Below are 57,671 nucleotides of genomic sequence, written 5' to 3'. Positions count from 1 at the left end.
CATCCAGAACACGGTCCGCGAGGCGGTGTTCCTGTCGGACGAGCCCGAGCTGGTGACCCTCTTCCAGCACTACGGCTGCGTGACCTGGCGGGTCGGCGGGGAGCGGCGCGCGGGGCCGATGGGCGAGCACGTGTGGGGGTACGCCCGCCGCCGGCTCGTCCCGGCGACCGAGCGGCCCGGCGCGCTGGCCAAGCGGGCGCTGGACATCGCGCTGGCCGGTCCGGCGCTGGCGCTGGCGCTGCCGGTGCTGGCGGTGTGCGCGCTGGCGGTGCGGCTGTCGGACGGGCCCGGGGTGCTGTTCCGGCAGGAGCGGGTGGGCCAGCACGGGCGGCACTTCACGCTGCTGAAGTTCCGTACGCTCCGGCCGTCCGACGAGACGGAGTCCGCGACCCGGTGGAACGTGGCCGGGGACCGGCGGATGAGCGCGGCGGGCGGCTTCCTGCGGAAGTCCTCGCTGGACGAGCTGCCGCAGCTGTGGAACGTGCTCCGCGGCGACATGAGCCTGGTCGGACCGCGTCCCGAACGCCCTTACTTCGTGGCCCAGTTCAGCAAGATCCACGCGGGGTACGCGGCCCGTCACCGGATGCCGGTCGGGCTGACCGGTCTGGCGCAGGTGAACGGGCTGCGCGGGGACACCTCGATCGAGGACCGCTGCCGCTTCGACAACCACTACATCGACCACTGGTCGCTCTGGCAGGACGTCTGCATCCTGGTCCGCACCGCGGCCGGGCTGGTCCGACCGACGGGGAGCTGAGGATGGCCACGGCCGTGACGACGGTGCCGGTCCTCGCGGGGACGCCGGACGCCCGGGCCTGGGCGCGGCGGGCCGGGGCGCTGTCCCCGGTCCTCGCGGTGATCGCGCTGCTCCTGGTGCCGGGCGGCGGCGGGGCGCAGGGCGGGACGGGCGGCACCGGCACGGTCGCCGACGCGGCCTCGGGGCTGCTGGTGCTGGTCTGTCTCGTCCGGGTCCTGCGCGGCGGCGCCCGGCCGCTGACCCGGACCGCGGCGGTGGTGCTGGGGATGCCGGTGTTCGGGGTCTGCCTGGCGGCGATCACCTCGAACGACCCGGCGTCGAGCCTGCCGGGCGTCGCCCGGTACGTGCAGGTCTTCGTGCTGGTCCCGGCGGCGGTGCTGCTGATGGTCCGGGACCGGCGGGACTTCGCGGTGGTGGCGTGGGGCCTGGTGGCGCTGGCGCTGCTCCAGGGAGCGGTGGGCGTCACGCAGTACCTGACGGGGACGGGCGCCTCGTACCAGGGCGAGGACATCCGGGCGGTGGGCACCTTCGGGGCGACCGACGTGATGGGCATGGCGACGGTGGTGGCGTACGGGCTCGTGATCGTCACCGGGATCGCGCTCGGCGCTCCGGCGGGACGGACGCGGACGGCGGCGCTTGTCTGCGCGGTGCTGCTCGTGGTGCCGCTGGTGCTGTCGTTCAGCCGGGGCGCGTGGATCGCGACCGTGCTGGCCTGCGGGATCCAGCTGCTGCTCGGCGGGGTCCGCCGGGCGGCGCGGGTGACGCTGGTGGTGGGCGCGCTCGCGGTGGTGCTGGTCGGCGGGCTGGGGATCGGTTCGTCGATGGTGAAGGAGCGGGTCACCAGCATCACGCAGGTGACGGCGGCGCCGGACCAGTCGGTGACGGACCGGTACACGATGTGGGCGGCGGCCGGGCGGATGTGGGCCTCGGAGCCGCTGACCGGGGTCGGGCTGAAGGGCTTCCCGCAGTACCGGGACTCGAACGCCTCGGTGGCGCTCTCCTCCGGCAGCGACACGGCCGGCGCGGGCGCGGGCTTCCGGAAGCAGCCGCTGCTCTCGCCGCACAACATGTACCTGCTGATCCTCAGCGAGCAGGGGCTGATCGGGCTGATCGCGCTGGCGGGGAGCTGGCTGGCGCTGCTGGTGGGCGCGCTGCGGCGGCGCCGGTCGGGCGCGGACTGCGCGCTGGTGGCGAGCGGGCTGCTCGCCTGGCAGCTGATCGACTTCTTCTACGCGGACATCGGCGGCCCGTCGACGGTGCTGATGTCGGTGGTGTTCGGCCTCGCGGCCTGGTGGGCGCTGACGCCCGGTCCCGAGGGACCGGTGGAGGTGCGCGGTGCGTGACCCGTGGGCCGGTCCGCCGGATCCCACGGACGCGTACGCCGCGCCGCCGGGGCCCGGTGGTCCCGGCGCCGTCCCGCCGTGTCCTCCGTGCCCGCCGCGCGGCGAGCCCCTGACCGACCCCTGGTCCCCCCTGCCCCCGGGCGCCACGGACTCCCCGTGCGCCCCGGGGGCCGCCGTGCTGCCGGGGGCCGGTGCGGGAGCGGGCGCGGGCTCCGGGGCGGGGGCGGGCTCCGGGGCGGGGGCGGGCTCCGGGGCCGGCTCCGTACCCCCGAGGCCCGCGTCCGGTCCTGCGTCCGGTCCCGGTGGTCTCGCGGGAGCCCGGCGGGTCTCCGTCCGCCGTGGCGCGACGGCCGCCGCCGACGTGTGGGCGCCCGCGCCCGGTCCGACGGACGCCGGGGTGCCGCGGCGCTCCCCGGGCGGCTCCGGGCCGGCCGGGCACCGGGCCGGGGCGGCGACCGCCACCCTGGCGGCCCCGCCCGCGGTCCCGCGGACCGGGCGGCGGGCGCACGCCCGGGTGAAGGCGCCGGCGGCGGGCGGGGCGGGGCGCGGGTTCCTGGCCAAGGCGGCGGCGGTGACGGCGGGGCTGACCGCCGTCGGGGCGGTGCTCGGGCTCGTCCGGGACCAGATCCTCGCCGGGTACTTCGGCGCGGGTGCGGAGACGGACGCGTTCCTGGTGGCGTGGACGGTGCCGGAGTTCGCGTCCACGCTGCTCATCGAGGACGCGATGGCGCTGATCCTGGTGCCGGCCTTCTCACGGGCGCTGGCCCGCCGTTCGGGAACGCTGTTCGGGGATCCGGTGCGGGACCTGGTGCGGGGGACGCTGCCGCGGCTCACCCTGTCGGTGGGGCTCGCCGCCGCCGTCCTGGTCGTGGCGGCCCCGTCGGTCGTCCGGCTCCTCGCTCCGGGGCTCTCCGACCCGGGTCTGGCGGTGGACTGCACCCGGCTGACGGCGACCTGTGTGCTCACCTTCGCGCTCGTCGGCTACTGCTCGGCGGCGCTGCGGGCGCACCACGTCTTCCTGCCGCCGGCCGCGATCTACGTGGCGTACAACGTCGGCATCATCGGCACGATGGTGCTCCTGCGCGAGCCGTGGGGGGTGCGGTCGGCCGCCGCCGGGGTCGCGGTCGGCGGGGTGCTGATGGTGCTGGTGCAGGCGCCGGCGCTGCTGCGCGAGCTGCGGGCGCGACCGGTGCCGTCGCGGGAGCCGGAGACGCTCGCGCCGGAGCTCGGCGGGGACGGGCGGCTGATCGTGTTCGGGCTGATCGCGCCGGTCGTCGCCTTCTCCCTGACCCGGCAGTCGCAGACGCTGATCGAGCGCTTCCTCGCCGCGCCGCTGCCGTCGGGGGCGATCTCGCACCTGAACTACGCGCAGAAGATCGCCCAGTTGCCGATGATCCTGTCGCTGATGCTGTGCACGGTCAGCTTCCCGGTGGTCGCGCGGGCGCTGGCCGCGGGCGATCCGGAGGGGGCGCGGCGGCGGGTCGAGCGGGATCTGCTGCTGGCGGCGGTGGTGGTCCTGGTGGGGGCCTCCGTGGTGATCGCCGCCGCCCCCCGCATTGTCGAGCTTCTGTTCCAGCGAGGTGAGTTCGACCGCACGGACACGGTCGCCACCGCCGCCGTCATGCGGGTCTACGCGCTCGGGCTGCTCGGCCAGACCATGGTCGGCGCCCTCGTCCGCTGCTACTTCTCCGCCGCCCGCCCCCTCTGGTACCCGGCCGCCGCGATGGCCGCCGGGCTCGCCGCCACCGCCGCCGCCGGGGTGCCCGGCGCGCACGCCTGGGGCGCCGTCGGCATCGCCGCCGCCAACGCGCTCGGCATCACGCTGACCGCCGTGCTGCTGCTGCGCGGGGCCCACCGGCAGACCGTCCCGGTGCGCGCGGACCGGCTCGGCGAGGGCCTGCTGCGGCTCGCCACCGCGGCCGCCTGGGCGACCGGCGCGGGCTGGCTCTGCTCGACGGCGATCGGGCCGCCCCTGCTCTCCCTCGCCGTCGCGGGCCTGGTGGTCGCCGGCGTGTTCCTGCTCTTCATCGCCTGCGCCGCCAAGGCGCCGGAGATCCCTCCCCTCCCGCACCGCTCACTCCGACGCCGAAGGACCGCCCATGCCCGCCCCCACCGCGCTGCGCCGTCTGCTGCCGAAGCCGCCCCTGTGGGTGAAGCCGCCCCTGTGGGTGGCGATGTACCACTCGATCACGGACACCACTGACGATCCGTACCGGGTGACCGTCTCCCCCGTGCGCTTCGCCCGGCAGCTCCACTGGCTGGGCGACCGGGGGCTGCGCGGGGTGTCGGTGCGGGAGCTGCTCGCCGCGACCGCCGAGGGGCGGGAGAAGGGGCTCGTCGGCCTCACCTTCGACGACGGCTACGCCGACTTCCTCGACTCGGCGCTGCCACTGCTCCGCCGGCACGGCTTCACCGCCACCGTGTACGTCCTGCCGGGCCGGCTCGGCGGCGTCAACGACTGGGACGCCGAGGGCCCGCGCAAGCGGCTGCTCACCGAGGAGGGCATCGAACGGATCGCCGCCGCCGGCATGGAGATCGGCTCGCACGGCCTGACCCACCGGCGGCTGACGGAGGCCGACGACGCCACCCTCGCGGACGAGACCCGGCACTCCCGGACCCTCCTGGAGGAGATCACCGGCGGCCCGGTGGACGGCTTCTGCTACCCGTACGGTGCGGTCGACCCGCGGGTGGTCCGCGCGGTGCGCAAGGCCGGGTACGGCTACGCCTGCGGCATCGATCCCGGCCCGCTGACCAGCGCGCACGCCCTGCCGCGGGTCCACATCGGCGAGGACGACACCTCGTGGCGGCTCACCGCCAAGCGGGCCCTGCACCCGCTGCGCCGCCGCCATCCCGCCGAGCTGATCCCCGTCCAGGCGGGCCCGGCCGCGGCGGTGCTGGGATGAAGGTGCTGCACGTCATCACGGGGCTCGGCATCGGCGGGGCCGAGCAGCAGCTGCGGCTGCTGCTGCGTCACCTGCCCGTCCAGGGGCGGGTGGTGACACTCACCAACCCGGGGCCGGTGGCGGTCGGCATCGAGGCCGACGGCACCCCGGTCACCCACCTGGGCATGACCGGCAACCGGGACGTCGGCGCGCTGCCCCGGCTCGCCCGGCTCGTCCGCGAGGGCGGCTACGACCTCGTCCACACCCATCTCTACCGGGCCTGCGTCTACGGCCGGCTCGCCGCCCGGCTCGGCGGGGTCCGCCGGGTCATCGCCACCGAGCACTCGCTCGGCACCTCGCAGATCGAGGGCCGCCCGCTGTCGGCGGGCACCCGCGCCCTCTACCTGGCCTCGGAGCGGCTCGGCACCTCGACGGTCGCCGTCTCGGCGAGCGTGGCCCGCCGGCTCGCCGACTGGGGCGTGGCACCGGACCGGATCGAGGTCGTGCCGAACGGCATCGAGACCGGCCGCTTCGCCTTCGTCCCGCGCGCCCGCCGCCTCACCCGGGGCGTGCTCGGGATCCCCGAGGACGCGTTCGTGGTCGGCGGGGTGGGGCGGCTCGCGCCGGGCAAGCGGTTCGACCGGCTGATCCGGGCCGTGGCGTCGGTGCCGGAGGCGCGGCTGCTGCTGGTCGGCGACGGCGAGCGGCGCGAGGAGCTGCGCGCGGTGGCCCGCGAGTGCGGCGCCGCCGGCCGGGTCCTCTTCTTCGGCGCCTGCGAGGACCCGCCGGCGGAGGGACCCGCCGGGCCGATGCTCCCCGAACTCCTGGCCGCCATGGACGTCTTCGTCTCCACCTCGCCCGACGAGACCTTCGGCCTCGCCGTCGTCGAGGCGCTCGCCGCCGGACTGCCGGTGCTGTACGTGGCGTGTCCGGCGATCGAGGACCTGCCGGCGGACGCGGCGCCGGGCGCCCGCCGGATCGGCGAGTCGGTACCCGAGCTGATCGGCGCCCTGCGGGACCTGCGGGCCGCGCGCGGCCCCGGGCCCGTACGGCTGCCCGCGCCCGCCGCCGCCCGCCGCTACGACATCGCGCGGAGCGCCGACCGGCTGATGACCCTCTACGACCGGGCCGTCCACGGCCGCCCCGCCTCCGTGCAGTCCCCCTGAAGCCCCTGCCCCCGTCCCTCCGGCGCCCGCCCGGCGCCCCGTGAAGCGAGAGAGCCCGTCATGACCACCACCCCACCCCGCGCCGTCCGCCTGCCCGCCCGACTGCGCTCCCCCGGCCGCTGGGCGGTGCTGCCCGCCGCCGTGGTCGCCGGGGCCGCGCTCGGCGGCGGCTACGGGGTCCTGAAGACCCCCGAGTACGCGGCGACCAGTTACGTCATCGTCGTCCCCGGCGAGAAGTCCGACCCGGCGGCGGCGCTCGGCTTCGCCCAGGCGTACGGGCGGGTCGCCACCGACATCGCGGTGACCGGCGACGCCCAGGTGTGGGCGGGCGTCACCACCGCCACCCTGCGCGAGAGCGTGCGGGCCGAGACCTCCCCGGACGCGCCGATGATCTCGATCACCGCCCGGGCGGCGAAGCCCGCGCAGGCGGTGTCGATCGCCGACGGGGTGGCCCGCTCCCTGGTCCTCAACTCCTCGCACGTCGCGGGCAGCACGGGCGTGAAGGTCGTGCAGTTCTCCCGCGCGACCCGGCCGGCCGACCCGGTGTCGCCGTCCGCGCCGCTCTCCGCGCTGGTCGGCGCCTGCGCCGGCGGACTGCTCGGCGGCCTCGCGCTGCTGGTCCGCCCGAAGCGGGCCGCCGGGCGCGGCGAGGGCCGCCACTCCCGTCCGGCCGCCCCGCCCCACGCCGGGACCGGGGCCGCCGTGCCCGCGCCCGCCGCCCACCAGCCGGAACCGGAGGCGGTGTGACCTTGGGAAGAACCCTGCGGACCGAGCTCTGCCGTACCTCGGAGGACTTCGGACGGCTCGCGGCGGAGTGGACCGACCTGTACGGGCGCTGCTCCTCGGCCACCCCGTTCCAGTCCCACTCCTGGCTGCACTCCTGGTGGGTCTCGTACGGGCGCCCCGGCGCCCTGCGGGTGGTGCTCGTCCGGGACGGGGACGGCGCGCTCGTGGCGGCGGCGCCCCTGATGCGGGCGCGCGGGCCGCTGCCCGTGCTGACCCAGCTCGGCGGCGCGATCACCGACTTCACCGACGTCCTCCTCGACGACGAGCGCCCGGAGGCGGCGGACGCGCTGGCCGGCGCGATCGCCCGTACGGCCCGGGGCGCGGTCGTCGACCTGCGGGAGGTGCGGCCCGGCGCCGCCGCCGAACGGGTCTTCGCCCGGTGGCGGGGCCCGCGCCGCAGGCTCCCGGACTCGCTCTGCCTGGAGCTGCCCGCCGTCCCCATGGAGGGGCTGCTCGAACGGATCCCGTCCGGGAAGGCCCAGCGGGTCCGGGCCAAGCTGCGCAAGCTCGACGCCCTCGGCATCGACGCGCACGTGGTGACCGGCCCCGACGTGCCGGCCGCCCTCGACCGGCTCCTGACCCTCCACCAGCTCCAGTGGCGGGGCCGCGGGGTCACCGCCGAGCACACCAGCGAGCGGTTCGCCCAGCACCTGGCCCGGGCGGTCCGGCCGATGGTGGAGCGCGGCGACGCGATGGTCACCGAGTTCCGGCTCGGCGGGGACGTGGTCGCCGCCGACCTCACCCTGATGTCGCCGCGCCTCGCCGGCGGCTACCTGTACGGCGCCGACCCGGTGCTGCGGGAGCGCAAGGTCGACGTCGCCGCGATGCTGCTGCGGCACGGGGCCCGCGAGACCAGCGCGGGCGGCCGGGCGACGCTGAGCATGCTGCGGGGCAGCGAACCGTACAAGCACCACTGGCGGCCGGAGCCGGTCCGCAACCGGCGCCTGCTGCTCACCGGTCGCGGTACGGCCCCGCTCCTCTGGCTCCACGCGGGCGCCGCCGACGCGCGGCGCTGGGCGGCCCGGCAGGCGCGGGAGCGGGCCTGGGCCGGCCGGCTCCTCGCCCGCCTGCCCGGCCGCGCCCCCGCGTCGGGCGGCTGACCGTCAGAAGGGCCAGACGCCGTTCAGCGCCCCCTTCCAGTCGAGGTCGACTCCCAGGCCGTCCTTCCAGCCGGTGTCCTTCGGCACGCACACCGGCCCGCCGATCCAGCTCTCCACCCAGCCCCCGAGCTCGACCTTCCAGCACTCGGGCGGAGTCTCGGGCCTCGGCTCCGGCTGAGGTTCCGGCCTCGGCTCGGGCTCGGGTTCGGGTTCCGGCTTGGGCTCGGGCTTGGGCTCGGGCTTGGGTTCGGGCTTGGGTTCGGGCTTCGGTTCCGGCTTCGGTTCCGGCTTCGGCTCGGGCTTCGGCTCAGGCTTCGGTTCCGGCTTCGGCTCGGGCTTCGGCTCAGGCTTCGGTTCCGGCTTCGGCTCAGGCTTGGGCTCAGGCTTCGGCTCAGGCTTCGGCTCAGGCTTCGGCTCAGGCTTCGGCTCGGGCTTCGGTTCCGGCTTCGGCTCGGGCTTCGGCTCGGGCTGAGTCGGATCCACGGGATCGACCGGATCCACGGGGTCCACGGGATCGACCGGATCCACCGGGTCCACGGGGTCCACCGGGTCCACGGGGTCCACCGGGTCCACCGGGTCCACCGGGTCCACGGGGTCCACGGGGTCCACGGGGTCCACGGGGTCGACCGGATCCACCGGGTCGACCGGGTCAACCGGATCGACCGGATCCACCGGATCCACCGGATCCACCGGATCCACCGGATCCACCGGATCCACCGGATCCACCGGCACCGACGGCTCCGCCCCGTACAGCATTTCCCGGAACACCCGTGACGACTGCGGATTGTTGTCGCACTGCCAGACGCCGTGCGGGCAGTAGTCGGTGATCGTGTGGTACAGCGGCTTGTGGTCGCGGATCCATTCCAGCATGCGCCGCATGTACGTCGGATTGTCGCCGTTCCGGAAGAGCCCCCATTCCGGATAGGAGATCTGCTTTCCGTGCTCGGCGGCGAAGTCGACCTGTTTCTGGAGCCCGTAGGGCTCGTTCACGTGGCGGTCGAAATCGGCGCCGGGCGGCTGGTCGTACGAGTCCATGCCGATGATGTCGACGACGTCGTCGCCCGGATAGCACTCGGTCCAGGGCACGGCGTCCCGGCCCCGGCTCGGGTTAAAGTCGAAGCGGAACTTCTGGCCGGGTACGGACCGCATGGTCGTGGCGATCCGGTTCCAGTACTTCTTCCACGCGGTCGGGTCGGGACCGCAGCGGTGGGTGTAGGTGGTGCCGTTCATCTCCCAGCCGAGGACGAGGACCGTGTCCAGGGCCCCGGCCTCGACGAGGCGGCGGGCGAGCGTGCGGAAGTGGTGGTCGTAGTAGCCGGCGGCGCCGAGCTGGAGCCGGTGGCGGACCTCGGGGTCGGAGACGCCGGCCTCGTTCCGTTCCAGCATGGGGACGTTGAGGACGAAGAGCCGGTCCCGCTTCGCGTTGCGCCAGTCGGCCCAGGCGTCGAGGAAGCCGGGCGGGCCCTCGATGTTGGACCAGAGGTCGCCGGGCAGGTACGTGTGGCCGACGCGGAGCTCCCGGCCGCCGAGCCAGCGCTCCAGCTGCCCGATCCGGGCGACCCCGAGCGAGCCCGAGTCGAGGAAGGCGCCCATCGCCGTGGTGGCGGGGAGAGTCGGACCGGGGTCCTCCGTCGTTAGAGATGCGGCGGCATGGGCGGGTGCCGACAGCACGACCGAACCCGAGACGAGGAGGCCGGCGGTGATCACCCCCAGCCATCTTCTTGTTCTTCTCGGTGTTCCTCCGACAGGTTCCACGGCCGCTCCTTCACACGCTTACCACTTGACGATCAGTCATTCCGATGTTCCGAAAGTATTCCTAATGAGCCGACCGTGAACTCCGCTTCCCTCCGCTCCGTAGTCCATTAGAGGATTTCATCGCCCAATTGGGGCACCCGAGATGAAGGTGCAATGCCCGTGCCGCCTTTCGACACCCGCGTACCCGCCGTTCTCGTGCGGCTCGACCGGAACCCGTTCCATCACGGGACCCTGGGCGCCGCACGCTCCCTCGGCCGGGCCGGAATCCCGGTCCACGCGGTCGTCGAGGCGGCCGACAGCCCGGTCGCCCGGTCGCGGTACGTGCGCTCGGCCCGCCCCCGGCCCTGCCCGGCGGCCTCCACCGAACTGGCCGCGCTGCTGCTCCGCGTCGCCGCGGAGATCACCGACACCCCGTCAGATCACGTGCTCGCCGTGCCCCTGGACGACATCAGCGCCCTCGCGCTGGCCCGCCGCCGCGCCGACCTCGACGGCAGGATCCTGCTGCCCGAACAGACCGAGGAGCAGCTCCTGAGGGTCGCGGACAAGGCCGCGCTCGCCGCGACCTGCGCCCGACTGGGCCTGCCCCACCCCCGTACCGGACTCCCCGCCGGCGCCGACGAGGCCGCCGCCATGGCCTGGGCGCTCGGGCTGCCGGTGGTCGCCAAGTGGAGCCGCCCCTGGCTGCTCCCGGCCGGGGCCGGACTGCGCAGTACGACGATCCTCCGCTCGCTCGCCGAGGTGCGGGAGCTGTACGGACGCACCTCGCAGGCCGGCAGCCGGCTGCTGCTCCAGGAGCTGCTGCCGCCGGGCCGGGGCCTCGACTGGTTCTTCCACGGGTACGCGGACTCCGCCGGAGGCTGCGCCGCCGGGGCCACCGGCCGCAAGGAGCGCTCCTGGCCGGACGGGGCCGGGCTCACCGCCGTCGGACGCTGGGCGCCCAACCCGGAGGTGGACCGGATCGCCCGCGAACTGCTCGACGCGCTGGACTACCGGGGCGTGTGCGACCTCGACTTCCGGCTCGACCGGACCACCGGCGCGTACCACCTGCTCGACTTCAACCCGCGCCCCGGCGCCCAGTTCCGGCTCTTCGCCGACGCCGCCGGGCTGGACGTGGTGCGGGCCCTGCACCTGGATCTCACCGGCCGGCCGGTACCGCCGCACTCCCCCGCGTACGGACGCCGGTTCGTCGTCGAGAACTACGCGGCGCTCTCCCTGCTCGCCTCCCCCGGCCGCCGGTACGCCCCCGAGCCGGGCGCCGCCCGGCGGCCCGCCGAACGCGCCTGGTTCGCCGCCGACGACCCGGCGCCCGCGCTCGCCATGGGCCGCGCCTGGCTCGTCCACCTGCTGCGCAAGGCCCTGACGGCGGCGCGGCGGAGACTCTCGGCCGGCCGGCCCCGGCACCCGGCCACCCTGCCGGGCCCGTCGGCCCGCGGCTCCTCCACCCAGCTCACCCAGCGATGAAGACGGAAGGCACGATGGCGAACGCGATGGCGAAGGCGAATCCGGTGCATGACCTGGTGGTCGTCGGGGCCGGCCCGTACGGCCTGTCGGTGGCCGCGCACGCGGCGGCCCACGGGCTCGACCCGGTCACCTTCGGCCGCCCCATGGAGTCCTGGCACGCCATGCCCTCCGGGATGTTCCTCAAGTCCGAGCCATGGGCCTCGCACCTCTCCGACCCGGCGGGCGCGTACGGCCTGGACGCCTACGCCGCCGTCCAGGGCGTGCGCGCCGCACACGGCGTGCCGCTCCCGGTCTCCTTCTTCGCCTCCTACGGCGACTGGTTCGCCCGGCAGGCCGTCCCCGCCGTCGACGAGCGGCTGATCACCTCGGTGGCGCCCGCGCCCGAGGGGTTCCTCCTCACCGCGGAGGACGGCGGGACGCTGCGGGCCCGCACGGTCGCCCTCGCCGTCGGCGTGCTCCCCTTCATGGAGGTCCCCGGCCCGCTCCGGCACCTTCCGCGCCGGTACGTCACCCACTCCAGCCACCACGGCGAACTCGGGGAGCTCGCCGGGCGGGACGTCACCGTCGTCGGCGCCGGGCAGGCCGCCCTGGAGACCGCCGCGCTCCTCTCCGAGGCCGGTGCCGCCGCCGTGCGCGTCGTCGCCCGCGCGGACCGGCTCCACTGGAACACCCTGCCGCCCGCCCTCCACCGCGGCCCCTGGCCCGCCCTGCGCGCCCCGCACACGGGCCTCGGCTGCGGCTGGCGGAACAAGCTGTACGCCGACACCCCGGGCGTCTTCCGGCGGCTGCCCGCCCCCACCCGGGCGCGGCTCTTCGGCTCGGCGCTCGGCCCGGCCGGTGCCTGGTGGCTGCGCGAGCGGTTCGCCGCCGTCGCCGACGTCCGCCTGGGGCACCGGATCACGGCGGCGGCCGTCACCGGCGACGACCGGCTCCGGCTCGACGTCGAGGGCCCGGACGGGGCCGCCGTCCTGGAGACCGACCACGTCGTGGCGGCCACCGGCTTCGTCCCCTCGCTCGACCGGGCCGGCGTCCTGGACCCGGCGTTGCGGTCCGCGCTGCGCACGACCGGCCCCGCGGGGGCGCCCGAGACCGGAGCCCTCTTCGAGTCGTCCTGGCCGGGCCTCTTCCTCGCCGGGCTGCTCACCGCCCCCTCGTACGGCCCGTCCATGCGCTTCGTGTTCGGCGCCGGCTACACGGCGGGCCGGCTGGTGAAGGGGGTCCGGCAGCGGCTGCGGGCCGGCGGGCGGGGCGGCGCCCGGGTGGGCCGGCCCCGCGGCGGTGAGCGGGCGCCGGCGGGAGTTCGGTCCCTCCGGTGACGCGGACCGGCCCCGGGGAGCGGATGCTCTCCCCGGGGCCGGTCCGTGCCGTGTCCGCGGATGCGGCGGCCTGGGTCAGGCGTTGACGCAGACGTTGCCGGCGGCCGGGTTCAGCGCACCGATGACGTTGATGCTGTTGCCGCACACGTTGATCGGGATGTGGATCGGGATCTGGACGACGTTGCCCGAGAGGACACCCGGCGAACCGATGGCGGCACCGTGCGCGTCGGCGTCGGCGAAGGCGGGCGTGGCCGCGCCCATGGCCATGATGACTCCGGCGATGACGGCAGCAGCCTTCTTGCACTTCATTTCGTCTGGTTCCTTTCCTCGGCGGAAGATCGGCCTCCGCCGCACACAGGGACAACGACAACCTCCCGCGAAGGAAACCGGGAATTCGGCTCCGACTCGGGGCATTCACTCCGTTGCGCACACGACACAGGGCCGGAGGAAGGAATTCCTCCGGCCCTGTGGCGCGCTTCCGGATCAGCCGTTGCCGATGCCGTTCCCGGAGAGGACCGGGATGTCCTCCAGGACGTGCGACAGCGGCTCGTCACCCTTGGCCTGGGTGGAGTTCTCCGCGCACTGCTGGTTCTGCGGGGAGGAGAGGACGTTGACGTCCTGGACGGAGACCGGGACGAGGACACCGAGGATCGGGCCGACGTTGCCCTTGACCGGGGCGCCGAGGCACAGCTTGTTCAGGGAGCCCTGGACGGCGGAGAACTGCGGGCTCATGTCACCGGCGGTCTTGGAGTTGCCGAACGCCTGGTGGGCGCCGTTCCCGGAGAGGGAGGTCGTGCCGCCGTCGTTGGCGATGGCCATCGCGGGGGCGGCGGCCGCGGCGGCGAAGCCGACGGCCGAAGCGGTGACGGCCGCGGCCGCCATCATCTTCTTGATCACGGTGAATCCGTTCTGTTCCCACCAATCGACCTGATTGATGCGACCGGATCAACCTGCCGTCGAGGGGGGAGGTTCCGGCGCTTCACCCGATCGACTGGGTACCCCGGCGAGCGCTGCCGTGCGCGCTCCGCCAACGGGGTGACAGAGCGGAACCCGCCGGTCCGGGGCGAGTTGATCAGGGGGCTCCCTGCACGGAGCCGGTTCTAGAAGGGAACTACCGTGATCAAGAAGGTCATGGCCACCGCGGCCGCCGCCGCCGCGATCGTCGGCGCCTCCGCCGCCGCGGCCACCCCCGCCCTCGCCATCGCCGACGACGGCGGCACCACCTCCAAGAGCGGCAACTTCGCCCACCAGGAGTTCGGGAACTCCGCGACCTACGGGCACATGAGCCCGCAGTTCGCGCTCGTCCAGGGATCCCTGAACAAGCCGTGCGTGGGCCTGCCGGCCAAGCTCAACGCCGGTTCGCTCGCGGGCCTGATCCCGATCGCGGTCCAGGACGTCAACGTCCTCTCCTCCCCGCAGAACCAGCAGTGCGTCGAGAACTCGACGCAGGCCAAGGGCGACGAGCCGCTGTCGCACCTGCTGGAGGACATCCCGATCCTCTCGGGCAACGGCGTGGCCAACGGCTGACGTCCGCCTCCCCGGCGACGTCCGCGCGTCGAGGGGCCGCCCCGCCGGGGCGGCCCCTTCGCGCGTACGAGCCCTAACGCGGCCAGACGGGAGTCGACATCAGCCGCTCCCATTCCCGGTCCGGCATTCCCGGTACCGTCCGGCCCGCCTGCGTCCACTGGGTCACCAGGGCGGAATAGACGGGAAATTGCTGCGTCGACCGGATCGGGTCGGCGATCTGCGGCTCGCTCACATACCGGCTCTTCGGAATGAAGGCCATCCGTTCCCATTTCCCGGGACTCCCGGGATCCGGCGGCGCCATCCTCGCTCCTTCCGCTGCTATTCCCGCATCATTACACAAGCCTCGCAACGGAGTGATTCAGGAACTCGATGTCGCGTCGCGTATCTCTGTGCGAGCGGCACCGAAATACCGTGCGGGCATGAGATTCCCGCGCCCGTGGCGGCTCCTGGTCGCACCGGCGGCGCTTCTCGCGCTCGCCCCCGGTGCCCTCGCCTCCGCCCTCGGCGGTCCCGCCGAACTCCCCGCTCCCGCACGGGGACTGAACCTGCTCGTCGTCGGTACGGACTCGCGGTCCGGGGTCACCGCCGCGGAGAAGACACGCTTCCGGCTCGGCGGCCAGGACTGCGACTGCACCGACGTGATGATGCTCGTGCACGTCTCCGCCAGGAACGACCGGGTCAGCGTGGTGTCGCTGCCCCGCGACTCGCTGGCCGAACTCCCCGGCCCCCACACCGACCTGCGGACCGGCGCCGTCCACGAGCGCCACCTCGCGAAGATCAACGCCGCCCACGCGGAAGGCGGCCCGCTGCTGACGATCGAGACCGTCGAGGCGGCGACCGGACTCGACGTCCACCGCTATCTGGAGGTCGACTTCCGGCGGTTCATGGACACCGTCGACCGGATCGACGGCGGCGTCCCGATCTGCACCGCGAAGCCGCTGAAGGACCCGGCGACCGGACTCGACCTGGCGGTCGGCACCCGACGGGTGGGCGGCGGCGAGGGGCTGCAGTACGTGCGCTCGCGGAAGGCCGACGGGGAGATGGACTTCGGCCGCATCCGGAAGCAGCAGAAGTTCGTCGTCAACACGCTGCACCGGATCCGGTCCGGCGGGATCCTCAAGGACCCGGCGAGGCTGAGGGCGCTCGCCTCGACCCTGCGCGGGACCGAGGCCGTCGAGCGCGGCGTCTCGCCGGCCGGGCTCCTCGCGCTCGCCGCCCGGCTGAGGGCGGTCGGCCCGTCCCGCACCGAGTTGGCGACCGTCCCCGTACGGGGCTTCAACCCGCTCGTCGAGGGCGTCGGGTCCACGGTGGGCTGGGACGAGGAGGGAGCCGCGAAGGTCTTCGCGCGGCTCCGCGCCGACCGTCCGCTGCCGTCCGGCGACGCCGTCGCCCCGAGCGGGATCTCCGTCGCCGACTACGCCCCCGCCAGGGGTTCTTCGCTCATCTGCCCGTAGGCCGTCCGGTGGACATGCCGGAACCTCCGGCCCTCCGGCCAGTTGATCAGCACGGCTCGCCACTCGGCGCGGGCCAGTCATCCGAAAGGCCAGAACATGAAGAAGCTCCTCGCGACCGCTGCGGTGGCTGTTTCGGTCGTCGGCGCGACGGCCGGGCAGGCGCTCGCGATCGCCGACGACGGTGGCACCACCTCGCTCTCCGGCAACGGCGCGCACCAGGAGTTCGGCAACTCCGCCACCTACGGCAACATGAGCCCGCAGTTCGCGCTCGTCCAGGGCTCCCTGAACAAGCCGTGCATCGGCCTCCCGGCCAAGGTCAACGCCGGTTCGCTGATCGGTGCCATCCCGATCGCGGTCCAGGACATCAACGTCCTGTCCTCCCCGCAGAACCAGCAGTGCGTCGAGAACTCGACCCAGGCCAAGGGCGACGAGCCGCTGTCGCACATCCTCAGCGACATCCCCGTGCTGTCCGGCAACGGCGCCGGCAACCACTGAGCATCGCCGCTCGGCCACGGCGCGGCCCCGCCACCCCTCTCCGGAAGGGCGGCGGGGCCGTGTCCGTTCGGGGCCTCAGCGCAGCCCGCGGGCCAGGGCGTCCGGGTCGGTGACGGGTGCGTCGCAGGTGAAGTGACGGCAGACGTACGCGGCGGGTGACCCGGCGACCAGGGGGCGGTCCCGGAGGAGCGGGAACTCCTCGCTGCCGGGGGCTCCGGCGGCGAGGACCGCCCCGGGGGTGGCCGCCCTCAGCGCCGTGCGGCGCAGCTCCTGGAAGGCGGGGTCGGCGGCGGCGCCGACCACGGCGATCTCGCGGGGGCCGTCGAGCAGGGCCTCGGCCACGGCGAGGCCCCAGCCGATGAAGCGGGGGGCGCGCGGGCCGAGCGCCTTGACCACGCCGAGCGCGCCCTCGGCGGCGGCCCGGTGGGCCTCCGAGCCGGTGTGGGCCGCGTACGAGAGCAGTGCTCCGGCGGCGGCGGTCCAGCCGGACGGGGTGGCGTTGTCGGTGGGGTCCTGGGGGCGCCGGATGAGGGTCTCGGCGTCGTGGGCCGTGTCGTACAGCGTGCCTCCCTCGCCGGTGAAGCGGTCGAGGACGTGGTCCAGGAGGAGTCCGGCGAAGTCCAGCCAGGCGCCCTCGCCGGTGACGGCGGCGAGGGCGAGGAAGCCTTCGGCGACGTCGGCGTAGTCCTCCAGGACGCCCGCGTTGGTCCCGGCCCGCCCGTCCTTCGAGGTGCGGGCGAGCCGGCCGCCGTCGTCGAGGTGGACGCGGACCAGCAGGTCGGCGGCCTCGGTGGCGCGCTCGACCAGGTCGGGGCGGTCGAAGAGGGCACCGGTCTCGGCGAGGGCGGCGATCGCGAGGCCGTTCCAGGCGGCGACGATCTTGTCGTCGCGGCCGGGGCGCTCGCGCCGCTCGCGGGCCGCGTGCAGCCGGGTGCGGACCGAGGCGATTCGGCCGGCGTCGGCGGGGCCCGCCTCCTGGGGGAGCTGGAGGACGGAGCTGCCGTGCTCGAAGGTGCCGTCCTCGGTGACGCCGTAGTGGGTGGCGGCGAGGGCGGCGTCCTGCTCGCCGAGGACCTCGGCGAGCTGGGCGGGCGTCCAGGCGTAGTAGGCGCCCTCGACGTGCCGGCCGGTGCCGTCGTCGGAGTCCGCGTCGAGCGCGGAGGCGAGACCGCCCTCGGGGGTGCGGAGCTCGCGGACCATGAAGTCGGCGGTCTCCAGGGCGACCCGGCGGGCGAGGTCGCTGCCGGTGGCCTTCCAGAGGTGGGCGTAGACGCGGCAGAGCAGCGCGTTGTCGTAGAGCATCTTCTCGAAGTGCGGGACGACCCAGGCGCGGTCCACGGCGTAGCGGGCGAAGCCGCCGCCGAGCTGGTCGTAGATGCCGCCGCGGGCCATCGCCTCGCAGGTGTCGGCGGCCATCTGGAGGGCGCCCTCGGAGCCGGTGCGGGCGTGGTGGCGGAGCAGGAACTCCAGGACCATCGACGGGGGGAACTTGGGGGCGCCGCCGAAGCCGCCGCGGGTGGCGTCGTACTCGCGGGTGAGGCCGAGCAGGGCGGCGGCGAGTTCCTCCTCGCCGGGCAGGCCGTCGCCGGCGACGGCGAGGGAGCGGCCGGCGAGGTCCTTCACGATGCGGTCGGCGACCTCGGCGACCTCGCCGCGGCGGTCGGCCCAGGCGGCACGGACGCCGTCGAGGACCTCGGGGAAGGACGGCATGCCGTGGCGGGGCTCCGGCGGGAAGTAGGTGCCGAAGTAGAAGGGGGCCGCGTCGGGGGTGAGGAAGACGGTCATGGGCCAGCCGCCCTGGCCGGTGGCGGCCTGGACGGCCTCCATGTAGACGGCGTCGACGTCGGGCCGCTCCTCGCGGTCGACCTTGACGGCGACGAAGTGCTCGTTGACCAGCGCGGCGGTGGCCTCGTCCTCGAAGGACTCGTGGGCCATCACGTGGCACCAGTGGCAGGAGCTGTAGCCGACGCTCAGGAGGACGGGGACGTCGCGGCGCCGGGCCTCCTCGAACGCCTCGGCCGACCAGGGCCACCAGTCGACCGGGTTGTCGGCGTGCTGGAGCAGATAGGGAGAGGTCTCATGGGCCAGTCGGTTCGCCATGGGCCCCATCCTCGCGCACCCGCCTCCGGCCCGCCCATACGCCACCCGAGCGGCGCGCGGGGGCGGGCGGGGGCGGGTGCGCCCGGTGCCGTCAGCCGGTCGTCGCGGCGGCTTCGAGGCCGCGCCGGACGAGGTTGCGGTCGACCTTGCCCGTGGACGTCTTGGGCAGCGGGTCCGTGGTCAGGTCGAAGGCGGTCGGTACGGCGGCGCGGACCACGTGGCGGGCGCAGTGGCTGCGCAGCGCCAGGGTGGAGACGGCGCCCGGGGCGGTCACGCGCAGGACGGCGTGCAGGCGTTTGCCGGCCACCGGGTCGGGGAGGGCGATCACCGCGGCCTCCACGACGTCCGGGTGGTCCAGCAGGACCTGCTCGACGCTCTGGGTGCTGATCTGGAAGCCGCGCACCTTCACCATGAAGTCGGTGCGTCCGAGGACGCTGACGGTGCCGTCCTCGTGGCGGGTCACCACGTCGCCGGTGCGGTAGTAGACGAGGCCGGGTTCGCCGTCCGGGTGCGGGGCGAAGCGGTCGTTGGGGGCGTTGAGGTAGCCGGCGGTCTGGAAGGGCGTGCTGACGAGCAGCTCGCCGCGGCCCTGGCCGGTGACCGGCTCGCCGTCGGCCCCGGCGATCAGCCAGGACACGCCGGGGAGCGGGCGGCCGATCGGCAGGGGCGCGCGGACCGGCGCGGTGCGGTCGATGGTGTGCAGGAAGCTGTTGTTGGTCTCCGTGCAGCCGTAGTTGTTGTACCAGCGGGCGTCGGGGAAGACCTTCTCGAGACTGTCCAGGACGCGGCCCGGGGTGCTCTCGCCGGCGAAGACGATGTGCTCGGGCGTGGTGAGGGGGCCTGTGTCGGCGGTGGCCTCGATCAGCAGCTGGAAGAGGAGCGGGACGCCCTGGATCAGGGTGACGCCGTGGTCGGCGACGAGGTCGCGGAGGTACGACGGGGAGGCGCCGCGGTCCGGGTCGGCCAGGACGACGGTGCCGCCGTGGGCGAGGGTGCTCCAGATGTCCAGGAGGCACAGGTCGAAGTTGAGCGGGGCGTAGTTCAGCACCCGGGCGCCGGGGCCGAGGGGGAAGGACGCGCCCGCCCAGGCGGTGAAGCGGGTGACGGCGCCCGTGGGGACGGGCACGATCTTCGGCAGTCCGGTCGATCCGGAGGTGGTCAGCATGAAGCCGACGGCGTCGTCGGCGACGGGGGCGGGCGGCCGGGCCGGCCCGGGGTCCGTCGCGGGGCCGGTGAGGTCCACGACGTGGTCGGCCAGCGGATGGGGCTCGGTGCTCAGGACCGCGCGGCAGCCGGCCTGGGCGTACAGGGACCGCAGGGGTTCCTCGGGCAGTTCGCGGGAGGGCAGCAGGAAGCTCCGGCCGGCCATGAGGCAGCCGAGCACCAGGGCGACTGCCTCGGGCGACTTGCGGACGAGGAGGCCCACCGGGTGGTCCGGGCCGGGGACGGCGGCCTCGACCCGGGTGCGGGCCCGGTCGGCCATGGCGTAGAGCTCGCCGTAGCCGACCGGGCGGTCCTCCCAGACGAGCGCGGGGGCCTCGGGCCGTTCGGCGGCGTGGGCCGCGAACGCCTCGGCCAGGCCGCGGCTCATGACCGGCCGCCGGCCGCGGCGGCCCGCTCGGCGGTCTCGCGGATGGCGCGCACGCTGCGGAAGCGCGGGCCGGTCAGCTCCCGGTCGGGCACGACGACGCCGTGCCGCTTCTCCAGCCAGGCGGCGACCTGGAGGAGGCCGAGGCTGTCGAGGACGGCGGTGGCCAGGAGGTCGTACTCCGGGTCGAGCTCGGCGACGTCGACGGAGGGCAGGAAGCGCTCGACGACGAAGCCGGCTATCTCCTCCTCCGTGACGGTCCCTGCCGGTGCCGTCCGGGGCTCGGTGGTCATGGTGTCTCCTCTCGCGGGTCCCCGCCGGCCGGGCCGGACCGCCCGGACCGCGGTGGCGGTCTCACACCTCGATGAGTGTGCAGAACCAGTGCATTCCGGGTGCCGAGATCCCGGCCAGCGCGACCAGGTCGCCCTTGGCCAGCTCGCCGGCCTCGACGTGGCGCCAGAGGCAGACCAGCTGGTCGGCGGCGCCCATGTGGCCCAGTTCGCGGGCCAGGTCGGCGTTGCTGAGTTCGACGGGCAGCCCGATGGCCTCGGCGGCCTCCTGGATGGCCCGCTGGTTGTCGTTGATGAAGACGAGCCGGGCGATCTCGTGGCGCTCGCGTCCGGCGCGGACGAGGGCGGTGTCGACGACGCCGGCGAGCCGGGCGCGGATCTCCTGCTCGAACTGCTCGAAGCGGGCGGGGTCGCGGTCGAAGTGGCGGAAGACCGCGATCTTCGGGTCCACGTCCAGGTTGCCCCCGCCCTCCGGCTCGACGGGCGCCGTGGCGCCGCCGTACTCGATGCGGAAGAGGTCGGCGTAGTCCGAGTTGGTGAGGTGGGCCGAGGAGAGCCGGCGCAGCCGGGGGTGGTCGCGGCGCAGGACGGCGGCGACGGCGCCGTCGCTGGCGATCGTGGCGTTGAAGTCCATCCGGTTGGCGTGCGCCTCGCTGAGCACGTTGACCAGGACCAGCAGGACGGTGTCCATGTCGGGCGAGAGGGCCATGGCGCCGGCGGCGTGGTCCAGGGCGGGCGACCAGGCAGCGCACGACTGGGTGAACTGGACGGTGGGGACGGTGCGGGCGCCCAGGGCGCGGGCGACGGCGGCGGAGGTGTCCCAGCCGAGGTACTCGGGGACGTCGGAGACGCCGACGACGAGGAGGTCCAGGTCGTCCACGTCGAGGTCCGCGTCCTCCAGGGCCTCGCGCGCGGCGCGCGCGGCGAGGGCGGTGGGCGTGTCACCGGCGCCCAGCCGGTGGTACGTGTCGTAGCCCATCTTCTCGGCGACCGCGGGGTCGACCAGGTACTCGGCCGCCGTCTCCCGTACGTCGCACAGTTCGCCGAACGCCGTCCCGACGGCGACGATGCCCATCTCCACGCCGGTCCCTCGATTCTCCGTCTGTCACTGCCCAGGGCGCCGGAACCGCCGGCACGGTGTCACAGGGGGAGTGCGCCCAGCACGCCTTCCACGTCGGCGGCCCAGCGCAGCAGCCGTTCGTCCTCGCCGGTCCGGCCGACGCACTGGAGGCCCAGCGGGAGCCCTTCGGCGGTGCGTCCGGCCGGGACCGAGACGATCGGCAGGCCGGCGCCGCTCCACGGCAGCGACATGACCGAGTCGCCGGCGTTGTCGAGTCCGCGGGGGGCGGGACCGGTGGCGGCGGGCGTGATCCACAGGTCCACGCCGTGGCCGTGGGTCGTCTCCGTGAGGCGGTCGCGGAAGGCGTCGCGGGCCTTCAGCGCGTCGGCGTAGTCGGAGTCCTGGGCGGTGCGGCCCTGGAGGATCGCCTCGGCGGTGCGCGGGTCGTAGCGGTCGGCGTGGCGGTCGAACAGGTCGGCGTGGGCGCGGGCCAGTTCGTAGAGGTTGATGACGAACAGGGAGAAGGCGTCCTGCTCGAAGTCGTCGAAGACCGGGACCTCGCGGATCTCGTATCCGGCGTCGCGCAGGGCGGTCACCTGGCGGTCGAAGGCGGCGAGGGCCTCGGGCTCGGTGAAGCCGAGGTACGGGCCTTTTGGCACGGCGAGCACCGGGCGGTCGTCGCCGACGCGCTCGGGCCGCCAGTCGTCGCACAGGACGGACGCGGCGAGGGCGGCGTCGGCCGTGGTGGCGGTGAAGGTGCCGACGGTGTCGTACGACGGCGAGGTCGGGAGGACTCCGTCGAGCGGGACGCGTCCGTGGGTCGGCTTGAAGCCGACGACGCCGCAGTAGGCGGCGGGGCGGACGAGCGAGGCGATGGTCTGGGTGCCGAGGGCGAGCGGGACGAGTCCGGCGGCGACGGCGGCGGCCGAGCCGCTGCTGGAGCCGCCCGGTGTGTGGTCGAGGTCGTGCGGATTGCGGGTGGGGCCGGGGGCGGCGACGGCGAACTCGGCGGTCACCGTCTTGCCGGCGATCAGCGCGCCGGCGGCGAGGAGCCGCGAGACGGCGGTGGCCTGGGGTCCGGCGAGCTCCTCGGCCGGCAGGGCGGAGCCGGCCCGGGTGGGCAGCCCGTCGACGTGCAGGATGTCCTTCACGCCGACGGGCACGCCGTACAGCGCCGGACGGGTGTCCGGTGCCGGGTGGCGGTCCGCGGCGTCCCGTGCGGCCGCTCGTAACCGCTCCGTCCGCTCCGGCTCGTCCACGAAGGCCCGCACCGCCCGGTCCACGTCGGCGATGCGCCGCAGGGTGGCGTCCGTGTGTTCCGGCGCGCCGGTGGCACCGGTGCGCAGGCTCTCGGCCACGTGGAGCAGGGACGTGGTCCGCACTGGATCTTCCATGGCTTCCTTCGTGTCTCGCCCCGAGGGGGAGGGGCGGGGTCCGGTACGGCGGGACGGGGCGGGCCGTGCGGTCACGGGCCGGCCGGGGGCCTACTTCTCGAGGGAGCGGCCGCCCATCTCCCTGGTCTTGGTGACGACTCCGCCGAACATCGCGAGGCCCTTGATGAGCACCCGGGGGGTGCCCGGCTTGTTGTGCTTGCGCGCGCCGCGCTTGCCGAAGACGCCGAAGAGTCCGAAGCCCTTGACCTCGACCTCGATGTCGTCGGGCAGGATGATCTCGGTGCCGCCGAAGAGCGCGACGGCCCGGATGACCGTCTCCTGCTCGGCGTAGCGCGCCTCGCTCAGGTCGAGCCGGCCGCCGCCCCACATCGACCAGGCGGTGAACCGGGACGGGACCACCCATTCGCCCTGGCGTTCGAACCCGCCGAACATGCCGAGCGCGAAGCGGGAGGTGGGGGCGCGGTCCACCACGAGGGCGTCGCGGGGGCCGACGTCGGGCAGGCCGCGGCCGGCCACGTCGAGTTCGCCGTGGGTCCTGGCCTGGTAGACCTGGGCCAGCCGGGCGTCGAGGTCGTCGATCTCCAGGCGGCCGGCGGCGACGGCCGCCCGTACCTTCTCGGCGACGCGGTTGCGGTCGTGGTCGGAGGCCAGGAGCTCGCTGCCCGGGGCCTTCGCGGGTTCCATCTGCTTGTTCTGGTCGTGATGTCCGGAGTGTTCAGTCATGTCGTCAACCCTTCCACACCCTGCTTCCGCACGGCGATCGTCCTCGCCTGAACTGTCCTCTTTCGAGCGGTCGTTGGCGTCGGTGTCAACCACCGGCGCCGGGGCCGACACGCCGGGGGGATCGATCTCCCGGACCTCGGCCAGAGGAATGTCGAGGATGCTCAGCCGGCCGCGTGCGACGTGCAGGGCGAGGGCGAGGGCGACCATGCAGACGGCCAGGACCAGGACGGCCGCGCGGACGCCGAGCGCGTCGGCGAGGAAGCCGGCGGCCAGCGGTCCGGTCCACTGCACCGCCTGGACGCTGAAGCGGACGACGGCGGCCAGCCGGCCCAGATAGGCGTCGGGGACCAGCCGCACCTGGTACGACTCGATGACCACGTTCAGCGGAACCATGCTGGTCATCGCGACGAGCAGGACCAGGCCGATCTGCCAGGGCCGGGGCACCCAGACCACGGCGGCGAAGCAGGCCACGAAGAGCCAGGCGGCCACCAGCATCACCCGGCGGGCGCCCATGCTGCGCATCAGCGCGGGGCCCGCGGTGGCGCCGAGCAGTCCGCCGACCAGCGCGAGCGAGGTGGCGGTGCCGACGTCGGTGGGGCTGCCGCCGCGGTGCTGCACGAGGACCACGAAGAGCAGGGTGAAGCCTTCGGCCACGACGTTGAGCAGGGCGCCCCAGACGATGGTGAACACCAGGTACTGGCTGCCGCGGACGATCCGCAGGCCATCGGCCATCTCGGTGAACAGGCCCGGTCTCGGGCCGTCCCCCGTGTACCGGTCCGGGCCCAGCGGGCGGCGGATCAGCGCCGAGGCGAGGGTGACGAAGAGGAAGGAGAGCGCGTCGAAGAGGAACGGCACCCAGCGGGACATCGAGTAGAGCAGACCGCCGAGCGGGGCGCCGAGCAGATGGGCGACCATGTCGCGGCCCATGCCCTGCGCGGTGGCGGTGGGCACCTGCTCCTTGGGCACGATCCGGCGCAGGGCGGACATGGACACGCCACTGCGCAGCCCGGCCGCGAGACCGCCGAGGAGGGCGAGCAGGTCCAGGAGGAGGATGGTGGGGTCGCCGCCGTAGACGAGGGCGGCGACGGCGCCCATGGCGAGGGCCTGGCCGAACGACGCCGAGATCATCAGCGCGCGGCGCGAGACCCGGTCCGCGAGCACGCCGCCGACGGGCAGCATGACCAGGGTGCCGATCATGTGGCAGGCGGTGATGGCGCCGGCCTGGGTCACCGAGCCGGTCTCGGCCAGCATCAGCAGCGGGAAGGCGAGGGTGGAGACACTGGTCCCGAGGGTGGACATGCCGTTGCCGGTCCACCAGTACATGTAGTCGAGATTGCGCCACAGCGAACCTGGGCGGTCCTCGGCCTCCTCGGTCCGCTCGTCCTCCTCGGAGCGCGGCTGCGCCGTGGCCATTCGCCCTCTTCCTCCATGCGGTGCGGTCCCGGGATCACCTCCCGGCTCCCCGCCGATGCTCGTCCACCGGTGGACGGACGGACCAGGCACTGCACCGGCAACTTCCGGCCGGAGTTGCCGCCGCGCCCGGTGGCCGCGGCGGGGCGTGCCGGACGGCCGGAACGGGCGCCCCGGAAGGCGTGTTCCGGCCGTCCGGGGCGCGTGCTCCCGGCGTGCCGCGCGGCGGTCAGAGCCAGCCGCGCTCGGCGGCCTTGTACCCCATCTCGAAGCGGCTCTCCGCGCCGAGCCGGGCGGACAGGTCGGCGACGACCCGGCGGACCGTCCGCAGGGAGACGCCGAGTCGCCTGCTCACGGCGCCGTCGGTCAGTCCGCGCGAGAGCAGCCGCACCAGCTCGCGCTCCTGCGGGCTGAGCCCGTGCTCGTCGGTGCCGGTGTCGGTGCCGAGCGGGATGCCGCTCTCCCAGCCGTACTCGAAGAGCGCCTGGAGGGCCGTCAGCACGCCCGGGGAGGAGATCTCCATGACGGCGTACCAGGGGTCTCCGGGGTCCACCGGCAACAGGACACGGGTCCGGTCGATGAGCAGCATGTGCACCGGCAGCGACGGGACGGTGCGCACCGGACAGCCCAGTTCGGCGCAGCGGGTGGCCCGGCGGAGCGCGGCGGCGTCGGTCCGGATGCCGTCGGTGTAGACGGTACGGTTGGCCACCTCGCGGTTGTGGACCTGTCTGGTCAGCGCCGCCGCCAGTTCCAGCCATTCCGTGTTGCGCACGCCGCCGGGGACGAAGGCGAGCCATTCGGCCTCCACGTCTCCGGCCAGCTGCCACAGCCGGTCGGTCACCGCCTCGCGGCCGGACACATAGGCGCCGCCGGCCTCGATGCCGCCCGGATGCCGGTCGGCGAAGTGTGCCAGCAGGTCCAGTACGGTGGCCCGGTCCTCCTCGAACTCCCTGATCCGTTCCTCGATGCCGACGATCTGGCGCAGCAGCAGGGATTTCAGTCCGAGGTTGGGGTCGACGAGCCGGCTGCGGCCCTCCCGTTGCGGAAGCAGCAGATCCAGTTTCTCCAGCCGCTCCATGGCCGACCGCACCTCGGCCGCCGGCAGGGCGAGCTCCACGGCCAGGTCGTCCACGCTCTTGGAGCTGCCGCCGATCATCCCCCGGTACACGGCCGCCGCGAGGTGGTCGAACCCTAACCGTCCTAGTCTTCCGAGCATGTGCCCGCGTCCCCCTGTTCCCCGTTACCTTCGAAGCGCGCGCGGCTGGTGGTGGATCGGTCGAGCGCGCCCGCTCCCGGCTCTTCCACTTTCTACCCGATCACCCGCTTGTGCGATCAAGAGGGCCGAAGGGGGGAATCCGGTTCCGCGGGGCGGACGGATCGCCCGGCGGCCCGGGGCGGGGTGCCGGTGATCGCCGGACTGCTGCCCGCCGGGGTGTGCGCGGCGGAGGCGTTCGGCGACGACGGACCGGCCGGCCGGGTGGCGCTCTTCCCCGCCGAACGGGAGGCCGTGGCGGGCGTGTCGCCGGAGCGGCTCCGGGAGTTCACGACGGTGCGCGGCTGCGCGCGGACGGCGCTGGCCGGGCTGGGCGCGGCGCCGGCGCCGCTGGTGCCGGGACGGCTGGGCGCTCCGGACTGGCCCGCGGGGGTGGTGGGCAGCATGACGCACTGCGCGGGCTACCGGGCGGCCGCGGTGGCGCACGGGTCGGCGTACGCGTCGCTGGGCATCGATGCGGAACCGCTGGAGCCGCTGCCCGCCGTGGTGGCGTCGCGCGTGGTGGGCGCGGCCGAACGGGCGTGGCTGCGGGCGGACTTCCCGCCGGGCGCGCTGCCGTGCGACCGGCTGGTGTTCAGCGCCAAGGAGGCGGCGTACAAGGCGTTCTCGCCGTGGCTCGGGGCCCGCTTCGGATTCCAGGACTTCACGGTGCGACCGTACCCGGACGGCACGTTCCTGGTGATACCGCCGGAAACGGAAATGTCGCTGCCGGCACTTCCCGAAGACGGCCTGGTGGGACGCTGGTCGGAGCGGTCGGGGATTCTGCTGACAAGTTTGCTCATTCAACAACGTGAAATCTGACCCCACGTCAGTTCATCTGCTCCTCGCCTCCACGTTCCCTCCGGGCGATATGAATCAGTGGCACCAAGCTGCCAACCAGCACTTCCTGCCACAGTCCCGCCCACACTTCCCGGTTACGCTGAACCCGATCGGCCGCCTCCCGCTTGCAACCGCCGTCTTTCACCGGCCCCACAGAAAAGCTCGGAAAAAAGGCAAATACTGGCGGGAATTCGGGACCATCCACGTCCCGTCCCGCGGATCGGCTCCGGCAATGGGCGGCCGCGACAATGTCATGTCGTCGCCGGAACAACACCGCTGATCCACCTGCGCGTTGCACGCAATTCCGCACACGATCCGGAGGGTGTTCTTCCGCATGCAGACCCCGAACGAGGCCATCCCCTTCCGTCCGACGGACATCCACAGCCTGAGAGACTTCCTGCTCCACCAACGCAGAATGTCGGGCTGGACCCAGGAAGAGCTGTCCGAGAGGTCCGGCGTCAGCGTCCGGACCATCCGGAACCTGGAGACGGGCACCAACATCAACCCCCGCCGCAGCTCGGTCTCCCTGCTGCTGAGCGCGTTCGGCGCCACGGCGTCCGCGCTCGACAAGGGGGCCCCGGCGGAGAGCGGCGGCTGGCCGGCTCCCGTCCCGCACCCGGAGGCCGAGCGGCCGGCGGCCGACTCCGGTCCCCCGCCCTGGTACGGGCCCCGCCCGCTGCCGGCCCCGCTCGTGGGCCGCCAGGCCGACCTGCGGCACCTGCTCGGCGCCGTCCAGCGCGGCCGGCTCGTCGTCCTGACCGGACCCGGCGGCGTCGGCAAGACCCGGCTCGCCCTCGCGGCCGCCGCCCGGCTGCTGCCGCTCTTCCAGGACGGCGTCGCCGTCGCCGAGCTGCACGACTGCCCGCCCGAGCACATCGACCCCGTCCGCGCGGCCACCGAGCTCAACCGCATCACCGGCGACCTCGTCCGTTCCGACATCTCTACGCGCGAAGACGCCGGAATGCGCAGGCAGTTGCTGGTGCTCGACAGCGCCGAGCACGTCGTCCAGCAGACCGCCCGCGTGGTCCGCGGACTGCTCGACGCCCACCCCGGCCTGCACGTCCTGGTCACCTCGCGCCGCACCATGGCGGTGAGCGCGGCGGAGACCTGGGAGGTCGAGCCGCTCGACACCGGCGTGCGGGCGCGGGGCGAGTCCGCCGTGCCGAGCGCGGTGGAACTCTTCCTGCGCCGGGTGCAGGCGAGCCTGCCGACGCTCGACCTGAGCAGCCGGCTGCCGCTCGTCCGCGAGCTGTGCGCCCTGCTGGACGGGATCCCGCTGGCCATCGAATTAGCGGCAGGCCGCCTCCGGTCCCTGCCGCTCACCTCGCTGGTCGACGACGACACCCTCTTCCACCTGCTGGCGCGGGTCGACGCGGGCGACCTCTCACGGCACCGCACCCTGTCGAGCAGCGTCCGCTGGAGCTACGAGCTGCTGCCGAACCCCCACCGGGAACTGCTGCACCGGCTGACCGCCCTGCCCAGGACGTTCTCCCTGGACGACGCGCTCACGATCCCGGGGCCCGACGACACCGCCGGCGCTCCGCACGTCGCCCACCTGCTGGCCGAACTGGCCGACGCCTCGCTCGTACAGATCCACCGCGAGCGCCAGTACAACTACCGGGTCCACTCCCTGGTCCGGCACTTCGTCACCGAGGTCGCCGCACCGGCAGAGGAAAGCGCCTGGTGCGCCGTCGGCTGACGGAACACCAGGCGCGAAGGGCGCATGATCGCGGGGGTCAGGCGCCGACCGCTTCCTTGACGGTCCGGAGCGAGAAGTGCTCCGGGCCGTCGAGCGAGGCGAGGATCCGCTCCTCCAGCCACGGGAGGAACGTCTCGTCCAGCTCGGCCGCGGGGTCGATCCGCTGGAGGAGCCGCTGCAGGACCAGGACCAGCCAGCCCGTGCCGCCCTCGGCGGCACGCTCCGCCGTGAACGAGTGGAGCCAGGTGTACAGGCAGGAGGCCGCGGCGTGGTGCACGCAGTGCTCCGCGGCCAGGTCCTGGCCCTCGGTGGACACCGCGTCGAAGGCGTCGCTGTCCACCCGGGCGTAGAAGGCCCGCCGACGCTCGCCGAACGTCTCCAGCACCTTCACCAGCGCCGACGCCTCGGCCGCCGGCAGCTCGCTCTCGGCGATCCGCTTCGCCTCGTCGACGGCCGGGCCCCAGCCGCGCGTGATCTCGTCCTCGGCCGCGTTGGTGAGCCGCAGCGCACGGCCCGAGGGCTCCCAGCGGGGCGCCTCCTCCGACCAGTCGAACAGCGCGCGCAGCACCTCCTCGCCCTTCCGGGCCGGCGTGTCCGCCACCCGGGCCACGGCCCGCAGCTGCGCGGCGATGCCGTGCAGGTTGACGTGGGTCGTGCCCTCGAAGATGCTCGCGATCGCGTGGTCCCGCTGGAGCTTCTGGAACGCCCCGTGCGCCACGCCCTCGCGCAGGTAGCTGCGGGCGCCGAGCACCCGGGCCATCTCCTGGACGACCTCCTCGCCGAGGGTCGGCACCAGGTACTTGACCACCGACGACCAGAGGCTGAGCCGGGACGGCGCGACGGTGAGCGACCGGGCCACCGGCAGCGCGGTGCACTCGGCGATCAGCAGGTCGAGGAAGCCGCCCAGCAGGTGCCGCCGGATGACGGGGATCTCGTAGATCGGAGCCCCGTACAGGATCCGGTCCCGGGAGTGCCGGAGGGCGATGCGGAGCACCGAGTCCATGGTGCCGACCGACAGGGCGCCGATGGCCGTCCGGGTGATCTGGAGGACCTGGAGCACCTCGGGCAGACCCGCGCCGGGCCGGCCGATCAGCGCCGAGGAGGGCACCCGGGTGCCGTGGAAGGTCAGACCGCTGAGGTCGTGCCCGCGCAGGCCGACCGTGCGGACGAACGGGTGGTTGTCCCAGGTGACCTCCTCCTGCTCCTCCTTGTCGATCAGCAGCAGGGAGGAACCGGCGCCCTCGACCTTGGCGTAGACGGTGACGAAGCGGCCGCGGGTGGCGTTGCCCACGGGCCACTTCTCGCCGGTCACGACGTAGTCGTCGCCGTCACGGGCGGCGGTCGTCTCGTTGGTGCCGAGGTCGCTGCCGTGGTCGGGCTCGGAGACCGCGAAGCAGGCGAGGTCGCCGCCGAGGAAGCCCTCGGCCACGCGCCGGCGCTGCTCGTCGGTGCCCCACAGCCACACGGGGTTGACCCCGAGCACCGCCGAGCCGAACATCACCGCGACGGTGAGGTTGCGGCGCGACAGCGAGCGGGTCAGCAGGAACAGCTGCTCCAGGTTGCGCAGCTTGCCGCCGAAGGTCTCCGGCACCAGGTGCTCGGCGAAGCCCCAGCCGCGGATGGTGTCCACCGCGCCCGGCGGCAGCGCGCCGTTCTCCTCGTGCTCGACGATCTCGGCGAAGCTGAACGGCCCGCTCGGGGCGTGGGGGTCGCCGAGGGCCCGGTCCAGGTCCTCGGCGAGCGCGTAGGCCGGACGGTCGAAGGCGCGCCCGGTCACGAAAGGGGGCTCTCGGCGCCGTATCGGGCGAAGACGTCCTCGACGACCTCGGCCTCGGCCAGCGCGGCCTGCCCCGCGGCCACCTCGGTGCGGACCAGTTCGATCACGTCGCCGACGCTCTGGAGCCGCATGGCCTCCTCGGGGTTGAGCGACCGGAGGCCGTACAGCTCCTCCAGGTTGTAACCGAGCTCGGCGAGAACGAGGGAGTGGAAGCCGAGGTCGCCGATCAGCCGCTGGTCGGGGCCGACGGAGTCGACCTTGCGGGGGGCGATCAGTTGGACCATCCCGCTCACGATGGCGGAGACGGCGTCGGTGCCGACGGCGGCAGGAGTGTTCGTCATGCGCCTCACGCTAGGCACGGCGCCCCCCGCCCCCCAGGCATCCCGCCCGGCAGCCACGCGGCAACTTCGGCGGCCCACAGGCGACTTGCGGCGAAGTTGCCGCGGAGCTGCCTGGCCGACACCGGCCGGGGGCACCCAGGCTGGCGGCCATGACCACTTACGACACCGCGTCCGCGGCGGGCCCGCTCGCCCCGTCCTCCTGGATCAGTGCCCGGTACGCCCGCGGCGTCCCGCGGCTGCGGCTCTTCTGCCTGCCGCACGCCGGCGGCGGCGTCGGCGTCTTCGGCCCGTGGCGGGCGCACCTGCCGGACGGGATCGAGCTGGCGCCGGTGGAGCTGCCGGGCCGCGGCTCCCGCATCGACGAGCCGATGCCGCCGACGATGGACGCGCTGGTGGAGGCCCTGCACGAAGGGCTGCGCGACGAGCTCGACCTGCCGTACGCCTTCTTCGGGCACAGCTTCGGGGCGCTGCTGGGGTACGAGCTGACCCGCCGGATCGAGGCGGAGGCGGCGCGCGGCGGATCGACGCGCACCCCGAGCGCGCTGCTGGTGTCGGGGTCGCGGGCGCCGCACGTGCCGCTGGGCCGGGGCTCCGTGGCCTCCGGCGACGACGCCGGGCTCATCGACTGGCTGAGCGGCACCGGCGGGCTGCCGCCCGAGCTGCTCGAGTTCCCCGACTTCCTGCGGGACCTGCTGCGGGCGGTGCGCAGCGACATGGCGTTCGCCGAGGCGTATCTGGCGGAGCGGCCGGAGCCGGTCGGCTGCCCGCTGTCGGCGTTCGCGGGCGCCGAGGACACGGTGTCCACGGTGGCGCAGGTCGAGCCGTGGGACCGGTACACGACCGCCGCGCACGGGCTGCGGGTGCTGCCCGGCGGGCACTACTTCCCGCAGAGCCACGCGCGGGAGACGGTCGGCGCGGTGGTCGCCGAGCTCACGGCGGTCGCGGCGGTCTGAGGCGGGACGACCGGTGCGGGCGGCGCGCCCGAGGGCACGCCGCCCGCACCGGCGCGTGTCAGGCGCGCGGCTTCAGGGCGACCGGGAGGGACGACAGGCCGCTGAGGAAGTTGGAGTAGACGTACGACTCCTCCCCCGCCGGCTCGGCGTGCCCGACCAGCTCGATCAGGCTCTCCAGGAGCGCGGTCAGTTCGGCCCGGGCCAGGAAGGCGCCCAGGCAGAAGTGTGGTCCGTAGGCGAACGACACGTGCTTGTTGGGGGTGCGGGCGAGGTCGAACGCGTCGGCGCGGTCGAAGATCCGCTCGTCGCGGTTGGCCGACGACATCCAGGTGGTGACGACGTCGCCCTCCTCGACGAACTGGCCGCCGAGGACGACGTCCTGCGCGGCGGTGCGGCCGGCGTGCAGGGCCGGCGTGGTCCAGCGCAGCACCTCCTCCACCGCCGGGGCGAGGCCCGCCCGGCCCGAGACGAGGGCCTCCCACTGCTCCGGCCGCTCCATCAGCGCGCGGAGCCCGCCGATCATGGCGAACCGGGTGGTCTCGTGGCCGCCCATGATGATGCTGTAGCAGTTGAAGACGATCTCCTCGTGCGTCAGCGTCCGCCCGTCGATCTCCCGGGTGACGAGCAGGCTGACCACGTCGTCCAGCGGCTTCTCCTTGCGGGAGCCGGCCAGCTCGGAGAAGTAGAGCAGCAGGCCGTTGCGCGAGGCCCAGGTCGCCTCCTCGGTCGGCACGCCGTCCGGGGAGGACAGGGCCGAGGAGGTGAGGTCGATGATGTGCTGCCGGTCGGAGACCGGGACGCCGAGCAGGTCGCAGATGGCGGCCAGCGGGATGTGCGCGGCGACCTCGGTGGCGAAGTCCACGGTGCCGCGCTCGACGGCCTCGGCCACCAGGGCGCGGGTGCCGCGCCGCACGCTGTCGACGACGACGTCGAGGGCGCGCGGCGAGAAGGGCTTGAGCAGGGCGCTGCGGAGCGCCTTGTGGGGGCGGCCGTCGGTGACGGCGAGCATCTTGCCGGCGGCCGAGTCGCCGCCCGCGAGCAGGGTGTCGAGCACATTGCCGTGCTCCGAGGTGAAGGTGGCGCTGTCCGCCAGGACGGAGACCACGTCGTCGTAGCGGCTGACCACCCAGAACCCGGGGCGGCCGGCGCGCGGCGGCTGCCAGTGCACCGGCTCCTCCTCGCGCAGCCGCTTCCAGTGCGGGCCCAGGTCGTGCCGGGCGTGCAGCAGCGGATCGGCGAGGTCGACGTCCTCCAGGGTGCTCGTTCCGAGCGCGGGGCGGCTGGTCATGGCGGTCATCTGGGCTCTCCGGCGGTGGTGCGGATCGGGACGGGGGGAGCGGCCGCGGGCCGCGGGCCGGCGGGACCGGCCGCGGACGGCGGGACGGCTCGGCCGGGCCGCCCCGCGGTCGGCGGGACGGCCCGGCACGGTGGCCGGTCCGCGGTCGGCGGAACGGCCGGTGAGTCCGGCCGCGGTCGGCGGGACGGCCCGGTGGGGCCGGCCGCGGTCAGCGGAGGGGCTCGGTGGGGCCCGGGAAGAAGGCGGTGGTGGCGCCCGCGGTCTCGGCGCCGTCCACGACGAACTCCTGGCCGGAGACGAAGGACGCCTGCTCCGACGCGAGGAAGTGGAAGACGTCCGCGATCTCCTCGGGCGCCGCGTGGCGCCGGAGCGGGATGCGGGCGTTGACCTCGTCGAGCATCGCGTCGGTGTACTCGGCGCGCTGCATCGGCGTCAGCACCGCGCCGGGCGCGACGCAGGCGGTGCGGATCAGCGGGGCCAGCTCGATCGCGAAGGTCTGGCACAGCGAGGACACGCCGGCCTTGGACGCGTTGTAGTCGGCGTAGAGCGGGTAGCCGCGGGCGCCGTTGACGGACGCCGTGGCGAGCAGCACGCCGCCGCCCTGGCGCAGCATGTGCCCGGTCGCGTGGCGCCACAGCGCGAGGACGCCCATCAGGTTGACGTCCAGGGTGCGCCGGGCCTCGGCCTCGGTGAGGTCGAGGATGCCGTGCCGGACGCTGATGCCGGCGTTGGCGATCACGACGTCGAGCCGGCCGTGCTCGGCCTGCACCTCGTCGACGGCGGCCCGGACGCCCTCCCAGTCGGCGACGTCCGTCTTGATCCAGCGCAGGTGTCCGCCGCCCTCGCGGGGGCCCTGCGCGGTGGAGGCGGGCGGGGCCTGCACGTCGAGGTTGACGACGTGGTCGCCGGAGCGGACGAAGCGCTCGGCGGTGGCGTGGCCGATGCCGCTCGACGCGCCGGAGACGATGACGGTACGCATGGGGTGGTCCTGCCTCTCTGCTCGGCTGCTCGGTCTCAGACGATGACGCGCGGGTGCTGGAGCGCGTAACCGTTGAGGTTCTGGCGCAGGTTGCGGCTGACGGTGAGCTTCTTCAGCCAGCGGTCGGTGCCGTCGTAGCGGGCCGTGAAGGGCCGGCGGCCGTGCACGGCGCGGTAGTTGTCGACGAGGAGCAGCGAGCCGGGGCCCACCGCGATGTCCTGCTGGACGCGCTGGAGTTCGGCCATGAGCCGGTCGAGCGCGGCCTCGGCCTCGGTGTCGCCGGGCAGCACGTCCATGAACGGGCGGTCGATGCGCAGGTACGGGTTGAGGCGGTCGCCGGAGAGGACGGCGGCCGGCTCGGGCCGGTCCCGCATGGCCCGCAGGCCCGGGAGGGCGGGGTGGGCGGGGTCGTGGGCCTCCAGCTGCCGGATGTGCTCGGTGTCCGGCATGATGTGGAAACGGTTCTCCGCGAGGACCGTGCGGTCGTGCGCGTCGAGCCGGACGTCCCGCACGGAGGCGACGATCGTCGGCACCCGGTCGGGGTTGCGCAGCCCGAACAGCATCAGGTAGTCGCAGCGGTTGGGGTGGAAGCCGTCCTCGGTGTGGAACTCCAGGAGCGCCTCGCTGCCGTAGCCGCTCTGCCGCTCCTCGTCCCCGCGGATCGGCAGGATGTTCTGGATGATCCGGCCCTCCTGGAGCGTCACCCAGCCGAACGGGTCGCCCAGGACCAGGCCGCACAGCGCCAGCCACAGCTCCTGCGCGCGGGCGGTCTCGCCCCGGACGGCGTCGCGCCAGTGCTCGGGGGTGGCGCCCAGCGCCTCCTGGTCCACCGGGAAGCCGTGCACGAGGCAGGCGGCGGACCGCTCGGTGCGGCGGAAGTCGGCGAGGAAGGCGCGCAGCCGCGCGGGGAGCAGGTCCTCGGCGGCGTACGCCCGGTCGTAGAACTCGGGGAGCGAGGGAGCGCCGTGGAGGTCGCCGAGCTTCTCGGCGACGGACTCCAGCTCGGCGGCCTCGTCGGCGTCGATCCGGAACTCGAGCGGCGTGTCGAGCCCTTCGGAGCCGGCCCCGTCCAGGGGAAGCGGGGCGGTGGCCTGGGTCGTGGAAGTCATGTCGGTGTCCTCACCTGGTCGGGACCACGAGGGTCTTCGGTCGTTCGGTCCTGTGCGCTCCGCGCGGGAGCCGGAGCGCGTGGTGTGTCCCACCGGACCGGCCGAGCAGGGTCCCGGCCGTACAGATCCAGCGGTCGTGCGTGGTCGTGCGTGCGTGGTCGTGCGTGCGTGGTCGTGCGTGCGTGGTCGTGCTTCGTCGTGCGTGGCCGTACGGGTCGTGCCTCGTCGTGCCTGGTGTCGTGCGTGGCCGTACGGGGCGTACGGGTCGTGCGGGTCGTGCGGATCAGGGGGCGTGGTGCCCGTCCCGGGGCGGGAGCCCGTACGGCTCCCGCCCCGGCGGCACCGGTCAGGCCGGGTCGCTCCAGTCCTCGGCGAACTCGGCGAGCTCGTCCTGGTCGAGGGTGACGAGCGGCTCCTCGGAGCCGGCCGCGGCGCCGGGGGCGGAGTCGTCGGAGGGGGCGATCTCCTTCACGGCGGTGGCCAGCGCGGCCACCGTCTTGTGCGTGAACACGTCCCGCGGGGTCATGTCCAGCCCCTCCGCGCGGGCCAGGGTGACCAGCTTGATCGAGACGATGGAGTCGCCGCCGAGGTCGAAGAAGCCGTCGTCGATGCCGACCCGCTCCGTGCCGAGCGCCTTGGCGAACAGCGCGCACAGCTGCTCCTCGCGGGCGTCGCGCGGGGCCCGGCTGTCGACGGCGGCGCCGAAGTCCGGCGCGGGCAGCGCGTCCCGGTCGAGCTTGCCGCCCGGGGTGACCGGCAGCCGGTCGAGGACGACGACGGCCGCGGGCACCATGTACGGCGGCAGGGCGGCGGCGACCCGCTCGCGCAGGGCCGCCGGCTCGGGCCGGACGTCACCGGCCGGGGCGACGTACCCGACCAGGCGGCGGACGCCGGGCTGGTCCTCGCGGACGACCACGGCGGCGCCGGCCACGGCGGCGTCCTCGGCGAGCACGGCCTCGATCTCGCCGGGCTCGATGCGGAAGCCGCGCACCTTGACCTGGCGGTCCGCCCGGCCCAGGTACTCCAGGGTGCCGTCGGCGCGGCGGCGGGCCAGGTCGCCGGAGCGGTACATGCGCGAGCCCGCGGGGCCGTAGGGGTCGGCGACGAAGCGCTCGCCGGTCTGGCCGGGCCGGCGCAGATAGCCGAGGGCCAGGCCCTCGCCCGCCAGGTACAGCTCGCCGGGCGCGCCCACCGGGACCGGCCGGAGCGCGCTGTCGAGCAGGTAGACCCGGGCGCCGGTGACCGCCTCGCCGAGCGGCGGGTGGGTCCGGCCGGCCAGCGGGCCGCTCATGGTGGCCATGACGGTCGCCTCGGTCGGGCCGTAGGCGTTGACCATCCGCCGTCCGGCCGACCAGCGCTCGACGAGGTCGGGCGCGCACGCCTCGCCGCCGACGACGAGGGTGACGCCGGGCGGCAGGGCGCCGTCGGGCAGCACCGCGAGGGAGGACGGCGGCAGCAGCAGCGTGGTGACGCCGTGGCGGGCCACGGTGGCGGCGAGCGACGGGCCGGGCAGCAGGTCGTCGGCGGGGGCCGCGACCACGCTCGCTCCGGTGAGCAGCGCGGTGGCGAGCTCCCAGACCGAGGCGTCGAAGCTGGGCGAGGCGAACATGAGCACCCGCTCGTCCGGCCGCAGGTCGAGGCCGGTGCGCTGCTGGGCGGCCAGGGCGGCGATGCCGGTGTGCGGCACGAGGACGCCCTTGGGGCGGCCGGTGGACCCCGAGGTGTAGATGAGGTACGCGGCCGAACCGGGCGTCAGCGGGGCGGAGCGCTCGTCGTCGCGGAGCGGGGCGCCGGACATCCCGGCGGTGAGCTCCAGGGCGAGGCCGAACGGGTCGTCCGGGCCCAGGACGGTGCCGCCGTCGCCGTCGAGGCTCAGGGTGCGGCCGGCGCCGGCGCCCGCCGCGGCCGTGACGGCGCTGCCGTCGGCGGTGGTGAGCACCAGGTCGGGCCGGGCGTCGTCCAGGATGTAGCGCAGCCGCTCCGGCGGGTAGCCGAGGTCGAGCGGCAGGTAGGCGGCGCCGCTCTTGAGCACCGCGAGCACGGCCAGGACGGACCGGGCGGACCGCGGCAGGGCGACCGCGACGACGTTGCCGGGGCCGACGCCGCGCGCCGCCAGGACGCGGGCGAGCCGGTTGGCCTCGGCGTCGAGGGTGCCGTAGGTGACCTCGTACGGGCCGTCGTGGACCGCGACGGCGTCCGGGCGGGCCGCGGCGTGGCCCTCGAAGAGCGCCGGGAAGGTGGTGCGCGGCGGGGTGACGCCGCCGGTGAGGACCGGTTCGGCGCGCTCCCCCTCGGTCCGCAGGTCGATCCGGCCCACCGGGACGGCGGGGTCCTGCGCGAAGGCGTCCAGGACGGCGCGGACCCGGTGGAGCACCGCCTCCGCCTCCGGGGCGGTGAACAGGTCGGTGCGGTAGGTCAGTTCCAGGCTGAGGCGGTCGGAGGGGACCACGACGAGGCTGAACGGGTAGTGCGAGGCGCCGGGGGCCGGGGTGTCGTCCACGCCGATCCGCAGGCCGGGCACCTGGGCCTGGACGGCGTCGCCGTCCACGGGGGTGTTCTCGAAGCCGACGACGGTGTCGAAGAGTTCACCGATGCCGGCGGCGCGCTGCACCTCGGCCAGGCCCAGGTGCTGGAACGGGCGCAGTCCGGCCTGGGCCTCCTGGAGGCCGGTCAGGGTCTCGCCGAGCGGGCGGCCCGGGTCGAGACGGACGCGGACGGCGACGGTGTTCATGAGCAGGCCGACCATGTCCTCGGCGCCGGGCAGCTCCGGCGGGCGGCCCGCCGTGGTGGCGCCGAACACGATGTCGTCGCGGCCCAGGAACTGGCCGAGGGCCACCGCCCACGCGCCCTGGACCAGGGTGTTGAGGGTCAGGCCGGCACCCCGGGCGGTCTCCGTCAGCCGCTCGGTGGTCTCCGGGTCGAGGGCGGTCGCGACGAGGTCCGGCACCGTGGCCGTGGCGGCGTCGAAGCCGGGGGCGACCAGGGACGGCTCGTCGAGGCCGGCCAGCTCGGTGCGCCACGCCTCGACGGCGGCCTGCTCGTCCTGGGAGCCGAGCCAGCGCAGGAAGCGGTCGAAGGACACGGGCGCGGTGCCGGTGCCGGAGCCGCCGCGGGCGTAGGAGGCGAACAGGTCGCGGAAGACGAGCGGCAGGGACCAGCCGTCGAGGAGCATGTGGTGGTGGGTCACGAGCAGCAGGTGCTCTTCGGCGGCGAGCTTGACGAGGGCGACCCGCAGCAGCGGCGGCCGGTCGGTCGCGAAGCGGCGTACCCGGTCCTCGTCGAGGAGTTCGGCGAGCCGCGCGTCGCGCTCCTCCGGCTCCAGGCCGGACAGGTCGCGCTCCTCCCAGGGCACCCGGACGTCCTCGTGGACGACCTGCACGGAGCGGCCCGAGGCGAGCGTGACGAAGGAGGTGCGCAGCGCCGGGTGGCGGGTGAGGAGCGCGTCGAACGCGTCGCGGAGGACGGTCGGCGCGAGGGTGCCGGTGAGCCGCAGCGGGCGCTGGGTGACGTAGACGTCGATGGCGTCCGTGGCCAGCAGGGCGTGGAAGTGCATGCCCTGCTGGAGCGGGGTGAGGGTCCACACGTCGGCGACCGGGCCGGCGAGGGCGTCGAGTTCGGCGCGCTCGGCGTCGTCGAGGGTCACCAGCGGTCCGGTGGCCGTGGCGTCGGTGGCGCCGCCGTCCTGGGGGACGTCGCGGGCGACCTCGGCCAGGGCGGCGATGGTCTTGTGGACGAAGACGTCCTTGGCGCTCAGCACCAGCCCCGCCCGATGGGCGCGGGCCGCGAGACGCATCGAGACGATGGAGTCGCCGCCCAGGTCGAAGAAGCTGTCGTCGACACCGACCCGGTCCCGCCCCAGCACCTCCGCGAACACCTCGTGCAGCACCCGCTCACGCTCCGACGACGGAGCCCGGTACTCCCGCACCGCACGCAGCTCCAGCGCCGGCAACGCCCGCCGGTCCACCTTCCCGTTCGGCGTCAGCGCGAAGTCGTCCACCACGATCACCCGCACCGGAACCATGTAGTCCGGCAGCACACCCGCCACCCGGTCCCGCAGCACGTCACCATCGACCACCGCACCCGCGACCGGCCGCACATAACCGACCACATGCCGCGTCCCCGCGGCATCCGCGACCACCGCGACCACCGCCTGCGCCACCCCCGCGTCACCCGCGAGAACCGCCTCGATCTCCCCCAGCTCGACACGGTGACCCCGCACCTTCACCTGGAAATCGACACGACCGCAGTACTCCACCGAACCATCACCACGACGACGGCCCAGATCACCCGTCCGGTACATCCGCGCACCCGGACCACCACCCACATCCGCCACGAACCGCTCGGACGTCAAACCCGGACGACCCACATAACCCCGGGCCACACCCGCACCCGCGATATAGATCTCCCCCACCACACCCACCGGCACCGGACGCAAGAACCCGTCCAGAACATGGATGTCGGTGTTGTCGGCGGGGCCGCCGAGCGAGGGCCGCTCGCTGTCGTCGGCGCGGCAGAACATGGCGTCGATCGTGCACTCGGCGGGGCCGTACAGGTTGTAGACCGACAGGCCGGGGATGGCGCGCAGCTCGGTCCACAGGTCGTCGCCGACCTCCTCGCCGCCGAGGGCGAGGGTGCGGACCCGGTGCCCGCCGCCGGAGCCGTCGAGCAGGCCGGCGGCGAGCAGCTGGCGGGCGACGGACGGCGTGGTGTCGAGGACGTCGATCGCCGCGTCGGCCGCGTGGGCGACGAGGGCGAGGGCGTCCTTGCGGACGGTGTCGTCGACGATGTGGAGCTCGTTGCCGGCGACCATCCAGAGCAGCTGGCTCCACGAGGCGTCGAAGCCGAGGGAGTTGGTGAGGGCGGCGCGCAGCGGGCGGCCGCCGGCCGCGTCCCGCTCCGGTGCGAAGAAGTTCGCCCGGTGGCTGTGGAACATGTTGACCAGGTTGCGGTGCTCGACGGCGACGCCCTTGGGGCGGCCGGTGGAGCCCGAGGTGTACACGACGTACGCCAGGTCGGCGGGGCCCGCCGCGGTCCGGGCCGGGGCCTCGCCGTCCGGGAGCGCGTCGCCGCCGGCGAGCACGACCGGTACGCCGTCGGGCAGCGCGTCCCGGGTCGTGTCGTCGGCCACGACGAGGGCGGGGCCCGCCTCGGCGCAGAGCGCGGCGATCCGGTCGGCGGGCTGGTCCGCGTCGAGCGGCAGGTAGGCGGCGCCGGACTTGAGGACGGCGAGGATCGCGGAGACGGCGGCCGTGGTGCGGGGCAGGGCGACGGCGACGAGCCGGCCCGGTCCGGCCCCGTGGGCGGTGAGCAGCCGGGCGAGCCGGTCGGCGTCCGCGTCCAGCTCGGCGAAGGTGAGCCGGCCGGCGGTGTCGACGGCGGCGATCGCGTCCGGGGTGGCGCGGGCCTGCTCCTCGAACAGCTCGTGCAGGGTCCGGGCCGGGTGCGTGGCGGTGCGGCCGCGCGCGCCGGCCAGGAGGCGGTCGTGCTGGTCCGCGGTCCACACCGGCAGCTGGGCGACGGGCGCGTCGGGCCGGCCGGCGAGGGCTTCGAGGAGGGGGGCGAGCCGGTCGAGGATCGCGGTCGCCTCCTCGGTGTCGTAGACGTCCTCGCGGTGGTTGAGTTCGAGGCGGAGCCGCGGGCCGGGGTAGACGGCCAGGCTCAGCGGGTAGTGGGTGCCCTCCGGGGTGTCCTCGGCGGCGTCGCGGAGCACGCCGACGGTGAGCCCGGCGACCTCGGCGCCCTGCACGGCCTCCTCGACGGGGTAGTTCTCGAAGGCCAGCGTGGTGTCGAAGAGGTCGGTGACGCCGACGGCGCGCTGGATGTCCGAGAGGCCCAGGTACTGGTGGCCGAGGAGTTCGGTCTGCTCGGCCTGGACGCGGGAGAGCAGCGCGGCGGCGGACTCGGCGGGGTCGATCCGGATCCGGGCCGGCACGGTGTTGATCATCAGGCCGACCATGCGGTCGGCGCCCGCGAGCTCCGGGGGGCGGCCGGCGACGGTGTTGCCGAAGACGACGTCCGGGCGGCCGGTGAGCGAGGTCAGCAGCAGCGCCCAGGCGGCCTGGACGACCGTGTTCACGGTGACCTCGCGGCCCCGGGCGGCCTGCGCGATGCGGGCCGTGGCCGCCTCGGAGAGTTCGGCGACGACACGGCGCTGGCCGCGGTCGGAGTCCTGGGTGCCGTGGCCGCCGGCCACCAGGGTGGGGCCGTCGACGCCGGCGAGGGCGGTGCGCCAGGCGGCCTCGGCCTCGCCGCGGTCCTGGGAGCCGAGCCAGCCGAGGTAGTCGGAGAACGGCACGGCGGGCTCGAGCCCGTCGGCGGAGCCGCCGTCGCGGTAGATCCGGAACAGGTCGCCGAGGACCAGCGGCACGGACCAGCCGTCGAGCAGGATGTGGTGGTGGGTGACGACCAGCACGTGGCGGTCGGACGCCAGCTTCACGAGCGTGCAGCGCAGCAGCGGCGGGCGGGTCATGTCGAAGCGGCGGGCCCGGTCCTCGGTGAGCAGCCGGGTCAGCCGGACGCGGCGCTCGTCCTCGCCGAAGCCGGAGAGGTCGACCTCCTCCCACTGCGGCTCCACCGCCCGGGCGACGGCCTGGACGGCCTCGCCCGAGCGGCGCCTGAGGAACCCCGCACGGAGGCTCCCGTGACGCGCCAGCAGTGTGGCGCAGGAGCCGCGCAGCACCTCCGGGTCGAGGGCACCGACCAGTTCCAGAGGTGTCTGCACGTTGTAGAAGTCGACGCCGTCGGCGTCGGCGTCTCCGCCGTCGAAGAGGGCGTGGAAGAGCATGCCCTGCTGGAGCGGGGTGAGCGGCAGGACCGCTTCGAGTGTCGTCTGCCTCACGGCGTTGCCTCCCACTGGGCTTCGAGCTCGTCGAATTCGTCCGCGTCGATGCTCATCAGGGCGTCGGCGCTCGCTGGCTTGTTGATGTCGTTGGCGTCGTCGGGTGCGTCCGCGGCGACGAGGGCGAGGGCGGCGATGGTCTTGTGGACGAAGACGTCCTTGGCGCTCAGCACCAGCCCCGCCCGATGGGCGCGGGCCGCCAGGCGCATCGAGACGATGGAGTCGCCGCCCAGGTCGAAGAAGCTGTCGTCGACACCGACCCGGTCCCGCCCCAGCACCTCCGCGAACACCTCGTGCAGCACCCGCTCACGCTCCGACGACGGAGCCCGGTACTCCCGCACCGCACGCAGCTCCAGCGCCGGCAACGCCCGCCGGTCCACCTTCCCGTTCGGCGTCAGCGCGAAGTCGTCCACCACGATCACCCGCACCGGAACCATGTAGTCCGGCAGCACACCCGCCACCCGGTCCCGCAGCACGTCACCATCGACCACCGCACCCGCGACCGGCCGCACATAACCGACCACATGCCGCGTCCCCGCGGCATCCGCGACCACCGCGACCACCGCCTGCGCCACCCCCGCGTCACCCGCGAGAACCGCCTCGATCTCCCCCAGCTCGACACGGTGACCCCGCACCTTCACCTGGAAATCGACACGACCGCAGTACTCCACCGAACCATCACCACGACGACGGCCCAGATCACCCGTCCGGTACATCCGCGCACCCGGACCACCACCCACATCCGCCACGAACCGCTCGGACGTCAAACCCGGACGACCCACATAACCCCGGGCCACACCCGCACCCGCGATATAGATCTCCCCCACCACACCCACCGGCACCGGACGCAAGAACCCGTCCAGCACATGGAGGCGCAGGCCGGGCAGCGGGGTGCCGACGGGCACGGCGGTGCGGTGCCGGCCGGCGTCGGCGCGGCCGGTGGTGGTGTAGACGGACACCTCGGTGGGTCCGTACTGGTTGTGCAGCTCCGCCGGTACGGCGGCGTGGAAGCGGTCGGCCAGGGCGCCGGTGAGCTGTTCGCCGCCGACGAAGACCCGCCGGAGGGTGTCGCACCGGTCGCTGCCGGGTTCGCGGAGGAAGACCTCCAGGGTCGAGGGGACGAACTGGGCGACGGTGACGCCCTCGTCGCGGATCAGGCCGGGCAGGTAGCCCGGCGCGTCCTCGCCGTCGGGCCGGGAGACGACCACGGCGGCTCCGTGGTGGAGCGGCCAGAAGAGCTCCCACACGGACGGGTCGAAGCTGAGCGAGGTCCGCTGGAGCACCCGGTCGTCCGCGGTCAGCGGGTGCCGGCGCTGCATGCCGGCCAGGTAGTTGGTGATGCCGGCGTGGGTGACCACGATGCCCTTGGGCCGGCCGGTGGAGCCCGAGGTGTACACGACGTACGCCGGGTGGGCCGGCAGCAGGTCCGGTACGGGCGCGGACACGGGCGCGGTGACGGCGTCCGCCTCGGCGGCCAGGGCCGGGAGGAGGGCGTCGTCGACGACGAAGGCGGGCCGGGCCTGGTCCAGCATGTGCCGGACGCGCTCCTCCGGGTACTCCGGGTCGAGCGGCAGATAGGCGGCGCCCGCCCGGTGGATGGCGTGCAGGACCACGATCAGTTCGACCGAGCGGCGCAGCATGACGCCGATCACCGCGCCGGGGGCCGCGCCCCGGGCCGCCAGGACGGCGGCCAGCCGGCCGGCCCGGGCGTCGAGGTCGGCGTAGGTGATCCGCTCGCCCTCGCAGACGACGGCGACGGCGTCCGGGGTCCGGCGCGCCTGCGCGGCGAACAGCGCGGGGAGCGTGCCGGCGACGGGGTCTCCGGCGGCGTCGGGGGCGGGCATCAGGGCCTGCCGCTCGGCGTCGGTGAGGAGCGGCAGCCGTCCCGTCGGCAGGTCGGGCTCGGCGGCGAAGGTCTCCAGGACCATGCGCAGCCGGGCGAGGCAGTTCTCGGCGGCCTCGGTGTCGAACAGGGAGGCGCGGTGGGTGAGTTCGAGGCGCAGCCGGTCGCCCGGGACCACGGAGAGGCTGAGCGGGTAGTGGGTGCCGCCGGTGGGGTCGGCCTCCTCCACCGTGATGGCCAGGCCGTGGGCCTGCGCGACGATCTGCTCGCGGTCGATCGGCGCGTTGCCGAAGACCACGGAGGTGTCGAAGAGTTCGGGGTGGCCGGCGAGCCGGTGCAGGTCGGAGAGGCCGATGTGGTGGTGGTCGGTGAGGGCGAGCTGCTCGCCCTGGACCCGGGCGAGGAGGTCGGCGAGCGGCTCCTGCGGGCGGAGGCGGACGCGGACCGGGACGGTGTTCATCAGGAGGCCGACGATCTCGTCCACGCCGTCCAGCCGGGGCGGGCGTCCGGAGACCGTGCCGCCGAAGACGACGTCGTCGCGGCCGGTGAGGGTGTGCAGCAGCAGCGCCCAGGCGCCCTGGACCACGGTGTTGAGGGTGACGCCCCGGGAGCGGGCGACCCGCTGGACGTCCGCGGTGAGTCCCGCGGGCAGCTCGGCCACGAGCAGGCCGGGCAGGGCGTCCGCGCCGTCGGGCGCGGTGCCGGCGTCGGCCGGTTCGTCGCCGGCGGCGGTGGAGGCGACCAGGGTGGGGCCGTCGAGGTCCGCGAGGGCGCGGCCCCACTCCGCCTCGGCCGCGGTGCGGTCCTGTCCCGCGGCCCACGCCAGGTAGGCGCGGAAGGGCACCGGCGCGGGGAGCGAGGTGGCGTCGCCGCGGTACAGCGCGAGCAGGTCGCGCAGGATCAGCGGCACCGACCAGCCGTCGAAGACGATGTGGTGGCCGGTGAGGACGACGAGGTGCCGCTCGTCCTCCAGCCGGACCAGGCCGAAGCGCAGCAGCGGCGGCCGGCTCATGTCGAAGCGGGTCCGCTTCTCCTCGGCGAGCAGGCCGGCGAGGCGCGCCTCTCGGTCGGCGTCCGGCAGTCCGCGCAGGTCGTGCTCGTGGACCGGGACCTCGGCGTCGCGGGCGACGAGCTGGAGGGCCTCGCCGGCGGCGGAGCGGGCGTACGCGGCGCGCAGCGCGCTGTGCCGTCGGACGAGCGCCCGGCAGGCGTCGGCGAAGGCGCCGGCGGTCAGCGGGCCGGTGAGCCCGAAGACCTTCTGCACGGTGTAGGCGTCGGCGGCGTCGCCGAACTCGGCGTGGAAGAGCATGCCCTCCTGGAGCGGGGTGAGCGGCAGCACGTCCGCCAGGCCGCTCTCGCCGTCGGCGTCGAGGTGCCGCCAGGCCGCGGCCAGGCGGGCGCGCTCCTCCGCGGGCAGCGCGACCAGTTCGGCGTCGGGGTCGACGGCGCGGACGGTCCGCCCGGCGCCGCGCTCCAGTTCCTCGCCCGCGTGGGCGGCGAGGGCGGCGACGGTCTTGTGCGCGAAGACGGCCTGCGGGGTGAGCGGGATGCCGGCGCGGGCGGCGCGGGAGGCGAGCCGGACGGCGACGATGGAGTCGCCGCCGAGCTCGAAGAAGCTGTCGTCGACGCCGACGTCCGTGGCGCCGAGCAGATCGGCGAAGAGCCCGCACAGCACGGCCTCGCGCTCGTCGCGCGGGGCCCGCTCGGAGGCGGTGCCGATGTACTCGGGGGCGGGCAGTGCCCGCTGGTCGAGCTTGCCGCTCGCGGTGAGCGGCAGGTCGGGCAGGGAGACGACGGCGGCCGGGACCATGTACGGCGGCAGGGCGTCGCGGACCCGCTGCCGCAGGGCCGCGGCGTCGGGGGCGGCGGAGCCCTCGGCCGGGACCACGTAGGCGACCAGCTGCCGGACGCCGGGGCGGTCCTCGCGTACGACGACGCTGACCCGGGCGACGCCGGGCGCGCCGGCGAGGACGCTCTCGATCTCGCCCGGCTCGATGCGGAAGCCGCGCACCTTGACCTGGCGGTCGGAGCGGCCGAGGTAGACCAGTTCGCCGTCCGCGGTCCAGCAGGCCAGGTCGCCGGTGCGGTACATGCGGCTGCCGGGCGGGCCGTACGGGTCGGCGAGGAACCGCTCGGCGGTGAGGCCGGGCCGGCCCAGGTAGCCGCGGGCGAGGCCGTCGCCGGCCAGGTGGATCTCGCCGGCGACGCCGGGCGGCACCGGGCGCAGGGCGTCGTCCAGGAGGCGGAGCCGGCTGCCGGGCGCGGTGCCTCCCATGGGGGGCACGATCCGGCCGGAGAGCGGGGTGGTCTGGGTGACGATGACCGTGGACTCGGTGGGGCCGTACGCGTTCACCATGCGCCGGCCGCGCGACCAGCGGTCCACCAGCTCGGGCGAGCACGCCTCGGCGCCGACGACGAGGGTCACGCCCTCGGGCAGTCCGTCCGCCGGCATCGCGGCCAGCGCGGAGGGCGCCATCAGCAGGCAGTCGACGGAGAGTTCGCGGATGAGCGCGGCCAGCTCCGGTCCGGGGGTGAGGCGCTCGACGGGGGCGACGACGAGGGCCGAGCCGGTCAGCAGCGCACAGCACAGCTCCCACACGGAGGCGTCGAACCCGGGCGAGGCGAACTGGAGGACGCGCCGGTCCGGGGTGAGCTCCAGCGTTGCCCGCTGGTGGGCGAGCACCCCGGCGAGCCCGGTGTGCGTCACGACGACGCCCTTGGGCCTGCCGGTGGAGCCGGAGGTGTAGATGATGTACGCGGCGTGCTCCGGGCGCAGGCCGGCGGCGGGCACCGGGGCCGCGGTCCCGTCGGCGGCGGTCCCGTCGGCGGAGTCGAGGGTGCCGTCGGCGTCCAGGTAGAGCCGGGGCACGCCCGGCGCCATGGCCGGGTCGTCGGTGGCGCGCGAGGTCACCAGCAGCACGGGCGCCGTGTCGTCGAGCATGGCGGCGACCCGGGACCGCTGGTACGTGAGGTCGATCGGCAGGTGGACGGCGCCGGAGGTCAGCACGCCGACGGTGGCGACGGCGGCGGCGGCGCCGCGCGGCAGGGCGACGGCCACGACCCGCTCCGTGCCGGCGCCGCGGGCGGCGATCTCGCGGGCCAGCCGGCCGGCGCGGGCGGCGAGCTCCGTGTAGTCGAGCTCGCCGCCGCTCCAGACCACGGCGGGGCGGTGCGGGGTCGTGCGGACCTGCTCCGCGAACAGCTCCGGGAAGGTGCGGACGGGCTCCGCGGGCGCGGTGGGCAGGCCGGCGGCGAGGTGGTCGGCGCGCTCGGCGTCCGTGGCGACGTCGACGCGGGCCAGCGGCAGGTCGCCGGGGGCCGCGAGGAAGCGGTCCAGGTAAGCGGTGAAGCGCGCCTGGTGGGCGACGAGTTCGTCCTGCGTGTAGCGGTCGGGGTTGGCCTCGAACGCGATCCGCACGCCCTTGCCGTCCGGCTCCGGGTGGCAGGTGAGGTTGAGGTCGATGACCGGTCCGCCGGACAGCGCGGTCAGGGTGGCCTCGCGGCCCGCGAAGTTGCTCTCGGAGCCGGCGGGCATGATGTTGACCAGCACGCCGAACAGCTGCTCGTTGGAGCCGAGCAGGCGCAGGTCGCGGCGGAGCTCGTCGTAGGGGTGGCGCTGGTGGGTGAGGAGCTCGCCGAGGCGCTTCCCGACGTGCCGGACCAGCTCGGTGCGGCCCGCCGCCGGGTCGACGGTGAGGCGCAGCGGCAGCGTGTTGGAGAGCATGCCGGGCACGTTCTGGGAGCGCGGGCCGAGCCGTGCGGTGGCCGGGACGCCGAGGGTCAGGTCGCGCGCGCCGGTCATGCCGTGCAGGTAGGCGGCGACCGCGGCGAGCAGGGCGACGCTCCACGGGGCGCGGGCCTCGCGTCCGGCGCCGTGCAGCGCGCGGTAGTCGTCCTCGCCCAGCTCGGTGTCGACGCCGAGGGCGATCCCGGAGGCGCCGGTGGGCACGCCGGGGGCCGGGCTGACCGTCTCGGGCCGGTTCTCGAAGGCCCGGTTCCAGTACTCCTTGTCGGCCGTGTACTGCTCCGAGGCGCGGTACTCCGCCTCGTCCGCGAGGATGTCGGTGAGCGGGCCCAGCGGCCGGCCGGCCGGCTCCTCGCCGGCCACCAGCGCCTCGTAGACCTCCTCGATGCGGCGCGAGTGCAGCACGGAGCCGTAGCCGTCGGAGAGGATGTGGTGGCTGCGCTGGTACCAGAGGTAGTGGTCGTCGCCCACGCGCATCAGCACGTGCGCCGACAGCACCCCGGTGAACAGGTCGTTGGCGGTGCGCCGGTCCTCGTCCATGAGCGCGTGGGCCACCGCGAAGGGGTCCGCCTCGCCGGTGAGGTCCAGCTCCCGCCAGGTCGAGCAGCCCGGGGCGACGGGGCGCTGCCCGGGTCCGTCGGCCGGCTCCTCGAACGCGACGTCGAAGCTCCCGCTCTCGCCCTCGGCCACCCGGACCGCCCGCGCCAGCAGCGGACCGTCCACCGGTCCCCTTACCTCCATCACCACGACGGTGTTGAAGGCCGGGTCGGCGGGGGCGAGCCGCTGGGCGTAGAAGACGCCCCGCTGGGCGGCCGTGAGCGGCAGCAGGCCGCCGGCCTCAGGACGGACGGAGGTCTCCGCGTCACGTGAAGTCATTCGGATCGTCAACCGCTCTCTCGTCAGCCGCTCTCGGTGCGTCGTCCTGGTGGACCGCCCCGGGGCGGCCCGCCGTCCGCGCCGTGCGGGGCGCGCCGTGACAGGGGCCTGGGGACGGACGGTGCGCGACGATGCTGCCCCGCCTCCGAGGGCCGTCACCAGGCAACCGACCGGCAATCGGGGTGCCCGGTCAGCTGCCGCCCGGCGCCCGCCGAGTTACCGGCCGCTTGCCTGGTGACGGGGGACCCGCGGGGCGAGGATGCCGACGGTCCGGTGTACCCGAGTCCCCCACTCGGGTGCGCCGGGCCTGCCCTGGAATCCCGGAGAGGACGAGGACGTTGGCGATCCCGGACCGAGGTCTGCTCGACTGGCTGGACGACGCGTCCACCGAGCACGGCCTGTACTACGCGGAGAAGGACGACGGCTGGGACTTCCGGTCGTACCGCGAGCTCGCCGACCTGGTGCTGAGCACCGCGGCGGCGCTGCGGGCGAACGGCGTCGGGCGCGGTGACGTGGTGGCGCTGGTGCTGCGCTCCAGCCCCGGGTTCGTGGCCGGTTTCTTCGGCGCCCTCGCGGCCGGCGCGACGCCGTGCTCCATCGCGCCGCCGTTCGCGTTCCAGCGGGCGGACGAGTACGAGACGCACGTGGCCCGTCTGTTCGAGACGGCGGATCCCAAGCTGATCATCTGCGACGACGAGTCGGAGGAGCGGATCCGCAAGCTCTCCGCCGGCCTGTCGCTGCCCGAGCCGGTCGTCTTCGGCGACCTGGTCGACGGCGTCGAGCCGCTGGAGGCCCCGCTGCCGCTGCCCGAGACGGCGCTGATGCAGTTCACGTCCGGGTCGAGCGGCTACTCGCGCGGTGTGCTGATCTCCGCGGAGGCGCTGCGCGCCAACCTCACAGGGATGCGCCGCCGGTTCGGCTGGACGCAGGACCAGCCCGGCATCTGCTGGCTGCCCGTCCACCACGACATGGGCCTGGTCGGCTATCTGCTGAACGTGGTCGTCACCGGCGCCAGCGGCTGGATGATGCAGCCGGACGACTTCATCCGCTCGCCGCAGCGCTACCTGAAGTGCATGAGCGACAACCGGACCGCCATCACGGGCATGCCCAACTTCGGTCTGGCGTACATCCTGCGGCGGGTCCGGCCGGAGCGCCTGGAGGGGATGCGCTTCGACGCGATGCGGGCCATCATCATCGGCGCCGAGCGCGTCGACCCCCAGGTGCTGGAGGACTTCCACGCCCTGCTGGGCCCGCACGGCCTGGACCGCGGCGCCCTGCTGCCCGCGTACGGCGGCGCGGAGGCGACGCTCGCGGTGACCGGTCTCGCGCCCGGCGCGGGCTGGACGATCGCGGCGCCGGACGAGGGCGACGCCTCGGCGCTGGCCGGCACGGCCGTCGTCGGCTGCGGCACGCCGCTGGAGAACCGCACCGTCACGATCCAGGACGAGGACGGCCGGGAGCTGCCCGACGGCCAGGTCGGCGAGGTCGTCGTCACCGGTGTGTCGATCGCGAGCGGTTATGTCGGCGACACGACCTCGGCCTCCGGCACGGCGCTCGGCGAGGCCGGGCTCCACACCGGCGACGCGGGCTTCGTGCGCGACGGGCAGCTGTACGTGATCGGCCGGCTCGGCGACGGGCTCAAGGTGAGCGGCAAGATGGTCTTCGCCGAGAGCCTGGAGACGCTGCTGCACCAGCGGGGCATCCCCGATCGGCAGGTCGCGGTCCTCCTCGGGGTGCGCGACGGCGTGCCGACCGGTGTCGTCGTCTTCGGCAACGTGCGGCCGGGGTGGCGCGAGGAGGCCCACGCGGTGCTCTCCGAGTGGCTGGGCGACGCCCGGCTGCTGGGGGTCGAGGTGGGGCGGGGCGGCATCGAGGTCACGTCCAGCGGCAAGCCCCGCCGCCGTGTGATGTGGAAGGCCCTGTGCGCGGGGCAGTACGAGGAGTCCGCGTCACCGCTGACCGCGGGGCGGTAGCCCGGACACGATCCGGCACCGCCCCGCCGGGGGCCGGCGCGCGATCCGCGCCGGCCCCCTCGGCACGTTCCCGGCCCGGACCGTCCCCCGAGGGGGAGGGTCCGGGCCGGGTCGCTTCGTCCGCGGGCGTGCCGACCGGCGGGCGGGCGTGCGGCCCGGCCGGCGGGCACCGGCCCCGCCGCCGGCCGCCGGGCCGCGCGCACGGGAAAGGGGCGCCGCGCGGCCCCCGGTAGGGGGTCACGCGGCGCCCGTGGTGTCGTGAGTGCCGCGCGGCCCCCGGTGGGGGGTCACACGGCGCCCGTGGTGTCAGGAGCGCCGGTCAGCGCAGCTGCATCTCCGCCGAGCGGACCAGGTTCTCCGCGAGCAGCAGGTCCTTGACCTTGTCCGAGAGCATGCCCAGCTGGCGCAGGATGTGGATGATCTGCTGGAAGAGCATCTGGCGGTACGCCGCCATCATCGGGTTGTGGCGGGCGAAGCGCAGGCCGTGCTCGACGTCGAGGTCCATGCGCTCCCAGATCTCGCGGAGCATGAACCGGCGGGACATCAGCCGGATGCCCTCCAGCAGGAAGTCCTCGCGGTCCTTCAGCTCGGCCGAGGTGGCGTCCGCGTACATGCCGTTGAGGGCGGAGACGCCGAAGGCGATGTGACGGGCCTCGTCCTGCGCGACCATCCGCGTGATCTGCCGGATGATCGGGTCGCCGAAGCTGCTGCTGGCGAGCCGCAGCGCGGTGATCGCCAGGCCCTCCACGACGACCTGCATGCCGAGGTAGACGATGTCCCAGCGGGACTCCGACAGAAGGTCCTGGAGCAGGGTCTTCAGGCCGGGGTTGATCGGGTAGACGACGCCGAGCTTCTCGTCGACGTACTTGGCGAATGCCTCGACGTGCCGGGCCTCGTCGGCCACCTGGGAGGCGGCGTAGGTCTTGGCGTCCAGGTCGGGGACGGTCTCCACGAGGCGCGCGGTGGTGACGAGCGCGCCCTGCTCGCCGTGGAGGAACTGGCTGCACATCCACGCCTGGTACTCCCAGCGGAAGTCGGTCAGCATGTGGTGCGGCACGGGGCTGTCCTCGCCGACGACGAAGGAGGCGAGCTTGGCGCCGTTCTCCTCGGTCAGCGGGGCACCGAACTGGATGTCGTGGTTCCAGTCGATGTCGGTGGCGGCGTTCCACTGCGAGACCTTGTTCTTCTCGTAGAGGCTCCACACACGGCTGTCTCGGGATCCGTAGTTCCAGTTCATGCACGCCTTGAACACCGCGTCGACTTCCATGAGTTCTGCGGCGACGGAGTCCAGGGTGAAGAACGTCGCGTCGGACGCCTCATCGGGAACAGTGGTCATGCCAGGAGTGTGCGACGCGGTCTCCTCCCCCTCCAGGAACCGGCGAGGCAACTAGGCGGCAGCCCGGTTGCCGGTGCCTGTGCCTGGTCCCGCGCCCGCCGGCTGCCCACGATGTCCGCAACGGGCCGCCGCCCCAGCGGGCGCCGGCCGGAGGGTACGAGAGGGAATCGGGGGAGCGGATGGGTACGTACGCCGCGGAACTCGCCACGGAGCCCGCCCCGGCGGGCGGCCCGGGGCCCGGGGTCCCGGACGCGCCGCCGCACGGGGACGCCGCCGGCGCGCCGGGCCGGCCGTGGGTCGTCGGCCGGGTCGGCGGGCCGGAGGACCGGCTGCGGCTGCTCTGCCTGCCCCAGGCCGGCGGGAGCACCGGGTCGTTCGCGCCGTGGCGGCTGGCCATGGGGCTCCCCGGCTTCGAGCTGGCGACCGTGGAACTGCCGGGCCGGGGCGTGGGCAGCGGCGAGACGCTGCCCGGGACCCTCGAAGAGCTCGCCGACACCGTGATCGACGGGGTGCGGGACGAGCTGGACATGCCGTACGCGCTGTTCGGCCACAGCTTCGGCGCGCTCCTCGGCCACCGGATCGCGGTCCGGGTGGCGGAGCGCGGTCTGCGCCCGCCGTCCGCGCTGGTGGTGTCCGCGTCGCGGGCGCCGCACGCCGCGGTCCGCCGGCGCGTCTCGCACCTGGACGACGCCGAGCTGCTGGCGTGGCTGGAGGGCTTCGGCGGCTTCCCGCCGGAGCTGTCCCGCTACCCCGCCTACCTGACGTACGCGCTGCGCACCGTCCGCCGCGACCTGGCACTGGTCGAGGAGTACCGGCCGGCCGCCGCCGTGCCGGTCGACTGCCCGCTGCACGTGTTCGGCGGGGCCGAGGACCCGCTGGTGAGCGGGGAGCAGCTGGAGCTCTGGCGGGACTGCGCCGCGGGCGGGTTCACCTCGCGGCTGCTGCCCGGCGGACACGACTACCTGTTCACCGGCGCGGCGGCGATGACCGCCGCCCTGGCCGCGACGCTGCTCTGACGGCACCGGCGCCGGCCCCGGCGCCCCGGCCGGCCTCGCCACGACGGCACCGGCTCCGCCGCCCATTCCCAGGGAGTTGTAAGAGTTGAACGATCTGACCGGCATCAGTGTGTTCGAGGCCGCCGGCGCGGGCCTGGAGTCCTTCACCCGGGACCACGCCGAGGAGATCGGCGCCGCCGTCTCCGACGCGGGCGCGGTCCTCGTCCGCGGGGCCGTCGCCGACGGGGCGGACGAGTTCGGGCGGGCGCTGAAGCGGCTCGGCTTCGACCCGCTGGCGTACACGGAGCGCTCCACCCCGCGCAGCGAGGTCGGGGACGGCGTGTTCACGTCGACGGAGTACCCGGCCCGCGAGGTCATCCCGCAGCACTGCGAGTCCTCGTACGCGGGGGCGTGGCCCGGCCGGCTGGCGTTCTTCAGCGCCGTCCCGGCGCTGACCGGCGGCGCGACGCCGATCACGGACGTCACGCGCGTGCTGGAGGACATCCCGGCCGAGGTGGTCGAGGAGCTGGAGCGGCGCGGTCTGCGGTACGTGCGGAACTACGGCAGCGGTGCCGGCCTGGACTGGCGGGACGCCTTCCAGACCGAGGACCGGGCCGAGGTCGACCGCTTCTGCGCGGCGGCCGGCATGGAGCGGGAGTGGCTGGAGGACGACTGCCTGCGGACCGTGCGCCGGGCGCCCGCGCTCGCGGTGCACCCGCGCACCGGCCGCCGGCTGTGGTTCAACCACCTGGTGCTCTTCCACCAGTCGTCGCTGCCGGGCGGCCTGCGGGAGGACCTGCTGGCGGTGCTGGGCGAGGACGGGCTGCCGAACGACGTGCTGTTCGGTGACGGTTCGCCGATCCCGGACGCCCTCGTGGAGGCGGTCAGGGGGGCGTTCGACCGTCGGGTGCAGCGCTTCGACTGGGAGCTCCACGACCTGATGGTGATCGACAACATGCGCTGGTCGCACGGGCGCGAGGCGTTCACCGGGGAGCGGCGGGTGCTGGTCTCGATGACGGACCTGATCACGCGCGGCTAGCCGCCGGCCGGGCGGCCGGGGCCGTGGAGAGCCGGTCCCGGCCCGCCCCCGCTCCGGCGCCCTTCCCGGCGCCGGTCCGGCCTCCGACCGCCTCCTGGCCGGCCCCGGACGGGCCCGGACGGCCACCGTCCGGCCCCAGTCACCGGCCGGTCCACGGCCCCGGACCGACCCGGTCCGCGGCCGGCCCGGCATCCGGTCCGCCCCCCCTGCCCCCCCCGGTCCGCGAACCGGCCGCGTGCGACCGGAAGTTGCCGGTCGTGTGCCTGGCCCGTGCCCCCGGCCGTACGAAAGCATCGCCGGTGCCGAGGCGGCGGCCTTCCCCCCTCCCCCGCCCGCCGACCCCCTGCCACCCGCCCCTGCGCGTTCGCGCAGCCGAGCCCCGCCCGCGTCCGGGGAGGACCTCCAGTGAACGAAGAGACCCAGTCGCCGATCGAGTCAGCACTGCCCCTGACCCCGCTCCAGCAGGGCATGCTCTTCCACGCGCTGTACGACACCGAAGCGGTGGACGTCTACACCATCCAGGCCGCCTTCGAGCTGCACGGGGACGTGTCGCCGGAGCGGCTGCGCGCCGCCTGCGCGGGCGTCCTGGCCCGGCACCCCGTGCTCCGGACCGGCTTCCGCGTGCGGGCCAACGGGCAGCCGGTGCAGCTGGTGCGGCGCACGGTGACGACGCCGTGGGCCGAGCTCGACCTGTCGGACCGCACCGGTCCGGCGCGCCAGGCGGCGCTGCTGGCGTTCTTCGAGGAGGACCGGCTGCGCCGCTTCGACATGGCGGCGCCTCCGCTGATGCGCTTCACCCTGATCCGGCTCACCGGACAGCGTCACATCCTCGCCCTGACGTACCACCACATCCTGCTGGACGGCTGGTCGCTCCCGCTGGTCATCCGCGACCTGTGCACGCTGTACGCCGATCCCTCGGGCGCCTCCCTCGCGCCGGCCACCCCGTTCCCCGACTACCTGCGCTGGCTCGGCCGGCAGGACGGCGACACGGCCCGCAAGGCGTGGCAGGAGGCCCTGCACGGCCTGGAGGAGCCGACCCTGGTGGCGCCCGGCGCGGCCCCCGCGGGCATCGGCTCGATGCCGGCGATGGTTCCGCTGACGCTGTCCGAGGAGGCGACCGAGGCGCTCACGGCGACGGCGCGGGCCCACGGCCTGACGCTCAACACCGTGGTGCAGGGCGCCTGGGCGCTGCTGCTCTCCCTGCTGACCGGCCGCGACGACGTGGTCTTCGGCCAGACCGTGCACGGCCGTCCGGCCGAACTGCCGGGCGCCGACGCCATGGTGGGACTGGTGATGAACGCCGTCCCGGTGCGCGTCCGGATCGCGCCCGGCGAGTCGCTCGCCCAGCTCTTCTCCCGGGTGCAGGGCGAGCAGCTGGCGCTCGGCCCGCACCAGCACCTGGGCCTCGACGAGGTGCAGCGGCTGGCCGGCCTGGGCGCCCTGTACGACACCTCCACCGGCTTCGGCAACGCGCCCTCCGACTGGTCGGCGCTGGAGGAGATCGCCCCCGGTCTGCGGCTGAGCCCGCTCGCCGAGGACGCGACGCAGGACGGGGACGCGGGCGAGCAGCAGATCAGCGGCTCGACCCACTACCCGCTGAGCGTGGTCGCGGTCCCCGGCGCCCGGCTGCGGCTCGAACTCAACCACCGCGAGGACGTGTTCGACACCGCGCGCGTGGAGCTGGTCGCCTCCCGGCTGCGGCTGCTGCTCGACACCTTCACGCACGCGCCCGCCACCCCGGTGGCGCAGGTCCCGCTGCTGACCGGCGAGGAGCGGCACCGGGTCCTGGAGGTCTGGGGCCGCCGGCCGGAGGCGGACCGCGCGGCCCTGGACGCGTCGGCGACGATCCTGGGCCGGTTCGAGGAGCAGGTCCTGCTCCGCCCGGACGCCCCGGCCGTGGCCGACGTGCGCCACTCCCTCGGCTACGGGGAGCTGGACGCGGCGGCCAACCGGCTGGCCCGGCTGCTGCTGCACCGCGGCGTGCGGCCCGGCGACCCGGTCGCCGTGGCCCTGCCGCGCGGCACCGAACTGATCGTCTCCCTGCTCGCGGTGGTGAAGACGGGCGCCTACTACGTGCCGGTCGACCTGTCCCACCCCGCGGAGCGGATCACCTTCGTCCTGGAGGACGTCGAGCCCCGCATCGTGCTGTGCGCCGACACCTCCCACCCGGCGCTGGCCGGGCATCCGGCGCCGCTCCCGCTGGGCGATCCGGCGGTCCAGGCCGAGCTGCTGCTGATGCCGGACACCGCGCCGACGGAGGCCGAGCGCGGCCGCCCGACGCGGCCCGAGGACCTCGTGTACGTCATCTACACCTCGGGTTCCACCGGCCTGCCCAAGGGCGTGGCGGTGGAGCACCGGACGGTGCAGAGCTATCTGGCGTTCGCCCGCGCGGCCTACCCCGGCCTCGCGACGGAGGCGCTGGTGCACTCGCCGCCGTCCTTCGACCTGACCGTCACCGGCATCTTCGGCCCGCTCACCGCGGGCGGTCTGGTGCGCGTCATCGACCTGGAGGACGACCACCAGGCGGACCCGGCCGCCGACGCGGGGCGGACGCCGCCCGCGTTCGTGAAGGCCACCCCGAGCCACCTCCCGATCCTGGACGCCTCCGAGGAGTACTTCTCCCCGACCGGCGAGCTGGTGCTGGGCGGCGAGCAGCTGACGGGCGAGGCGCTGGCCTCCTGGCGGGAGCTGCACCCCGGCGTCACGGTGGTCAACGAGTACGGTCCGACCGAGGCGACCGTGGGCTGCATGGAGTACCGCCTCGCACCGGGCGACCCGCTGCCCACGGGCGCGGTGCCGATCGGCGGGCCCGTGCCGGACGCCCGGATCCACGTCCTCGACAACTTCCTGCGTCCCGTGCCGGCCGGTGTGCCCGGCGAGATCTACATCGGCGGCGACGTGCTCGCCCGCGGCTACCTCAACCGGCCGGGGCTGTCCTCGACCCGCTTCGTCGCCGACCCGTTCGGCGCGCCGGGCGCCCGCATGTACCGCACCGGGGACGTCGCCTGGTGGCGGCCCGACGGGGTGCTGGTCTACGGCGGCCGGGTGGACGACCAGGTGAAGATCCGCGGCTACCGGATCGAGCTGGGCGAGGTGGAGAGCGCCCTCGGCGCCGACCCGGCGGTCGCCCGGGCGGCGGTCGCGGTGCGCCCCGACCGGCTGGGCCGGGCCCGGCTGGTGGCGTACGTGGTGCCGGCCGCGGGCCGGGACGCGGAGCTCCCCGGGCTCGCGGCGCGGACCGCGCGGCGGCTCCCCGCCTACATGGTGCCGGCGGCCTTCGTCCCGCTGGCCGAGCTGCCCGTGACCCGCAACGGCAAGGTGGACCGGGGCGCGCTGCCCGCGCCCGGTCCCGAGCACGAGCAGGAGCCGGTCCGCGGTCCCGGCGGCGCCCCGCTCGCGGCGGACGAGCCGCGCGGGGCGTCCGTGGACGCCTTCCACGACGCGCTGCTGGGGACGGCCACCGGGACCGCTGCGGCTCCGGAGGCGCCGCGCCCGGAGACGCCGGCCGCGGAGGCTCCGCGCGCGCAGACCCCCGTCGAGGAGGTGCCGCGGCAGCGGACCGGCGGCGCGGACGGGGCGCGGAAGGACGCCGGGACGGACGGGGCGCGGGAGCGGACGGCCGGCGCGGGCGTGCCGCCCGAGGCCGAGCCGGCGCCGTCGGTGGCGGAGACCCTCTCCCGGCTGTTCGGGCAGGTGCTCAACCTGGAGAAGACCGGGGACGGGGACGACTTCTTCACCCTCGGCGGCGACTCCATCACCGCCATCCAGCTCGTCGCCCGCGCCCGCAAGGCGGGCATCCGCCTCACCCCCAAGCACATCTTCACCCACCGCACCGCCTCCGCCCTCGCCGCCTTCCTCCAGCAGAACGGCGCCGCCGCGCCGGGCACGGAGCGGACGGACCGGAAGGGGTCCGAGGAGGACCGGAGCGGCCGGGGGGCCGAGGCGCCGCGCGCGAACGAGGCGCAGGGCGAGAAGGCCGGGAAGGACGGGAAGGCCGAGCAGGGAACGGGCGGCGACGGCGAGGTCATGGCGACCCTGCTGGAGCTGTTCGGGCAGGTGCTCAACCTGGAGAAGGCCGAGGACGGGGACGACTTCTTCACCCTCGGCGGCGACTCCATCACCGCCATCCAGCTCGTCGCCCGCGCCCGCAAGGCGGGCATCCGCCTCACCCCCAT

The 57,671-nt window shown here is 74.7% G+C and carries 38 protein-coding genes (1 of these 38 running past the window's edge); 19 read left to right on the top strand and 19 right to left on the bottom strand.

Annotated elements, in window-relative coordinates; genetic code table 11:
• The 7 genes from ACFVU3_RS12550 to ACFVU3_RS12520 all read left to right on the top strand — a co-directional run.
• Window positions 1–754, top strand: the 3' portion of a protein-coding gene (locus ACFVU3_RS12550) for a sugar transferase (protein WP_390065853.1). The gene continues 701 nt to the left of window position 1, outside the view; 754 of the gene's 1,455 nt are visible here — the last part of the coding sequence; the start codon falls outside the window, past its left edge; its stop codon occupies window positions 752–754.
• Between the two features lie 2 nt (window positions 755–756).
• Window positions 757–2,097: an O-antigen ligase family protein gene (locus ACFVU3_RS12545; RefSeq protein WP_390065852.1), complete on the top strand. Its 1,341-nt coding sequence runs from the start codon at window positions 757–759 to the stop codon at window positions 2,095–2,097.
• A gap of 397 nt (window positions 2,098–2,494) precedes the next feature.
• Window positions 2,495–4,300, top strand: a complete 1,806-nt coding sequence (murJ, locus tag ACFVU3_RS12540) for a murein biosynthesis integral membrane protein MurJ (protein WP_390065851.1) — start codon at window positions 2,495–2,497, stop codon at window positions 4,298–4,300.
• The gene (locus ACFVU3_RS12535; RefSeq protein WP_390065850.1) at window positions 4,197–5,000 is read left to right on the top strand and encodes a polysaccharide deacetylase family protein; all 804 of its coding nucleotides are present in this window, start codon (window positions 4,197–4,199) and stop codon (window positions 4,998–5,000) included. The genes murJ and ACFVU3_RS12535 overlap by 104 nt, the downstream gene beginning before the upstream one ends.
• Window positions 4,997–6,145 (top strand): glycosyltransferase, encoded by a 1,149-nt coding sequence (locus tag ACFVU3_RS12530; protein ID WP_390065849.1) that lies wholly within the window; start codon window positions 4,997–4,999, stop codon window positions 6,143–6,145. Before ACFVU3_RS12535 ends, ACFVU3_RS12530 begins: the two co-directional genes overlap by 4 nt.
• A 60-nt stretch (window positions 6,146–6,205) precedes the next feature.
• On the top strand, window positions 6,206–6,892 hold the full coding sequence (locus tag ACFVU3_RS12525) for a lipopolysaccharide biosynthesis protein (protein ID WP_390065848.1): 687 nt from the start codon (window positions 6,206–6,208) through the stop codon (window positions 6,890–6,892).
• The gene (locus ACFVU3_RS12520) at window positions 6,889–8,031 is read left to right on the top strand and encodes a GNAT family N-acetyltransferase (RefSeq protein WP_390065847.1); all 1,143 of its coding nucleotides are present in this window, start codon (window positions 6,889–6,891) and stop codon (window positions 8,029–8,031) included. The genes ACFVU3_RS12525 and ACFVU3_RS12520 overlap by 4 nt, the downstream gene beginning before the upstream one ends.
• A 3-nt stretch (window positions 8,032–8,034) precedes the next feature.
• Here the strand turns inward: ACFVU3_RS12520 and ACFVU3_RS12515 are convergent, their stop codons facing one another.
• Window positions 8,035–9,738 carry a glycoside hydrolase family 26 protein gene (locus tag ACFVU3_RS12515; protein WP_390065846.1) on the bottom strand — a complete coding sequence of 568 codons (1,704 nt, stop codon included), beginning with the start codon at window positions 9,736–9,738 and terminating at the stop codon, window positions 8,035–8,037.
• Window positions 9,739–9,939: 201 nt separating this feature from the next.
• On the opposite strand from ACFVU3_RS12515, the gene ACFVU3_RS12510 reads away from it, so the two are divergent.
• Window positions 9,940–11,247 (top strand): ATP-grasp domain-containing protein, encoded by a 1,308-nt coding sequence (locus ACFVU3_RS12510; RefSeq protein WP_390065845.1) that lies wholly within the window; start codon window positions 9,940–9,942, stop codon window positions 11,245–11,247.
• A 44-nt stretch (window positions 11,248–11,291) separates the two neighbouring features.
• Complete coding sequence (locus ACFVU3_RS12505) at window positions 11,292–12,563, top strand: FAD-dependent oxidoreductase (RefSeq protein WP_390066007.1); 1,272 nt, start codon at window positions 11,292–11,294, stop codon at window positions 12,561–12,563.
• Window positions 12,564–12,638: 75 nt separating this feature from the next.
• Here the strand turns inward: ACFVU3_RS12505 and ACFVU3_RS12500 are convergent, their stop codons facing one another.
• Entirely contained in the window at window positions 12,639–12,872 is a 234-nt protein-coding gene (locus ACFVU3_RS12500; protein WP_390065844.1) for a chaplin, read from the bottom strand.
• A gap of 174 nt (window positions 12,873–13,046) precedes the next feature.
• A complete protein-coding gene (locus ACFVU3_RS12495; protein WP_390065843.1) occupies window positions 13,047–13,460 on the bottom strand; it encodes a rodlin in 414 nt (137 codons plus the stop codon).
• Between the two features lie 219 nt (window positions 13,461–13,679).
• Here ACFVU3_RS12495 and ACFVU3_RS12490 point away from each other — a divergent pair, with 219 nt between their 5' ends.
• The gene (locus ACFVU3_RS12490; protein WP_390065842.1) at window positions 13,680–14,090 is read left to right on the top strand and encodes a rodlin; all 411 of its coding nucleotides are present in this window, start codon (window positions 13,680–13,682) and stop codon (window positions 14,088–14,090) included.
• Window positions 14,091–14,163: 73 nt separating this feature from the next.
• Here the strand turns inward: ACFVU3_RS12490 and ACFVU3_RS12485 are convergent, their stop codons facing one another.
• Window positions 14,164–14,349 carry a hypothetical protein gene (locus ACFVU3_RS12485; RefSeq protein WP_390065841.1) on the bottom strand — a complete coding sequence of 62 codons (186 nt, stop codon included), beginning with the start codon at window positions 14,347–14,349 and terminating at the stop codon, window positions 14,164–14,166.
• 160 nt (window positions 14,350–14,509) lie between these two features.
• Between ACFVU3_RS12485 and ACFVU3_RS12480 the strand changes: the two genes are divergently transcribed.
• On the top strand, window positions 14,510–15,544 hold the full coding sequence (locus ACFVU3_RS12480) for an LCP family protein (protein WP_390065840.1): 1,035 nt from the start codon (window positions 14,510–14,512) through the stop codon (window positions 15,542–15,544).
• A gap of 96 nt (window positions 15,545–15,640) precedes the next feature.
• A complete protein-coding gene (locus ACFVU3_RS12475; protein WP_376599753.1) occupies window positions 15,641–16,039 on the top strand; it encodes a rodlin in 399 nt (132 codons plus the stop codon).
• 75 nt (window positions 16,040–16,114) lie between these two features.
• Here the strand turns inward: ACFVU3_RS12475 and ACFVU3_RS12470 are convergent, their stop codons facing one another.
• From ACFVU3_RS12470 to ACFVU3_RS12440, 7 genes are all read right to left on the bottom strand, one after another.
• Window positions 16,115–18,139, bottom strand: coding sequence for a thioredoxin domain-containing protein (locus ACFVU3_RS12470; protein ID WP_390065839.1), 2,025 nt, complete (start codon window positions 18,137–18,139; stop codon window positions 16,115–16,117).
• Window positions 18,140–18,230: 91 nt separating this feature from the next.
• Window positions 18,231–19,730 carry an AMP-binding protein gene (locus ACFVU3_RS12465; RefSeq protein ID WP_390065838.1) on the bottom strand — a complete coding sequence of 500 codons (1,500 nt, stop codon included), beginning with the start codon at window positions 19,728–19,730 and terminating at the stop codon, window positions 18,231–18,233.
• Window positions 19,727–20,020, bottom strand: a complete 294-nt coding sequence (locus ACFVU3_RS12460) for an acyl carrier protein (RefSeq protein ID WP_390065837.1) — start codon at window positions 20,018–20,020, stop codon at window positions 19,727–19,729. The genes ACFVU3_RS12465 and ACFVU3_RS12460 overlap by 4 nt, the downstream gene beginning before the upstream one ends.
• Window positions 20,021–20,081: 61 nt before the next feature.
• A complete protein-coding gene (locus ACFVU3_RS12455; RefSeq protein ID WP_390066006.1) occupies window positions 20,082–21,092 on the bottom strand; it encodes a 3-oxoacyl-[acyl-carrier-protein] synthase III C-terminal domain-containing protein in 1,011 nt (336 codons plus the stop codon).
• A 65-nt stretch (window positions 21,093–21,157) separates the two neighbouring features.
• Window positions 21,158–22,471 (bottom strand): amidase, encoded by a 1,314-nt coding sequence (locus ACFVU3_RS12450; RefSeq protein ID WP_390065836.1) that lies wholly within the window; start codon window positions 22,469–22,471, stop codon window positions 21,158–21,160.
• 90 nt (window positions 22,472–22,561) lie between these two features.
• Window positions 22,562–24,607 (bottom strand): MFS transporter, encoded by a 2,046-nt coding sequence (locus tag ACFVU3_RS12445; protein ID WP_390065835.1) that lies wholly within the window; start codon window positions 24,605–24,607, stop codon window positions 22,562–22,564.
• Between the two features lie 226 nt (window positions 24,608–24,833).
• On the bottom strand, window positions 24,834–25,820 hold the full coding sequence (locus tag ACFVU3_RS12440; RefSeq protein WP_390065834.1) for a LuxR C-terminal-related transcriptional regulator: 987 nt from the start codon (window positions 25,818–25,820) through the stop codon (window positions 24,834–24,836).
• A 189-nt stretch (window positions 25,821–26,009) separates the two neighbouring features.
• Between ACFVU3_RS12440 and ACFVU3_RS12435 the strand changes: the two genes are divergently transcribed.
• Together ACFVU3_RS12435 and ACFVU3_RS12430 are read left to right on the top strand one after the other, a co-directional pair.
• Window positions 26,010–26,678: a 4'-phosphopantetheinyl transferase gene (locus ACFVU3_RS12435; protein WP_390065833.1), complete on the top strand. Its 669-nt coding sequence runs from the start codon at window positions 26,010–26,012 to the stop codon at window positions 26,676–26,678.
• Between the two features lie 352 nt (window positions 26,679–27,030).
• Complete coding sequence (locus tag ACFVU3_RS12430) at window positions 27,031–28,395, top strand: helix-turn-helix domain-containing protein (RefSeq protein WP_390065832.1); 1,365 nt, start codon at window positions 27,031–27,033, stop codon at window positions 28,393–28,395.
• Between the two features lie 37 nt (window positions 28,396–28,432).
• Here the strand turns inward: ACFVU3_RS12430 and ACFVU3_RS12425 are convergent, their stop codons facing one another.
• Together ACFVU3_RS12425 and ACFVU3_RS12420 are read right to left on the bottom strand one after the other, a co-directional pair.
• Entirely contained in the window at window positions 28,433–30,172 is a 1,740-nt protein-coding gene (locus ACFVU3_RS12425; RefSeq protein ID WP_390065831.1) for an acyl-CoA dehydrogenase family protein, read from the bottom strand.
• Window positions 30,169–30,513: an acyl carrier protein gene (locus tag ACFVU3_RS12420; RefSeq protein ID WP_390065830.1), complete on the bottom strand. Its 345-nt coding sequence runs from the start codon at window positions 30,511–30,513 to the stop codon at window positions 30,169–30,171. The genes ACFVU3_RS12425 and ACFVU3_RS12420 overlap by 4 nt, the downstream gene beginning before the upstream one ends.
• Window positions 30,514–30,662: 149 nt before the next feature.
• Between ACFVU3_RS12420 and ACFVU3_RS12415 the strand changes: the two genes are divergently transcribed.
• On the top strand, window positions 30,663–31,466 hold the full coding sequence (locus ACFVU3_RS12415; RefSeq protein ID WP_390065829.1) for a thioesterase II family protein: 804 nt from the start codon (window positions 30,663–30,665) through the stop codon (window positions 31,464–31,466).
• A gap of 58 nt (window positions 31,467–31,524) precedes the next feature.
• Here the strand turns inward: ACFVU3_RS12415 and ACFVU3_RS12410 are convergent, their stop codons facing one another.
• The 5 genes from ACFVU3_RS12410 to ACFVU3_RS12390 all read right to left on the bottom strand — a co-directional run bounded on the left by ACFVU3_RS12410 (window position 31,525) and on the right by ACFVU3_RS12390 (window position 48,153).
• Complete coding sequence (locus ACFVU3_RS12410; protein WP_390065828.1) at window positions 31,525–32,763, bottom strand: cytochrome P450; 1,239 nt, start codon at window positions 32,761–32,763, stop codon at window positions 31,525–31,527.
• Between the two features lie 208 nt (window positions 32,764–32,971).
• The gene (locus ACFVU3_RS12405) at window positions 32,972–33,742 is read right to left on the bottom strand and encodes an SDR family NAD(P)-dependent oxidoreductase (protein WP_390065827.1); all 771 of its coding nucleotides are present in this window, start codon (window positions 33,740–33,742) and stop codon (window positions 32,972–32,974) included.
• A gap of 35 nt (window positions 33,743–33,777) precedes the next feature.
• Window positions 33,778–34,851, bottom strand: coding sequence for a guanitoxin biosynthesis L-enduracididine beta-hydroxylase GntD (gntD, locus tag ACFVU3_RS12400; RefSeq protein WP_390065826.1), 1,074 nt, complete (start codon window positions 34,849–34,851; stop codon window positions 33,778–33,780).
• Window positions 34,852–35,197: 346 nt separating this feature from the next.
• Window positions 35,198–41,689 carry an amino acid adenylation domain-containing protein gene (locus ACFVU3_RS12395; RefSeq protein ID WP_390065825.1) on the bottom strand — a complete coding sequence of 2,164 codons (6,492 nt, stop codon included), beginning with the start codon at window positions 41,687–41,689 and terminating at the stop codon, window positions 35,198–35,200.
• On the bottom strand, window positions 41,686–48,153 hold the full coding sequence (locus ACFVU3_RS12390) for an amino acid adenylation domain-containing protein (RefSeq protein ID WP_390065824.1): 6,468 nt from the start codon (window positions 48,151–48,153) through the stop codon (window positions 41,686–41,688). The genes ACFVU3_RS12395 and ACFVU3_RS12390 overlap by 4 nt, the downstream gene beginning before the upstream one ends.
• Window positions 48,154–48,491: 338 nt before the next feature.
• Here ACFVU3_RS12390 and ACFVU3_RS12385 point away from each other — a divergent pair, with 338 nt between their 5' ends.
• The gene (locus ACFVU3_RS12385; RefSeq protein ID WP_390065823.1) at window positions 48,492–50,126 is read left to right on the top strand and encodes an AMP-binding protein; all 1,635 of its coding nucleotides are present in this window, start codon (window positions 48,492–48,494) and stop codon (window positions 50,124–50,126) included.
• A 319-nt stretch (window positions 50,127–50,445) separates the two neighbouring features.
• On the opposite strand, the gene ACFVU3_RS12380 is transcribed toward ACFVU3_RS12385, so the two are convergent.
• The gene (locus tag ACFVU3_RS12380; RefSeq protein ID WP_390065822.1) at window positions 50,446–51,462 is read right to left on the bottom strand and encodes a ferritin-like domain-containing protein; all 1,017 of its coding nucleotides are present in this window, start codon (window positions 51,460–51,462) and stop codon (window positions 50,446–50,448) included.
• 179 nt (window positions 51,463–51,641) lie between these two features.
• On the opposite strand from ACFVU3_RS12380, the gene ACFVU3_RS12375 reads away from it, so the two are divergent.
• The 3 genes from ACFVU3_RS12375 to ACFVU3_RS12365 form a co-directional block, all read left to right on the top strand.
• Entirely contained in the window at window positions 51,642–52,478 is an 837-nt protein-coding gene (locus ACFVU3_RS12375) for a thioesterase II family protein (RefSeq protein ID WP_390065821.1), read from the top strand.
• Window positions 52,479–52,563: 85 nt separating this feature from the next.
• Window positions 52,564–53,496 carry a TauD/TfdA family dioxygenase gene (locus ACFVU3_RS12370; protein ID WP_390065820.1) on the top strand — a complete coding sequence of 311 codons (933 nt, stop codon included), beginning with the start codon at window positions 52,564–52,566 and terminating at the stop codon, window positions 53,494–53,496.
• Between the two features lie 405 nt (window positions 53,497–53,901).
• A partial coding sequence (locus ACFVU3_RS12365; protein ID WP_390065819.1) for an amino acid adenylation domain-containing protein occupies window positions 53,902–57,671 on the top strand: 3,770 nt, incomplete at its 3' end.

This window comes from Streptomyces sp. NPDC058052, assembly GCF_042885515.1.
Classification (GTDB): domain Bacteria; phylum Actinomycetota; class Actinomycetes; order Streptomycetales; family Streptomycetaceae; genus Streptomyces.
Note: the sequence above shows the minus strand (reverse complement) of the source record. Positions and strands in the feature narration are given on the sequence as shown.

Bases quoted from the DNA above. Each gene is read 5' to 3' on its own strand.
- ACFVU3_RS12545 (WP_390065852.1), top strand. From the start codon at position 757: ATGGCCACGGCCGTGACGACGGTGCCGGTCCTCGCGGGGACGCCGGAC.
- ACFVU3_RS12535 (WP_390065850.1), top strand. From the start codon at position 4,197: ATGCCCGCCCCCACCGCGCTGCGCCGTCTGCTGCCGAAGCCGCCCCTG.
- ACFVU3_RS12530 (WP_390065849.1), top strand. From the start codon at position 4,997: ATGAAGGTGCTGCACGTCATCACGGGGCTCGGCATCGGCGGGGCCGAG.
- ACFVU3_RS12525 (WP_390065848.1), top strand. From the start codon at position 6,206: ATGACCACCACCCCACCCCGCGCCGTCCGCCTGCCCGCCCGACTGCGC.
- ACFVU3_RS12510 (WP_390065845.1), top strand. From the start codon at position 9,940: ATGCCCGTGCCGCCTTTCGACACCCGCGTACCCGCCGTTCTCGTGCGG.
- ACFVU3_RS12500 (WP_390065844.1), bottom strand. From the start codon at position 12,872: ATGAAGTGCAAGAAGGCTGCTGCCGTCATCGCCGGAGTCATCATGGCC.
- ACFVU3_RS12485 (WP_390065841.1), bottom strand. From the start codon at position 14,349: ATGGCCTTCATTCCGAAGAGCCGGTATGTGAGCGAGCCGCAGATCGCC.
- ACFVU3_RS12480 (WP_390065840.1), top strand. From the start codon at position 14,510: ATGAGATTCCCGCGCCCGTGGCGGCTCCTGGTCGCACCGGCGGCGCTT.
- ACFVU3_RS12475 (WP_376599753.1), top strand. From the start codon at position 15,641: ATGAAGAAGCTCCTCGCGACCGCTGCGGTGGCTGTTTCGGTCGTCGGC.
- ACFVU3_RS12470 (WP_390065839.1), bottom strand. From the start codon at position 18,139: ATGGCGAACCGACTGGCCCATGAGACCTCTCCCTATCTGCTCCAGCAC.
- ACFVU3_RS12465 (WP_390065838.1), bottom strand. From the start codon at position 19,730: ATGAGCCGCGGCCTGGCCGAGGCGTTCGCGGCCCACGCCGCCGAACGG.
- ACFVU3_RS12460 (WP_390065837.1), bottom strand. From the start codon at position 20,020: ATGACCACCGAGCCCCGGACGGCACCGGCAGGGACCGTCACGGAGGAG.
- ACFVU3_RS12455 (WP_390066006.1), bottom strand. From the start codon at position 21,092: ATGGGCATCGTCGCCGTCGGGACGGCGTTCGGCGAACTGTGCGACGTA.
- ACFVU3_RS12450 (WP_390065836.1), bottom strand. From the start codon at position 22,471: ATGGAAGATCCAGTGCGGACCACGTCCCTGCTCCACGTGGCCGAGAGC.
- ACFVU3_RS12445 (WP_390065835.1), bottom strand. From the start codon at position 24,607: ATGGCCACGGCGCAGCCGCGCTCCGAGGAGGACGAGCGGACCGAGGAG.
- ACFVU3_RS12440 (WP_390065834.1), bottom strand. From the start codon at position 25,820: ATGCTCGGAAGACTAGGACGGTTAGGGTTCGACCACCTCGCGGCGGCC.
- ACFVU3_RS12430 (WP_390065832.1), top strand. From the start codon at position 27,031: ATGCAGACCCCGAACGAGGCCATCCCCTTCCGTCCGACGGACATCCAC.
- ACFVU3_RS12420 (WP_390065830.1), bottom strand. From the start codon at position 30,513: ATGACGAACACTCCTGCCGCCGTCGGCACCGACGCCGTCTCCGCCATC.
- ACFVU3_RS12415 (WP_390065829.1), top strand. From the start codon at position 30,663: ATGACCACTTACGACACCGCGTCCGCGGCGGGCCCGCTCGCCCCGTCC.
- ACFVU3_RS12410 (WP_390065828.1), bottom strand. From the start codon at position 32,763: ATGACCGCCATGACCAGCCGCCCCGCGCTCGGAACGAGCACCCTGGAG.
- ACFVU3_RS12405 (WP_390065827.1), bottom strand. From the start codon at position 33,742: ATGCGTACCGTCATCGTCTCCGGCGCGTCGAGCGGCATCGGCCACGCC.
- gntD (WP_390065826.1), bottom strand. From the start codon at position 34,851: ATGACTTCCACGACCCAGGCCACCGCCCCGCTTCCCCTGGACGGGGCC.
- ACFVU3_RS12390 (WP_390065824.1), bottom strand. From the start codon at position 48,153: ATGACTTCACGTGACGCGGAGACCTCCGTCCGTCCTGAGGCCGGCGGC.
- ACFVU3_RS12380 (WP_390065822.1), bottom strand. From the start codon at position 51,462: ATGACCACTGTTCCCGATGAGGCGTCCGACGCGACGTTCTTCACCCTG.
- ACFVU3_RS12375 (WP_390065821.1), top strand. From the start codon at position 51,642: ATGGGTACGTACGCCGCGGAACTCGCCACGGAGCCCGCCCCGGCGGGC.